Source organism: Pseudomonas sp. GL-B-19, assembly GCF_019956415.1.
In the GTDB taxonomy this organism is placed as follows: domain Bacteria; phylum Pseudomonadota; class Gammaproteobacteria; order Pseudomonadales; family Pseudomonadaceae; genus Aquipseudomonas.
The window spans coordinates 1-42,571 of the sequence record NZ_JAHBDK010000049.1 but is presented as its reverse complement, the minus strand read 5'-3'; the positions used below and the strand labels follow the sequence as shown (position 1 = coordinate 42,571).

Annotated in this window: 41 protein-coding genes, 1 tRNA gene and 2 pseudogenes; 21 read left to right on the top strand and 23 right to left on the bottom strand. The window is 58.1% G+C overall.

All coding sequences use genetic code 11. The features are described from left to right. Positions 1–58 precede the first annotated feature (58 nt). Positions 59–2,329, bottom strand: a complete 2,271-nt coding sequence (locus KGB06_RS19795) for a LuxR C-terminal-related transcriptional regulator (RefSeq protein WP_223518767.1) — start codon at positions 2,327–2,329, stop codon at positions 59–61. Positions 2,330–2,993: 664 nt separating this feature from the next. Further along, positions 2,994–3,848, bottom strand: coding sequence for a helix-turn-helix domain-containing protein (locus tag KGB06_RS19790; protein ID WP_223518765.1), 855 nt, complete (start codon positions 3,846–3,848; stop codon positions 2,994–2,996). Between the two features lie 134 nt (positions 3,849–3,982). On the opposite strand from KGB06_RS19790, the gene KGB06_RS19785 reads away from it, so the two are divergent. From KGB06_RS19785 to KGB06_RS29910, 8 genes and pseudogenes are all read left to right on the top strand, one after another. Continuing rightward, positions 3,983–4,984, top strand: a complete 1,002-nt coding sequence (locus tag KGB06_RS19785; RefSeq protein WP_223518763.1) for an NmrA family NAD(P)-binding protein — start codon at positions 3,983–3,985, stop codon at positions 4,982–4,984. Positions 4,985–5,028: 44 nt separating this feature from the next. Continuing rightward, the gene (locus tag KGB06_RS19780; protein WP_223518761.1) at positions 5,029–6,309 is read left to right on the top strand and encodes an acyl-CoA dehydrogenase family protein; all 1,281 of its coding nucleotides are present in this window, start codon (positions 5,029–5,031) and stop codon (positions 6,307–6,309) included. Between the two features lie 40 nt (positions 6,310–6,349). Further along, positions 6,350–7,480, top strand: coding sequence for a saccharopine dehydrogenase family protein (locus KGB06_RS19775; RefSeq protein ID WP_223518759.1), 1,131 nt, complete (start codon positions 6,350–6,352; stop codon positions 7,478–7,480). A gap of 21 nt (positions 7,481–7,501) precedes the next feature. Then, the gene (locus KGB06_RS19770; protein ID WP_223518752.1) at positions 7,502–9,058 is read left to right on the top strand and encodes a class I adenylate-forming enzyme family protein; all 1,557 of its coding nucleotides are present in this window, start codon (positions 7,502–7,504) and stop codon (positions 9,056–9,058) included. A gap of 211 nt (positions 9,059–9,269) precedes the next feature. Then, positions 9,270–10,508 carry a thiolase family protein gene (locus KGB06_RS19765; RefSeq protein ID WP_223518742.1) on the top strand — a complete coding sequence of 413 codons (1,239 nt, stop codon included), beginning with the start codon at positions 9,270–9,272 and terminating at the stop codon, positions 10,506–10,508. Between the two features lie 59 nt (positions 10,509–10,567). Next, complete coding sequence (locus tag KGB06_RS19760) at positions 10,568–11,362, top strand: SDR family NAD(P)-dependent oxidoreductase (RefSeq protein ID WP_223518740.1); 795 nt, start codon at positions 10,568–10,570, stop codon at positions 11,360–11,362. A gap of 64 nt (positions 11,363–11,426) precedes the next feature. Next, the gene (locus KGB06_RS19755; RefSeq protein WP_223518738.1) at positions 11,427–11,816 is read left to right on the top strand and encodes a hypothetical protein; all 390 of its coding nucleotides are present in this window, start codon (positions 11,427–11,429) and stop codon (positions 11,814–11,816) included. Then, positions 11,800–11,937, top strand: a pseudogene (locus tag KGB06_RS29910) (site-specific integrase); the annotation flags it as partial. The gene KGB06_RS19755 and the pseudogene KGB06_RS29910, both read left to right, overlap by 17 nt. Before the next feature lie 96 nt (positions 11,938–12,033). Here the strand turns inward: KGB06_RS29910 and KGB06_RS19750 are convergent. Continuing rightward, a complete protein-coding gene (locus KGB06_RS19750; protein ID WP_223518736.1) occupies positions 12,034–12,348 on the bottom strand; it encodes a hypothetical protein in 315 nt (104 codons plus the stop codon). Positions 12,349–12,551: 203 nt separating this feature from the next. Next, positions 12,552–12,641, bottom strand: a tRNA-Ser gene (locus KGB06_RS19745). Positions 12,642–12,949: 308 nt separating this feature from the next. Between KGB06_RS19745 and KGB06_RS19740 the strand changes: the two genes are divergently transcribed. From KGB06_RS19740 to KGB06_RS19730, 3 genes are all read left to right on the top strand, one after another. After that, positions 12,950–13,639, top strand: coding sequence for a crotonase/enoyl-CoA hydratase family protein (locus KGB06_RS19740; protein WP_222585383.1), 690 nt, complete (start codon positions 12,950–12,952; stop codon positions 13,637–13,639). A 212-nt stretch (positions 13,640–13,851) separates the two neighbouring features. Then, positions 13,852–14,574, top strand: a complete 723-nt coding sequence (locus KGB06_RS19735; RefSeq protein WP_223518734.1) for a lysophospholipid acyltransferase family protein — start codon at positions 13,852–13,854, stop codon at positions 14,572–14,574. Between the two features lie 147 nt (positions 14,575–14,721). Continuing rightward, a complete protein-coding gene (locus tag KGB06_RS19730; RefSeq protein ID WP_223518732.1) occupies positions 14,722–15,696 on the top strand; it encodes a magnesium and cobalt transport protein CorA in 975 nt (324 codons plus the stop codon). Between the two features lie 85 nt (positions 15,697–15,781). On the opposite strand, the gene KGB06_RS19725 is transcribed toward KGB06_RS19730, so the two are convergent. The 3 genes from KGB06_RS19725 to KGB06_RS19715 form a co-directional block, all read right to left on the bottom strand. Then, positions 15,782–16,504 carry an amidotransferase gene (locus KGB06_RS19725; RefSeq protein WP_223518730.1) on the bottom strand — a complete coding sequence of 241 codons (723 nt, stop codon included), beginning with the start codon at positions 16,502–16,504 and terminating at the stop codon, positions 15,782–15,784. 95 nt (positions 16,505–16,599) lie between these two features. Then, a complete protein-coding gene (locus KGB06_RS19720; RefSeq protein ID WP_223518728.1) occupies positions 16,600–18,744 on the bottom strand; it encodes a 3-hydroxyacyl-CoA dehydrogenase NAD-binding domain-containing protein in 2,145 nt (714 codons plus the stop codon). Between the two features lie 27 nt (positions 18,745–18,771). Next, entirely contained in the window at positions 18,772–19,977 is a 1,206-nt protein-coding gene (locus KGB06_RS19715) for an acetyl-CoA C-acetyltransferase (RefSeq protein ID WP_223518726.1), read from the bottom strand. Positions 19,978–20,571: 594 nt separating this feature from the next. Here KGB06_RS19715 and KGB06_RS19710 point away from each other — a divergent pair. Continuing rightward, positions 20,572–21,393, top strand: a complete 822-nt coding sequence (locus tag KGB06_RS19710; RefSeq protein WP_223518724.1) for a c-type cytochrome — start codon at positions 20,572–20,574, stop codon at positions 21,391–21,393. A gap of 120 nt (positions 21,394–21,513) precedes the next feature. Here the strand turns inward: KGB06_RS19710 and KGB06_RS19705 are convergent, their stop codons facing one another. The 9 genes from KGB06_RS19705 to KGB06_RS19665 form a co-directional block, all read right to left on the bottom strand. Further along, the gene (locus KGB06_RS19705) at positions 21,514–22,323 is read right to left on the bottom strand and encodes a transglutaminase N-terminal domain-containing protein (protein WP_223518722.1); all 810 of its coding nucleotides are present in this window, start codon (positions 22,321–22,323) and stop codon (positions 21,514–21,516) included. Beyond that, positions 22,320–23,270 (bottom strand): alpha-E domain-containing protein, encoded by a 951-nt coding sequence (locus KGB06_RS19700; RefSeq protein WP_223518720.1) that lies wholly within the window; start codon positions 23,268–23,270, stop codon positions 22,320–22,322. The genes KGB06_RS19705 and KGB06_RS19700 overlap by 4 nt, the downstream gene beginning before the upstream one ends. Positions 23,271–23,282: 12 nt before the next feature. Continuing rightward, positions 23,283–24,692 (bottom strand): circularly permuted type 2 ATP-grasp protein, encoded by a 1,410-nt coding sequence (locus tag KGB06_RS19695; RefSeq protein ID WP_223518718.1) that lies wholly within the window; start codon positions 24,690–24,692, stop codon positions 23,283–23,285. Between the two features lie 393 nt (positions 24,693–25,085). Then, positions 25,086–25,427, bottom strand: coding sequence for a ribonuclease E inhibitor RraB (locus KGB06_RS19690; protein WP_223518717.1), 342 nt, complete (start codon positions 25,425–25,427; stop codon positions 25,086–25,088). Between the two features lie 213 nt (positions 25,428–25,640). Further along, the gene (locus KGB06_RS19685) at positions 25,641–25,874 is read right to left on the bottom strand and encodes a hypothetical protein (protein ID WP_223518716.1); all 234 of its coding nucleotides are present in this window, start codon (positions 25,872–25,874) and stop codon (positions 25,641–25,643) included. A 211-nt stretch (positions 25,875–26,085) separates the two neighbouring features. Continuing rightward, positions 26,086–26,277, bottom strand: a complete 192-nt coding sequence (locus tag KGB06_RS19680) for a PLDc N-terminal domain-containing protein (protein ID WP_223518714.1) — start codon at positions 26,275–26,277, stop codon at positions 26,086–26,088. Positions 26,278–26,357: 80 nt separating this feature from the next. Further along, complete coding sequence (locus tag KGB06_RS19675) at positions 26,358–26,888, bottom strand: hypothetical protein (RefSeq protein WP_223518712.1); 531 nt, start codon at positions 26,886–26,888, stop codon at positions 26,358–26,360. Positions 26,889–27,002: 114 nt separating this feature from the next. Then, on the bottom strand, positions 27,003–27,521 hold the full coding sequence (locus KGB06_RS19670) for an ankyrin repeat domain-containing protein (protein WP_223518709.1): 519 nt from the start codon (positions 27,519–27,521) through the stop codon (positions 27,003–27,005). Between the two features lie 96 nt (positions 27,522–27,617). Beyond that, complete coding sequence (locus KGB06_RS19665; protein ID WP_223518708.1) at positions 27,618–29,456, bottom strand: long-chain-acyl-CoA synthetase; 1,839 nt, start codon at positions 29,454–29,456, stop codon at positions 27,618–27,620. 341 nt (positions 29,457–29,797) lie between these two features. On the opposite strand from KGB06_RS19665, the gene KGB06_RS19660 reads away from it, so the two are divergent. After that, positions 29,798–30,076 (top strand): DUF3509 domain-containing protein, encoded by a 279-nt coding sequence (locus KGB06_RS19660; RefSeq protein ID WP_223518706.1) that lies wholly within the window; start codon positions 29,798–29,800, stop codon positions 30,074–30,076. A 164-nt stretch (positions 30,077–30,240) separates the two neighbouring features. Here the strand turns inward: KGB06_RS19660 and KGB06_RS19655 are convergent, their stop codons facing one another. From KGB06_RS19655 to aroC, 3 genes are all read right to left on the bottom strand, one after another. Continuing rightward, positions 30,241–30,786 carry a 1,2-dihydroxy-3-keto-5-methylthiopentene dioxygenase gene (locus KGB06_RS19655; RefSeq protein WP_223518704.1) on the bottom strand — a complete coding sequence of 182 codons (546 nt, stop codon included), beginning with the start codon at positions 30,784–30,786 and terminating at the stop codon, positions 30,241–30,243. A 118-nt stretch (positions 30,787–30,904) separates the two neighbouring features. Then, positions 30,905–32,056: an MFS transporter gene (locus tag KGB06_RS19650; RefSeq protein ID WP_223518702.1), complete on the bottom strand. Its 1,152-nt coding sequence runs from the start codon at positions 32,054–32,056 to the stop codon at positions 30,905–30,907. A gap of 28 nt (positions 32,057–32,084) precedes the next feature. Further along, positions 32,085–33,176, bottom strand: a complete 1,092-nt coding sequence (gene aroC / locus KGB06_RS19645; RefSeq protein ID WP_223518700.1) for a chorismate synthase — start codon at positions 33,174–33,176, stop codon at positions 32,085–32,087. 84 nt (positions 33,177–33,260) lie between these two features. Between aroC and KGB06_RS19640 the strand changes: the two are divergent. Continuing rightward, positions 33,261–34,260, top strand: a pseudogene (locus KGB06_RS19640) (alpha/beta hydrolase). 95 nt (positions 34,261–34,355) lie between these two features. After that, positions 34,356–35,147, top strand: coding sequence for a hypothetical protein (locus KGB06_RS19635; RefSeq protein ID WP_223518696.1), 792 nt, complete (start codon positions 34,356–34,358; stop codon positions 35,145–35,147). Between the two features lie 90 nt (positions 35,148–35,237). Here KGB06_RS19635 and prmB read toward each other — a convergent pair whose 3' ends face one another. Then, positions 35,238–36,146, bottom strand: a complete 909-nt coding sequence (gene prmB, locus KGB06_RS19630) for a 50S ribosomal protein L3 N(5)-glutamine methyltransferase (RefSeq protein ID WP_223518695.1) — start codon at positions 36,144–36,146, stop codon at positions 35,238–35,240. Between the two features lie 239 nt (positions 36,147–36,385). Between prmB and KGB06_RS19625 the strand changes: the two genes are divergently transcribed. From KGB06_RS19625 to KGB06_RS19615, 3 genes are all read left to right on the top strand, one after another. Then, the gene (locus KGB06_RS19625; RefSeq protein WP_223518694.1) at positions 36,386–36,976 is read left to right on the top strand and encodes a cysteine hydrolase family protein; all 591 of its coding nucleotides are present in this window, start codon (positions 36,386–36,388) and stop codon (positions 36,974–36,976) included. Between the two features lie 136 nt (positions 36,977–37,112). Next, a complete protein-coding gene (locus KGB06_RS19620) occupies positions 37,113–37,433 on the top strand; it encodes a hypothetical protein (protein ID WP_223518693.1) in 321 nt (106 codons plus the stop codon). An 86-nt stretch (positions 37,434–37,519) separates the two neighbouring features. After that, positions 37,520–38,077: a Smr/MutS family protein gene (locus KGB06_RS19615; protein WP_223518691.1), complete on the top strand. Its 558-nt coding sequence runs from the start codon at positions 37,520–37,522 to the stop codon at positions 38,075–38,077. A gap of 907 nt (positions 38,078–38,984) precedes the next feature. Here KGB06_RS19615 and KGB06_RS19610 read toward each other — a convergent pair. Genes KGB06_RS19610 through KGB06_RS29900 form a run of 3 tightly spaced genes read right to left on the bottom strand, consistent with a single transcriptional unit; the run spans position 38,985 to position 40,607 of the window. After that, entirely contained in the window at positions 38,985–40,157 is a 1,173-nt protein-coding gene (locus tag KGB06_RS19610) for an acyltransferase family protein (protein WP_223518689.1), read from the bottom strand. A 20-nt stretch (positions 40,158–40,177) separates the two neighbouring features. Beyond that, positions 40,178–40,441, bottom strand: a complete 264-nt coding sequence (locus tag KGB06_RS29905; RefSeq protein ID WP_263288329.1) for a DUF2514 domain-containing protein — start codon at positions 40,439–40,441, stop codon at positions 40,178–40,180. Continuing rightward, positions 40,362–40,607, bottom strand: a complete 246-nt coding sequence (locus KGB06_RS29900) for a DUF2514 domain-containing protein (RefSeq protein WP_263288328.1) — start codon at positions 40,605–40,607, stop codon at positions 40,362–40,364. Before KGB06_RS29900 ends, KGB06_RS29905 begins: the two co-directional genes overlap by 80 nt. Before the next feature lie 23 nt (positions 40,608–40,630). Here KGB06_RS29900 and KGB06_RS19600 point away from each other — a divergent pair, with 23 nt between their 5' ends. The 3 genes from KGB06_RS19600 (at position 40,631) to KGB06_RS19590 (ending at position 42,304) form a co-directional block, all read left to right on the top strand. After that, positions 40,631–41,260, top strand: coding sequence for a site-specific integrase (locus KGB06_RS19600; RefSeq protein WP_223518687.1), 630 nt, complete (start codon positions 40,631–40,633; stop codon positions 41,258–41,260). Between the two features lie 22 nt (positions 41,261–41,282). Beyond that, on the top strand, positions 41,283–41,828 hold the full coding sequence (gene folE / locus KGB06_RS19595; protein WP_223518685.1) for a GTP cyclohydrolase I FolE: 546 nt from the start codon (positions 41,283–41,285) through the stop codon (positions 41,826–41,828). Between the two features lie 104 nt (positions 41,829–41,932). Then, entirely contained in the window at positions 41,933–42,304 is a 372-nt protein-coding gene (locus tag KGB06_RS19590) for a glutathione S-transferase N-terminal domain-containing protein (RefSeq protein WP_223518682.1), read from the top strand. Positions 42,305–42,571 lie beyond the last annotated feature (267 nt).

Genomic DNA, 42,571 nt, shown 5'->3' with positions numbered 1-42,571 from the left:
GGCGGGGGGGGGGATTGAAGGATGATCCGAACGGATCACCTCGGGTGGTGGACTCGCATTAGCCCGCTGTCTCGAGAATTCCCAGCATGTATGCACGCGCGACAACATGCTGTCTTGTGCCGGCCTGGAATTTTCCAAACAGGTTTTTCAGGTGCCACTTCACGGTTTCCTCGCCGACATTCAGCGCCAGGGCGATTTGCTTGTTGGACAGGTTGCGAGCCAATAACTGCAACACCTCGCGCTCCTTGGGCGTCAAAAGACGACTTGGGGACACGCTCAATGGGGTGGATTCCGGTCGCGGAACAGGTGCGGGCGTAGAGGTCGCCGCGAGCAAATTGACCGTATCACGCTGGAGCGTCTGCTCCCATTTGATCAGGTCCGGATGGGTGTCCTGCACCACGCGTAACATACCGTTTTCTTGCGCGAGGCTGACAGCCTCCAGCAAATAGTCAGTGCCGCCCTGTCCGGTCGCCCGAAGTGCAAGTGCCCTGAGCAGCTTGATCTGCACGATGTCTCGCCCACGACGCAGGTATTCGGCTGTTTCGCTAACCTTGTCCAGCACCGCCAGCATAGCCTCCCAATCACGTTGGGCCAGTAAGGCATAAGCGTTGGCTACCCCGGCCAGCAAGTCCAGCTCCGGACCAAGCAACCCTGCTCGCTCACGGGCAATAACCGGCGTGAAACTGTCCAGCCGTCGCCATAATGCCTGACAGGTATCGCTGCGTCCCTGCAAGGCATGCAGGCGTATTTGTTCTCCCAGGGAGGCAATGCAAAATCGTGGAATATTTCGCTCTTCTCCAAGGGCGAATAACGCCTCTAGCAGATCCTGCCCGCGATGGCCCTGCCCCTGGATTGAAGCCAGTCGAGCGGCGGCGAGAAAACCCTGCACAATGGCATCGGGGGACGCCAATCGTTCAACGATATCCAGCCTGTTCGCCAGCACCGTAGCGGATTCCTGAATCTCCCCCTGTTCCAGCAACACTGTCGCCAGAGCGCTCGCTAAAATGACCGCCACCGGACTGCGCCGACCGATGTCCCGTTCGGCATGCAACAGGCTGTCGTGCAACGCCGTGCGCGCCGACACCATTCGACCCTCGTATAAATAAGCAAGACCGACCACCCACTCGCCATACCCGCGTATGGCATCAAGGCCAGGACTACCCGCGTAAATCGGTGCTCGCTGAAGGATTCGTCGGGCTTTCTCCGGTTGTCCCTGCAACAGCGTCAGCCGGGCGATCTGGCTCGCGACAATGGCTTGCACCTTGATTGAGAATGAAGGCAATCGATCGACCCAAGGCATGATGAGTTCATGCGATTCATCCGGATGGTCCGCAAAGTAGGCGGCTGCGGCGGCGATGGCGGCAGCTTCACAACGTGTCGCCTCGTCGGCGGACGGATGCTGTTCAATAGCAGCAATCAATTGCGCCGCTTCTGCCTGACGCTCTCCCAATGCTAATGTCCAGGCCGCCGCCAGGCAGATGCGCGGATGCGACAATACGTCAGCGGGACCAAGCTCCTCGACCCACTCCAGCACCCGGCTGAACTGCCCTTGCAACATGACTTCGTACAGGCATTTGCCGATCAACGTATAGGCCGGCTGGGGCATGCCGGCCAACAGATATTGCCGGGCGGCCTGCTCCAGGAAACCGTGGTGCTCCAGCCATACAGCGCCGCGCCGGTGATAACCCTGACGTTCCTCCAACGGCAAGTCGGCAAAACGACCGAGCAGAAATTCCCGCGCCAATGGATGGATGCGCACCCAGTCACTGTCGATACTTTCAACAAAAATCGGTGTCGAGGCACACAATTCCTTCAGTAATTCACCCGAGCGAGAGTTGCCCGTCAGCGCCTCACATAACAAGGGCTGGACCATTTCCAACAATGCAATGCCAGTCAGAAAGCGAACCTGCTCCTCCCGAAGATGTGCGACCAGACTGTCGACGAAATAACGCTGGATATCACCCAGACAAGTCGACAACTCTTCGACTGCCGCACTTCGATTCGGGCTCTTCTCCAACGCCGAAATCGCTAATTGCAGGCCAAGCGGCCAGCCTTCGGTTATCTCGTGCAGCCGCACGCAGAGGTCGGCATCAACCCTTGCGCCGAAACGGTCATTGAGGATGGCGACCGCCTCTTCCACATTCAGTCGTAAAGCCGCAGTCATGATCGTCGTGAAAAGCCCTCTTGCCGCGAGGTCGGTCACTTGCAGATTCAACCGTGTGCGAGAGGCCATGATGATGCGCAAATTGGCCGGCGCGTTGTGCAACAGGTACGTCAAGGAGTAACGGATCGTCAGCTCGGGCAGGGTATCCACTTCATCCAGAATCAATACGGTTTCACTACCCAGATCAGCCACTTCCGCCAACCACTGCGTCAGCCCTTCCTGTTCGTCACGCCCCAGTCCCGCAATAGGCTCGAATGCGCGGGCAAACGACGGCCGACCGCTGCCAATTGCCATGGCAGCTCCCAGCCCCTGGACAAAACGAGCACCATCATCTTGTGCATCCAGCGTAATCCAGGCCACCACTGCGCCGTGAGACAAACATTCACGGCGCCATTGGGTCAGCAGAAAGGTTTTGCCGAAGCCTGCCGGCGCTTGAACAGCGATCACCACCTTGTCTGTCAGTTCCTGGGTATGGATACCCAGGCGGTTTCGCATCCGTGCTGATTTCTGACTACGCGGCGGTGTCGTTTTGAGGATCAGTTGGGGCTCTATGCAATCCATTTTTTTCAGACCCTGGTGGTTGAGAGACGCTTACCCAAGGAGCGTCTGAAGGTCGCTGGTCGTGGCCTTTGATGGCAACTTTGAAGCTAGTTATTTTCTGACTTGAGTTCTGCAAGTTCTCGCCAAACACCGCTGGATACAGTTCCTGACGGTCGAACACTACCATGGAATAGTCCGAGGACTTGAAGCCTGGTGCAATGCAAGCCGCGTGCGTACTTTCGGTGGAGTGACCTGCACGCCACGCCAAAGCATCCGTTCAGGATAGCCCCTACCTTCCAGCCAGGGCTCTGTATTCGGCCGGTGTACTTGCGTGCGCAACTTTGAACGCCGCAGTCAGATGGCTTTGAGAGCTGAAGCCACACTCCAGTGCCACATGCAAAATAGGTAGATCGGTCTGCATGAGCAGATCACGTGCATGTTCTAGTCGCACATTCATCACATAGCGATGGGGCGGCATACCCATGGCGCGCTGAAACAGCCGCCGGAAATGAGCCGGACTGACACCCGCCTGGCCAGCCAGCGTGCTGATCGACAGTTCCTGCCCCAGATGCTCGCGAATGAAGGCCAGTACTGTATGTAGACGCGCTAGATGAATATGCGGCGGATAAATACCTCTGCTCGCGTTAACTCGTAGCGCACGATACACCTGCTCAAGCATGACCATGGCCAATCTTGCCATGAACCCCTGATCAGCTCCCTTCCCAAGACTTAGCTCATCCATCAGTTGCCGGGCCGCTGCGCTCACCAAACCATCACTGAAGGGCAATGGTGCCTGCGCGTCTGCGCATATCTCACGCAATTGTTGAAACACGCCATCAGTGCGCTCGGGCAGATAAAAAACCGCGAAATCAATGCTGCCGGAATAGTGCCAATGAGTGGCACAGCTCGCAGGCACCAGTATTGACAAACGAGGCATTGATATAGAGCGCAACTCGCCCCCTATCCCCTCCTTCACCCGTGAGCCACCGAATTGAGTCAGCAGAACCATGCTGTCAATCGGCGGTGCGGAGCGATCAGTTGCATGTAGAAAATAGCGCTCTGCATACAAGGGCATTTCACTGCACACCATGCCGCCAAGCATGGGTAGCCCCAGTGTTTCATGTACTTGCAGCTGCGGATTCATGGGCATCTCAGAATGAGCATATTTTGATAAATATGACCGCTTTTCAGGTGAGTTGTCGATGTCGGGAAGAACAATAATCGGCCAAATATTCCGCCACTCGCCTTAATGCGAGGCAGGCACAACCGCTCGCCCGCATGACTGATCACAGCCAGGAAAACAGCATGAGCAAGAAGACCGTCACTGTATTCGGCGCCACCGGGACTACCGGCGTCGCCTGCGTCAATGAGTTCATTCGCCAGGGCCTGGTCAATATCAATGTGCTGGCGCGCCGCTCCGGCCAGGTGGAACGCTCATCGTCGGGCATCAGCAAGAGCGAGACGCAAAAGCAGCTGCAGTACGCCGAATGGGCGCGCCAGGGCGTGACCATCAAGGAGGTCGACGTCACCATTGCCGAAGCGCTGGTCCCGGCGCTGCGCGGCACCGACTACCTGGTGTCCTGCGTACCCCTCTACGCCACCGAATCGCAGATGCCGCTGATCTTTGCCGCCAAGGAAGCCGGGGTCGAACGCTTCGTGCCGTCCGAGTACGGCGCGATCTACGAGTTCGAGCAGTTCTGGCAGACCGACACCACGCACCGCTTGATGGCCCGGCAGAAGGCGTTCATCCGGCGCATGATCGAATTGGCCGGCATGGACTACACCATCATTCCGGCCGGTGCCTGGATCGAGTACTACATGCTCGAGCCGGTGATGGTGATGGGCGATCCCGACGCCAAGTTGGCCTGGTCGACCGGCGCGGATGTCGGCCGCATCATTCCGCATGTGCTGGCTCACCCGGCCTCGCGCAATGCGATCTGCCCAGTCGCGACCACGGCCTGGTGTTCGTGGAACGAGCTGCTGGCTGCGCGCGAACAGGTCGTGGGTCGCCCGATCGAGCGTAACGTGTTGACGCCCGATCAGTGGCGTGCGGCCTACGCGGCTTCCAGTCCCGGTGCCATCCAGACCCTACTGGCGATCGGTGTCGCCATGGTCGATACCCCAGCGGGCATGTCGCTGTTCGGCAACTGGAACAAGACCTTCCTCCCCGAGTTCAAGGGGACGCCGCTGCAAGAGCTGTTCGTCGACACCGTAGAGCCTTTCGTCGAAGCCATGCGCGCCGCGCTGATCGCCGCCGGCGAACTGCCGGCCGACGCCTAGAGTGCAGGCCATAAGAAAAACCGAGTGATATGACGAGGCCCATCATGAAACTAAGTAACCGGATCAACCTGCCTGACATTTCAATAACCGGCTTTGAAACGCCCCTGAACGAGGTCGAGCGCGGCATCCAGGACAGCGTGCATCGCTTTGCCAAGGATTTCATGCGTCCCCTTGGTCAGGAACTCGACAAGATGACCGCAGAGCAGGTGGTCGCCCCCGGCTCGCCGTACTACAGCGTGTTCAGCGAAGCCGCCAAGCTGGGCCTGGATTCCGATCTACTGGCCGAACTGCCGCCGGAAACGGCTGTACGCGTCGAGTCTATGATCGGCGAGGAAATGGGCTGGGGCGATGCCGGTCTGGCGGTTTCCCTGGGCGTCAGCACCTTCCCGAACGAAATGGCCAAAGCCGTAGGGAACCAGGAGCTGATCGATCTGAGTGCCGGGAAAATCGGCTGCTGGATGATTACCCATCCGGACAAGGGCACTGATGTCAGCGCCTTCGACTTGCAGCGCGACTGGGTGCCGGGGCAGTTGGGCAACAAGGGCAATCTCTTCGCCAAGGTCGGCGAGCACGAGATCGTCATTAATGGACAGTGCTCGGCCTGGGTGTCCAACGGCGCGGTGGCCCAGGTGGCCCTGGCCTACATGACCGCCGACTATGGCAACGGTTTCTACGATGCCAATGGCTTGCCTTATGGCATCTCCGTAATCGTGCCCCTGGACTTGCCCGGTGTCAGCAAGGGCAAGCCGCTGGAGAAGATCGGTCAGCGCGCCCTGCCGCAGGGCGAGGTGTATTTCGACAACGTGCGGATTCCCAAGCGCTTCGCCGTGGCCCTGCAGGACGAGTACTACGGCAACGTCGTTTCGACCTGGTCGTTCGCTGGCACCCACATGGCGCAATGGTTCACTGGCGTGGCACGTTCCGCGTTCGAGCTGGCCCTGGCCTACTGCCATGAGCGCAAGCAGGGTGGCCAACTGCTGATCAACCACCAGCTTACCCGCTACCGCATCGGCGACATGATGCGTCGTGTCGAGCTTTGCCGGGCTGTCGCCCGCCGTTCCCTGGCCTATGCGCGTCTGTCCCCGCAGGGGCACCCCTGTGCCACGGCTTCCAGCAAGGTCACCGTGACCGAAGAGGCTATGCGCGTGGTCAGCGATGCCATGCAGCTGTTCGGCGGCAACGGCCTGACCCGCGAGTACCCCATGGAGAAGTTGTTCCGCGATGCTCGCGCCGCGCTGATCGAGGATGGCGAGAACATGATGCTCACCACCCGCCTTGGGTTCCTTGTCCAGGAGCTCTACGAAGACGGCTGGCCCCAATACTGATCCAAAACCCGACTAACAATAAACTTTGGAGACAATAGAAATGGCTAAATATCCCGTAGTTGTATATGGCGCCAGTGGCTACACCGGCATGCTGACCATGGACTGGCTGATTGACCAGAACATCCCCTTCACCGCTGTGGCACGCAATGCCAAGCGTGCGCAGGAAATGATGGCGCAGCGGGTGGTACGGCTGGAGTCCGCGACCTACGAAATCATCGAGGCCGAGCACAACGTCGAGTCGCTGAGCGCCGCCTTCAAGGGGGCAAAGGTTGTCTGCAACACCGTTGGCCCCTTCGTCAACTTCGGTCTGACCACCGTTGAGGCCGCGCTCAAGGCCGGCTGCCACCACATAGATACCACCGGCGAGCAAAGCTATGTCCGTCAGGTTCGCGAGCAATTTGGCGAACTCTATCGTCAGGCTGGCTTACTGGTTTCGCCATCGCTGTCCTACATGTTCAGCTTCTCCGAGATCGCCGCCGAACTGGCGCTGGAAACCCCCGGCATCGACGTGCTGGAAACCGCCGCCCTGTGCCGCGGCCCGCGTGATGTCGCAGGGGTCAGCCTGGGCTCGGCGGCCTCGATTTTCGAATTGTTCCACAGGGAGCAGTTCTACCTGTGGGAAAACAAGCTGGTGCAGCACCCAGCCACCGCTTCGTTCAACATTGTCGACCCCAACTTCATGCAGCCGGTTTTCTGCCTGCCTTGGGGGGGAACCTCGCTGCCGATTTACTTCGAGCATGATCCGCGCGTGCGCGCCTGCACCTCCGCGGTCGGTTTCTACGACAACAATGTGATGCCGATGGTGCATGGTCTGAGCCAGAAGTGGGAAGCCGAATACAAGCACCTGTCCAAGGAGCAGCAGGACGCGGTGGTGAGGAGCCTGGTAGAAGCCACCACGCCGAGCATGCCGCCCCGCGAACGCACCACCTTGCAACGCAGCGTCGACATCGCTATCGGCCGCGGTCACCTGGCCGCCGTGCGCGCTACCGTGCATGGCGTCACACCCTATATTTCCACCGGTGCCCTACAGGCCGCGGCGGCGATCAAGCTGCTCGACGGCGACACCAACAAGGTCGGCTTCGCTTCCGGCTCCAAGGCTTTTGGACACCGCTATCTGCTCGGTTTCCTGGAAGAGCGCGGCCTGGCCCGTGCCACCGTTACCAAACTCTGATTACCGGCACAGGAACCACTTATGGCCATCATTGACTTTTACGATCGCGGCTGGGGCATCAACCCTGCTGGGGTCGCCTACATCCAGGGTGAGCGCTCCTACACCTTCAACGAAATCGGCGAGCTCTCGTGTCGCATCGCCAATAAGCTGCTCGCACTGGGCTTGCCGAAGGAAACCAAGGGTGCCGTTTGGTCAGGTAACGACGTCACCGCCTGGGCCTGCACACTGGGTCTATGGCGCGCCAACATGACCTGGATTCCAGTCAACGCGCGCAACTCGAGCGAAGAAAATCACTACATCCTCGACGCATTCGACTGCGAGGTGATGTTCTACCAAAACGATTTCGCGGGAATCATCACCGAGCTGCGGCCCAAGCTGCCGAAGATCAAGCACTGGATCTGTATTGATGCCGATGCTGTCGATGCACCTTCGTTGGAACTATGGAGTGCCGGCCAGCCGGCGAGCCGTCCCGAAGTCGCCTATGACATGGACGACGTGGTGGCGGTCTCACCCACTGGTGGCACTACGGGCACGCCGAAGGGAGTGATGAACACCCACCGCAGCGTGCAGACGTTCATTGCCCACTTCATGCTGACCTGTGCTTATCGCAATGGTGAAAAGCCGGTGAATATGGCCGCCGCACCGATGACCCACACTGCCGGCCTGTTGGCCGTACCCTGCACGGCGCAAGGTGGCACTGTAGTGGTTATTACCAAACCCGATCCGGCATTGATGTTGAACGCCATTGCGCAGCACAAGGTCAGCGAGCTCTTTCTGCCGCCAACGGTGATCTACAGGCTGTTGGAGATTCCCGGTATCGAGAAGCTGGACTTCTCCTCGGTGAAGTACCTGATGTACGGCGCGGCTCCGATGTCGGTAGACAAGCTGAAGAAAGCTATCGAGATTTTCGGTCCAGTCATGACCGGCGGCTATGGTCAGACCGAAGCACCGGCCAGTATCGCCAACCTTCGTCCCGACGAGCATATGGTGGGCGACCAATTCGCCGACGACGAACGCCTGTCCTCGGTCGGCCGCCCTAACCCGCTGGTCCGCGTCGAAGTGATGAGCGACACCAACCAGATCCTGCCGCGCGGTGAAACCGGTGAAATATGCGTGCGCGGCGACCTGATCATGAAGGGTTACTACAAGCAGCCGGAGAAGACCGCCGAGACCATCGTCGACGGTTGGCTGCATACCGGCGACATCGGCCATATCGATGTCGAAGGCTATCTGCACCTCACCGATCGCAAAAAGGACATGATTATTTCCGGCGGTTTCAACGTCTATCCCAGCCAAGTCGAGCAAGTGCTGTGGGGACATCCGGCCGTTCAGGACTGCGCCGTGATTGGCGTGCCCGATGAGAAATGGGGCGAGGCCGTCAAGGCCGTGGTCGAGCTCAACCCAGGCCAGGAAACCACAGAGCAGGAGCTTATCGAGCTGTGCAAAGTCAAGCTGGGTAGCGTGATGGCACCGAAGTCTGTCGACTTCACTAGCAGCCTGCCACGTAGTCCGGTGGGCAAGGTGCTGAAAAAAGAACTGCGTCAGCCGTATTGGGAAAACTCGGCTCGGAAAATCTGACACAACCGGAGATCTCAGGCCCGTCGGGCTACCCGATTGGGAAAAAATCGAGGTCGATCTTCAACCTCAGCCTGCACGTGGCCGAGATACGCCTGGCTAAACCCGGCACCGACCAGCACTTCAGGAAGCCGCTGCCGAGGCGCGCACCCAACGTCAACCACGCCGTGGGGTGCGAGCTGGACACCGACCAACTGAATATAAGGAATTTTCAATGAGCAATATCTATATCGCCGGCATCGCCATGACCGTCTTCGGCCGCCACAACGAACGCAGCCTCGACGACTTGGCACGCGAGGCTTTCCATGGTGCGTTGAAGGACGCCGACTGCAGTGCCGCCGATCTCGATATCGCATTTTATGCCGGCATGACCAATGGCCCATTGCAAGGCCAGCTCTCGATCCCCGGTCAAGTCGTGTTCAGCAAGATCGGTATTGAAAGCATTCCTATCTATAACGTCGAGAATGCCTGCGCTTCGGGTAGCTCAGCCTTCAATTTGGCCGTGCAAAGTCTCAAGGCCGGTACAGCCAGTATCGCTCTGGCGTTGGGTGCGGAAAAGATGAATATCCCGGATAGACTGAAGGCCCTCTCGCTGTTCGAGGCTGGATGGGATGTTTCTCGCGCCGAAGAGAATTACCAGATGTTGGTGAAAATGGGCGAAGGCGTGGTATCACCCGCCGGGTCGGAATCGGACAAGCCTTACAGCAAGTTTATGGCCATCTATGCCGCATTATGCCGTCAGCATATGAAAACCTACGGCACCACGCAGCGGCAGATCGCAGCAGTGTCGGCGAAAAACCACACCCACTCGGTACATAACCCTTACGCTCAATTTCGCAAAGCCTTCAGTATCGACGAAATCCTTGCCGCCCCTCCGATCACCTACCCGCTCACCCTGCCAATGTGCGCGCCGCTGTCGGACGGTGCAGCGGCAGCCATCCTGTGCACCGAGGAAGGACTCGCACGCATCGGTGCGGACAGAAGCCGCTGCATCAAGGTAGCGGCCAGCGTTATCCGTAGCTTCAGCCATCGCCGTCTCGATCAGCCGGAACTGAACGTCGGTCGCCTGGCCGCTAACCAGGCCTATGAACAGGCGGGCCTGGGGCCGCAAGACATGCATGTCGCCGAAGTCCATGACGCCTCGGCGATGGGCGAAATAATTCAGGTCGAAAACCTGAGTCTGGTCCCGTTTGGTCAGGGCGGACCTGCGGCTGAACGTGGCGAATTCACGCTGGGCGGGCGCATCCCGGTCAATACTTCAGGTGGCCTGGAATCGAAAGGTCATCCACTCGGCGCTACCGGGATCGGCCAGCTCTACGAACTTGTGACGCAACTGCGCGGGGAGGCTGGCGCACGCCAGGTACATGGCGCACGCCATGCAATCCAAGAAAACGGCGGCGGTTTGCAGGGTATTGAGGAGGCAGCAGTCGCGATCCACATTCTCAGCAAATAGTTCTTTTCAGCAAAAAATTTGTAGTGGCGAAACCAATCAAAACAAGAAGGATAAAAAACATGTTCCAAAACAAAGTAGTCGTCATCACTGGCGCAGGATCAGGCATTGGTCGGGAGTTGGCTATCCAACTGGTGGAAGCTGGCGCACATGTCGCACTGTCCGACATCGACCAAGTAGGCCTCGACAAAACCATGAAACTATTGCCTGACGCCAGCAAAGCGAAAGGTTACATCCTGGACGTATCGTCCTGGGACGCCTTCCAGGCTCATGCTGACGAGGTGAAGCGAGATTTTGGCACAGCGCACTTCGTCATTAACAACGCAGGTGCCGCAGTCATCGGGACAGTTGCCAACACCTCCATCGATGAGTACGAGTGGCAACTCGGTATCAACATGTGGGGCGTGCTGTACGGTACCAAAGCGTTCCTGCCGATGATGTTGGCCCAGCGAGAAGGCTGCATCGTCAATATTTCCAGCGTATTTGGCCTGGTGGGTTACCCGATGCAAAGCGCCTACAACATGTCGAAGTTCGCCGTACGTGGTCTGACCGAAGCATTATGGTCTGAACTCGATGGTAGCGGTGTACGCGCCGTGTGTGTGCACCCTGGCGGAATCAAAACCAATATTGAAAAGGCCGGACGACGCTGTAAAGCCGCCGGTAAAACAGAAGAAAGGTTCACGGCACTGGCAGAAAAAATGCTACTGACGCCAGCGGCGGATTGTGCCGGCGACATCATCAAGGGGCTCCGCAACGGAACCAAACGCATTATCACAGGGAACAAGTCGAGCACCTTGTTCTGGGTAAGCAGGCTGTTCCCCAATAGCTATCCGGCATTACTCAAGCTGCTTGGCTGAGACCCAAAAGTTACAAGATGTCTCTGCGTGATGCGAGGCGTCACCACCTCTCAGGAACAATCCCATGACCGACAGTTATACCCGCAAGCTTTTTATTTCTGCCGCTTGTTTCAACGTACTCGCGGGTCTTCCATTACTTGTAGCTATGCGACCCGTAGCTGCGCTGTTGGGGCTGCAAATTACCCCTACCTCAACCCTCTTCATTCAACTCACCACGTGCCTGGTTATCATATTCGGCTGGGCCTATTGGATGATCGCTCGCGATCCGCTGCAGTATCGTCCCTATATCCTGCTCGGGGTGATCCTGAAAGTACTGTTTGTTGTGGTGGTTTATGGCCACTGGCTGGCTGGCAGCATACCTTGGCCATTGCCGGTGGTGGCATCAGGTGACATCGTCTACTCACTACTCTTCTGGCGTTATTACCAGCGTGCCCCCCGGTATAGCCTCGATTGACTGGATCGCCGAGCAGATGGGCCACACCAACGGGAACATGATCCGCCAGCACTATGGGACGTGGATCAACGAGGATGGGCCGGATGTCGTCGGGATGTTGCAATTAGCACTGAAGCTATAGAGGTTCAGCTATTACGTCTTGATTGGCGTATCGCACTTTGCCCGCCCATAGCGCTCTGAATACCTCGACGGTGATCCTCACCGAACCAGCCCATGCTCATTGCTCCCTCGCCTCGATAGCAAAGCTCGCCCGCCAGGCTGTCCAGCCGCGCAACACGTAATCCTTGATCAGGCGTTGGCGTTCAAAGCTCAACAGTTTGGCATCGTCCAAGGCGGCCAGGTAACCTTCGAGCTCTCCCAGAGCGTCGACAAAGATACCGGGGGCCTTGGCCTGGGTGACATCATTGATGCGTTGGTGCAGGGCGATTCCGAGCGGCAGCGAAAGCTGTGCGAGGGCTGCCGTCACCTGATGCCAGGTCACTGCTGGCTCGGCTGGTGGGTAGTCGTAGGGATTGGTCAATGGCGGGGTCATAGGTTCAAGTCCGTTTCGAGTGAATGGCCCCCCGAGCGCAAAACCAAAGGGCCGGGAGTTGGTACACCCGTCTATGGGGTGGTGGTTTTCTCGGCCACAAAAAAGGCCCCCACGCCTTTTCCCATATCGCCCTTTTTCAGACGCCAGAAACCACAAACCCCCGACTTTCTCTAGGAAAATCAGGGGTTTGTGTTTGCAGAATGTGGCGGTGAAGGAGAGATTCGAACTCTCGATACAATTTCTTGTATACACACTTTCCAGGCGTGCTCCTTAAGCCACTCGGACACTTCACCGTATCTCGTCAAACAAGTTCTGTCTGTCGAGGCGCGCTAATGTAGTCGAAACCTTTTCCGATGGCAAATTTTTTTTGCAGAATTTTCATGCGCTTAGCGTTTTAGTCATTCCGGTGGGTTGCTGCCCATGGCAAACCTGCCAATCTCCGGCTTCGTGCCCTCTTCTATATAGAGGGGAATGCGCGGCGGGTGTGGCGGGCCACGCTTGTCCGGCGGGGAAAGGGTGACTGGCGGGTCAGTCACAGCGCTTTACCTGACGTGCCGCGATGGGTAACGTCTGCCTCAACTTTCATACAAGGAATAGCGTCATGAGTGAGTTGATTTCCTACCATCTCGAAGACGGCATCGCGACCCTGACCTTGAGCAATGGCAAGGTCAATGCCATCTCGCCCGACGTGATTGCTGCGTTTAACGCTGCGCTGGATCAAGCGGTGACTGATCGTGCGGTGGTGATCATTACCGGTACGCCGGGGATTCTGTCGGGTGGTTATGACTTGAAGGTGATGACGTCCGGCCCTAAAGAAGCGGTGGCGTTGGTCACTGCTGGTTCGACCCTGGCCCGTCGCCTGCTGTCGCACCCGTTCCCGGTAATTGTGGCGTGCCCTGGGCATGCCGTGGCCAAGGGTGCGTTCCTGCTGTTGTCGGCGGATTACCGCATTGGTGTCGATGGGCCGTTCAGCATTGGTCTGAACGAAGTGCAGATCGGCATGACCATGCACCACGCCGGTATCGAGATCGCCCGTGATCGCCTGCGCAAGTCGGCGTTCCACCGCTCCGTGATCAATGGTGAGATGTTTAACCCGCAGAGCGCCGTGGATGCCGGTTTCCTCGACGTGGTGGTGTCGGCCGAAGAGTTGCAAGGTGCAGCGCTGGCGGCGGCTCGTCAGTTGAAGAAGATCAACATGACCGCGCACAAGAACACCAAGCTGAAAGTACGCAAGGCGTTGCTGGAGACGCTGGACAACGCGATCATCCTGGACCAGGAGCATATGGGTTAAGCCCAAACTTGCTGCACCGAAAAGCCCGACCGTCGTGTCGGGCTTTTTCTTACGCGCAGCGTTGAAAAGTCCGCAACCGCTCTAGGCCGCAGCTGACCAACAAGTCAGAAACATGCTCACAAACATCGCCTTTCTCCCCCCTTTAGCGGCAATTGCCGAAAACAGTGCACATCCGTACACTGCGCCACCTTTTGTCCCGGTGGGGCCTGCAAATGCTGTTTGTGTTTCGTATGTTCTTGATGGGCCTGCACTTTATTCTGGCCGGTGTGCTTGGGGTGATTCTAGGCCTGTGTCGCCCGTTCAACCCGGACAACAGCCGTTTGTGCGCACGCCTGTATGCGTGGCCGGCGATGTGTATTTTGCGTTTACGAGTGAAGACCGATGTCGCGCCATTGATGAACAAGCCTGACAGCTGCGTCATCGTCGCTAATCACCAGTCCAACTACGACTTGTTTGTGTTCGGCAATGTGGTGCCCCGCCGCACCGTGTGCATCGGCAAGAAAAGCCTTAAGTGGGTGCCGCTGTTCGGGCAACTGTTCTGGCTGGCCGGTAACGTGTTGATCGACCGCGGCAATGCGCAAAAGGCGCGCCAGTCGATGTTGACCACCACGCGCACCTTGCAGCATGAAGACACTTCGATCTGGGTCTTCCCGGAAGGCACGCGCAACCTTGGCGAAGAGTTGCTGCCGTTCAAGAAAGGCGCGTTCCAGATGGCGATCGCTGCCGGTGTGCCGATCGTGCCGGTGTGTGTCAGCAGTTACGTCAAACACATGCGTTTGAACCGCTGGCGCAGTGGGAAAATTCTGATTCGCTCGTTGCCGGCGATTCCGACAGCGGGATTGAGCCTGGACGACATGCCCATGCTGATGGATCAATGCCGCGAGCAGATGCGCGAGTGCATCGCTTCGATGGATCGGCAACTGCAAGCCGCGTAAAAACAAACCCGCCTGGTGCGGGTTTTCTTTTGCCTGCGAGCTTTTCCCTTCGAACTCTGCAAAGTTCGCTCACTCTCAAGCAGCAGACAAGGCTAAGCTGAAGATTGCCTGCCACTGCCATCTGCTAATAAGAAGTGAACCTGAATCATGGGTAGAGTTGTTGCTGCTGCGGTTTACAGCGCCGGTAAGAGAGTCACCAATATCACCCTCGACGAAGGCGCTGCCTGGGCTGCAAAACCTGGTCACTTTGTCTGGATCGGCCTTGAAGAACCGAACGCCCAGGAACTGGCCAACCTGCAACGCCAGTTCAACCTGCATGAACTGGCCATCGAAGATGCCCTGGAAAAGCACAGCCGACCGAAGCTCGAAACGTTCGGTGATGCACTGTTTATCGTCACGTATTCGCCGATTCGTAACGAAGGCAAACTGGAGTTCATCGAGACTCATATCTTTGCCGGCAACGGTTACATCATTACTGCACGCAATGGCCACTCGGCGTCCTACGCCTATGTCCGACAGCGTTGTGAGGCGCGCCCCCTGTTACTTGAGCATGGGGAAGACTTCGTCCTCTATGCCCTCCTCGATTTCGTGATTGAAAACTACCAGCCGATGGGCGAAGCGATCCATGCCGAGATCGATGAGCTGGAACACAACGTGTTGTTGTGCGGTGCGCTGAATGAACGTGACATCCAGAAACTTCACGGCCTGCGCCGGGACGTATTGCGCCTGCGTCGTTATGCGGCGCCGATGGTGGAGATCGGTGAGGAGCTGCAGAAGCTGAGCTTCCCGTTCATCGACAAGACCATGCGCCCGTACTTCCGTGATGTGCAGATTCACGTGACGCGGCAGATGGAAGACCTGACAACCCTGGCAGACATTGCCAGCCAGACGATTGAGATTGGAGTGCTGCTGGAAGCTTCACGCCAGAGCGTGGTGCAGCGCAAGTTTGCGGCGTGGGCGGCGATTTTGGCATTTCCCACGGCGGTGGCCGGGATTTACGGGATGAACTTCCAGAACATGCCGGAGTTGGCTTGGCAATACGGGTACTTTGGGGTGCTGGGGTTTATTGTGGTGGGGTGTACAGGGTTGTGGGCGAGTTTCAAGAAGTCGGGGTGGCTTTAGTCAATACCGAGTCGCCTGTGACAATCGCGAGCAGGCTCGCTCCCACAGGGGATCTCCAGTGTGGGCGAGCCTGCATGTTTTTGCTTTAAACCGTTTCTGTTTTGTGCGCCACAAACCGCATCATCCACTCCGCAACCGTAGCGCCATGATGCTCATGCTCAAGGCTGGCCACGCCTTTGGAGTAGATATGCTCGCCCAACGCTTGTTGACGGATATCCAACAGCGCGCGCGAATAATCGTGAATGAACTCCGGATGCCCCTGGAAGCACAGCACCTGATCGTTGATGTGGTAAGCGGCGAACGGGCAGAAATCGCTGGAAGCGATGACCGTGGCGTTTTCCGGTAGCGAGGTCACCTGATCCTGGTGGCTGATCAACAAGGTCAACTCTTCCCTGACCGGGCTCATCCACGGCGCCTTGGCGGCGAGTTTGTAGCTATGGGTGCCGACGCCCCAGCCTTGGGTTGCACGTTCGCTTTTGCCACCCAGCAACAGCGCCAGCAACTGATGGCCGAAACACACGCCCAACAGTTTGTCGCCGCGCTCGTAGCGGGTCAGCAGGTAGGTCTTGAGGGTTTCGATCCACGGGTCGGTGCCGAAGGAATCGGCCTTGCTGCCCGTCACCAGGTAGGCGTCGAACGTCAGGTCGTCGCTTGGGTATTCGCCCTGCACCACGTTATAGACGGTGAACTCGGCCGCGATAGGCTGCTGCGAAAACAGCTGTTTGAACATCTGCCCGTAGCCCTGATATTGGTCGACCAATTCCGGACGCAGGTGGTCGGTTTCCAGAATGCAGATGCGTAACGACATAAAAAATACCTGACGCGTGATGGGAATAATGCACACCCCAGAGCCTGCCTCGAAACACCGTTCCAAGGCAAGCCCCGCGAAGCGTCACCGGTCCCTTAAAACGCCTCCCCTTTAGCGGCTTTTTCCAGCAACAAGGCCGGCGGATTGAAGCGCTCGCCATACTGCGCCGCCAGGTATTGGGCGCGGGCGACGAAGTCTTGCACGCCGTACTGATTGATGAATTGCAAAGCACCGCCGGTCCAGGCCGCAAAACCGATGCCGAAGATCGAGCCGACGTTGGCGTCTGCCGTCGACATCAACACGCCCTCCTCCACACAGCGCACGGTCTCGATGGCTTGCACGAACAGCAGGCGATCACGCACATCCTTTGGCGAAATCTGCCCGTCAGGCTTCTCGAAGCGGCTTTTCAGCTTCGGCCATAAATGTTTCTGGCCGGCGGCCGGGTATTCATAGAAACCGCCTCCTGCCGCTTTACCGGGCCGTTTGTATTCGTTGAGCAGCAAGTCAATCACAGCAAACGCCGGGTGTTCAATCAGCGGTTTCCCTTCTGCTTGCAGGTCTTTGGCCGTTTGCTGGCGGATATGGCTCATGAGGCTGAGGGAAACTTCGTCAGAGATCGCCAGAGGCCCGATGGGCATACCAGCCTTTCGTGCTTCGGTTTCGATCATCGGCGCGCTGACACCTTCGCCGAGCATGGCGATGCCTTCGTTGGTGAAAGTGCCGAACACCCGTGAAGTAAAGAAACCGCGACTGTCGTTGACCACAATCGGGGTTTTCTTGATTTGCAGGACGAAATCGAACCCGCGAGCCAGAGTTTCGTCGCTGGTGTGGGCGCCTTTGATGATTTCCACCAACGGCATTTTTTCCACAGGACTGAAGAAATGCAGGCCGATGAACTTGGCCTGATCCGGCACCGCAGTGGCCAGTCCGCTGATCGGCAAGGTCGAGGTGTTAGAGGCGATCACGGCATCCGGGCCGACGACTTTTTGCGCGGCCGAGGAGACCTTGGCTTTGAGTTCACGATCTTCGAATACTGCCTCGATAATCAAGTCGCAACCGGCCAGGTCCGCATCGCTTTCGGTGGTGCGGATCCGCGCCAGGATCGCCTCACGCTGCTGCGCAATCATTTGGCCGCGCGCGACTTTCTTGTCCAGCAGCGCTGCCGAATGGGCCTTGCCCTTCTCTGCTGCCGCCAGGGTGATGTCCTTGAGCATCACCTCGATGCCCGCCGATGCGCTGACAAACGCGATGCCCGCGCCCATCATCCCGGCGCCGAGCACCCCGACTTTTTGCGTCACGTAAGGCGCAAAACCTTGCGGCCGTGACCGACCGGCATTGATCTCGTTGAGCTGGAACCAGAACGTGCCGATCAGGTTTTTCGAGATTTGGCCGGTGGTCAATTCTGTGAAGTAACGGGTTTCAATCAGGTGCGCGGTGTCGAAATCCACCTGAGCACCTTCAACCGCCGCGCAGAGAATTTTCTCCGGCGCGGGCATGCAGCCCTGGGTTTTGCTGCGCAGGATCGACGGCGCGATGGCAAGCATTTGCGCGACTTTCGGGCTGGACGGTGTACCGCCCGGGATCTGATAACCCTTCACGTCCCAGCGCTGAATCGCCGTTGGGTTGGCCAGAATCCAGGCCCGTGCCTTGCTCAGCAGTTCGCCAGGATCATTCGCCAACTCGTCGATCAATCCGGCCTGCAACGCCTGTTGTGGTCGGACTTTTTTGCCTTCGAGCAGGTACGACAAGGATTTCTCAATCCCCAGCATCCGCACCATGCGCACCACCCCTCCGCCGCCCGGCAACAGGCCAAGGGTGACTTCCGGCAGGCCGAGTTGCACGGACGGATTGTCCAGCGCCACGCGGTAATGGCACGCCAGACAGATTTCCCAGCCGCCGCCCAATGCTGCGCCGTTAATCGCGGCCACCACCGGTTTGCCGAGGGTTTCCAGGGTGCGCAATTGGCCTTTGAGCGTCAGCACCATGTCGTAGAACGCTTTGGCTTCGGGTTTGCCGACTTTGATCAGTTCATTAAGGTCGCCGCCGGCGAAGAACGTCTTCTTCGCCGAAGTGATGATGACCCCGGCAATGCTGTCTTTTTCAGCGACCAGACGGGCGACGCAGGCGGCCATGGCTTCGCGGTAGACCGCGTTCATGGTGTTGGCGCTCTGGCCTGGCATGTCGATGGTCAGGACGACGATCTGATCCTGACCTTTTTCGTAACGGATGGCTTCAGTCATGAACATGTTTCCTTGAAAGTCGGGGGCTCAGAGGCGTTCGATGATGGTGGCAATGCCCATGCCGCCGCCGACACACAGGGTCGCGAGGCCATAGCGCAGGCGTCGGGTTTCCAGCTCATCGAGCAGCGTGCCGAGAATCGCGCATCCCGTGGCGCCCAGCGGATGGCCCATGGCGATGGAACCGCCGTTTACGTTGACCTTGTCCGGGTCGATGGCCATGTCCTTGATGAATTTGAGCACCACCGAGGCAAACGCTTCATTGACTTCAAACAGGTCGATGTCTTCGACCCGCAGGCCGGCCTTGGCCAGAGCTTTACGGGTGGCCGGCGCGGGGCCGGTGAGCATGATGGTCGGGTCGGTGCTGGTGACCGCCGTGGCGACGATCCGCGCCCGTGGCTGCAAGCCCAGCGCCCGCCCCTTGGCTTCGGAACCGATCAGCATCAGCGCGGCGCCATCGACGATCCCGGAACTGTTGCCCGGCGTGTGAACGTGATTAATCCGTTCGACATGGCTGTAGACGCGCAACGCCGTGGCATCGAAGCCCATTTGCCCCATCATCTCGAAGCTCGGTTTGAGCTTGCCCAAGCCTTCCAGGGTGGAGTCGGCGCGAATGAACTCATCGTGATCGAGCAAGATGATGCCGTTCTGATCCTGCACCGGCACCAGTGACTTGTTGAACGAACCGTTCGCCCGCGCCCGTGCCGCTTTTTGTTGCGAGTGCAGCGCGTAGGCATCGACATCCTGGCGGCTGAAACCTTCGAGGGTGGCGATCAGGTCTGCGCCTACGCCTTGCGGGGTGAAATGGCTGTGCAGATTGGTTTCCGGGTCCAGCGCCCAGGCCCCGCCGTCACTGCCCATTGGCACGCGGGACATCGACTCGACACCGCCGACCACCACCAGATCTTCGAAACCGGAACGCACCTTCATCGCGCCGAGGTTCACCGCCTCAAGACCCGAAGCGCAAAAACGGTTGATCTGCACACCTGCGACGCTGACGTCCCAATCCGCCACTTGGGTCGCGGTCTTGGCGATATCGGAGCCTTGATCACCAATGGGCGTCACGCAGCCCAGCACGACATCATCGACCTGGCTGGTATCGAGCGAGGTGCGCTGTTGCAGCGCCGTGAGCAACCCGGCCACCAGATTGACCGGTTTGACGCTGTGCAAGGCGCCATCGGCCTTGCCTTTGCCGCGGGGCGTGCGTAACGCATCGAATATCAAAGCTTGGGTCATGACGTCCTCGAACCTGGGCGGTGAGTAAATACTGAGCGCTCACTCTTATGCCGAGCCGCCGCGGATTCAATGACCGCAGCGCTCACAGACGTTGACGGACACGCTCAGACGGACGGTAGTGAGCAATGGGATTAACCGTTTCAGGACACGGAGCTGTCTAGCAAAAGGGCGCCCAAGAAGCTGGCAATAGGCCTCATGTCTTTTTTATAGCTTTTTATGGAATACCCATACGAAATGGATCTAAACCACGGGTGACGCGGGCTCTAAGGTGAAGTGTACGAAGTTGTCGTCGGGTTTTGCCGAGGCGCTCGTCTGACAGGAAGTGCAACGCTCTGCCGTCATGGAGATATGCAGGCAGGCATCAGGAAATAACAAAAAAGGCGGTCAAGCCATGTTCAAACATTCGAAAGTACGTCAAGCCGGGCTCATTCTTTTCGCTACCACGCTGTTGTTGATTTTGCCGAATCTGACCAAGGTGATTGGCTAGTCGGGAAAAAATACGGCGTCAGGTATTTATATCGTCATTTTAAAAATGTGACTGGCTCGCTACCCGAGCCAGCGTGGGTGTGCCAACCTTTGTGGCACCTTCACGACATGGATGGCGATCTATTGAAAACGCTCACTCTGATCGGGGCCTTGCTGCTCAGCACGCCTCTGTTTGCCGCACAGCTGAACCTGGAGCTGGGCGCGAGCAGTCGCACCTGGCAGACCGAGGAACTGCTCAAGCACCCGCAACTCCAGACCCTGCGCATTGCCGACGACGTTTCCTACAAACGAGACATGAGCTATCAAGCGGTGCCGCTGGCGGCGTTGTTGACCGGCATCAAGCCTGCTGACCATCTACAAGCCGTGGCGCTGGACGGATTTGCCGCCGAACTGGCCGCTGCACCGTTGCTCAACACCCAAGGTGCGCAGGCATGGTTGGCGATTGAAGACCCGGCCAAACCGTGGCCAGCGTTGTCTGAAGGCAAGCCGAGTGCCGGGCCGTTTTATCTGGTCTGGACGAATCCTCAAACAGGCAATATCAGCCCCGAGCAATGGCCGTACCAGGTCGCCAGCATCAAGCGCATGGCGCCGGTGGCCGAACGCTTCCCTGCCCTGCTGCCGGATCCGGCCTTTAAAGCGGACGATCCGGTCAATCTAGGTTTTGCGCTGTTTCAGAAGAACTGCCTGGCGTGCCATCGACTGAACGGCGCCGGAGATGCGCAATTCGGGCCGGATCTGAATATTCCGTATAACCCGACCGAGTATTTTGGGGCGGACTTCCTGAAGCGGTATATCCGTGATCCGCAAAGCTTGCGCCAGTGGCCGCAGGCGAAGATGCCGGGGTTTACCGCGCAGGTGTTACCGGAGCGGGATCTGGAAATGCTGGTGGGGTATTTGAAGCATATGGCCGGGCGCAAGGTTAAGCCCTGACCCTGAATCCATGTCGGAGCGAGCCTGCTCGCGATGGCGGTGTGTCAGTCACAGGTTTGCTGACTGGAAGACCGCTATCGCGAGCAGGCTCGCTCCCACAGGTTTTTGTGGTGCGGCAGATTATTGCTGTTGGACAGAGATAACCGGCATCGGCGTTGGCGACACAAACACCTTCGCATGCATCTGCTCGCAGCCGCCGCCCCGGCGCATTCCGCGTACCGGGCAGGCATCCAGGTAATCCAGGCCCACGGCCAGTTTCAAGTGACGCTCCGGTCGGGCCAGTTCATTGGTCACGTCAAAACTGTACCAGGCGTCATCGAGCCAGGCTTCCGCCCAGGCGTGACTGGCCAGGTGTTCGCTGTTCTCGCTGTACAGATAACCCGACACATAACGCGACGGAATGCCCAGGCTGCGCGCGCAGGCGAGAAAGGCATGGGTGTGGTCCTGACAGACGCCTGAACGCCCGGCGAAGGCCTGAGCCGCGCTGGTGTCGACTTCGGTTGCGCCGGGCGTGTAGGTCATGTGCTGGTTAAGGCCATGCATCAAGTCGATCAGCGCGGTGCGATCCCGACGTGTTTTGCATTCCTTTTGCGCGAACGCTCGCAACGCTTCGTCGGGCTCGGTCAGGCGCGTGAAACGCAGGAACGGCAGCGCCGACTGGCTTTCATGCTCGGCTTCGCGCAGTTCGTCGATATCGACCTGACCACGGGCGCCGATGATGATCGCCTCATGCGGCTCGTCCATGGTCAGCACGTGCAATATGTTGCCGAACGGATCGAGTTGCGCGCGTACCGGGCGCGGCAGGTCGAGCTGCCAGCTGAGCACGTGCTGACGCTCGCTGTCGTGGGGTGTCAGTCGCAGGTACTGGATGCTCGCCCGCACCTGATCTTCATAGTGATAGGTGGTTTCGTGGCTAATGGAAAGTCTCATGCAGCCTCCAGGTAAGAACTGTGAATGGCGTTGCCCAACTGGCGCACCAGCGGGATGAACTCGGTCAGCCAGGCGTGCAGGCCTTCGTCGAGAATTTCGTTGATGCCGGTGTAGCGCAGGCGCGCGTCTATCTCAGCGGCCAGGCGTTGTGCCGGACGGCCGTTGGCCCCCGGCAAACTGGCGAGGATCTGGTCGATTTCCTCGGTGCAGGCGCGCAGGGAGCGCGGCACATCGGCCCGCAGCAACAGCAACTCAGCCACATGCCGGGCACCGGGGGCGTCGCGGTAGATCTCGGTGTACGCCTCGAACGACGACAGCGCACGCAGCAATGCGCTCCACTGATAATAGGCGTGCGCCGTACTGTCACTGACGGTTTCAGCTTGATCGCCGGCCATTTCGTAGCGAGCGTCGAGCAGGCGCAGCGTGTTGTCAGCCCGTTCGATAAATGTTCCCAGACGAATGAAGCGGAACGCATCGTTACGCATGATGGTGCCGTAGGACGCGCCCCGAAACAGGTGGGAACGTTCCTTGATCCATTCGCAAAAACGGCTCATGCCGTAGCGGCTCAAACCCTGTTCGGCGATCCCGCGAATCTCCAGCCAGGTGGCGTTGATGTTTTCCCACATGTCGGCGGTGATTCGCCCACGCACCGCATGGGCACTGGCCCGAGCGGCGCCGAGGCAGCTGTAGATGCTCGCCGGGTTGGCCGCGTCCAGGGCGAAAAAGTGCAGCAGCCGTTCGGCATGCAACTCGCCGTGGCGCTCCAGGTAATCATCCAGGGTGCCGGTGATCAGCAGCGGCATGGCGAGTTCGTGCAGCCCGTCACCGCGACCATCCTGTGGCATCAGCGACAGCGAATAACTGATGTCGAGCATCCGTGCGAGGTTTTCCGCTCGCTCCAGATAACGCGACATCCAATACAAATCCGAGGCAGTTCTACTTAGCATGGCAAGCTTCCTTCAATCCTCGACCACCCAGGTGTCCTTGGTTCCGCCACCCTGGGATGAATTCACCACCAGAGAGCCTTCACGCAGGGCGACACGGGTCAAACCGCCGGGCACAACCCGGGTTTCGCGGCCAGACAATACAAACGGACGCAGGTCGATGTGGCGTGGGGCGATGCCGTTTTCGACAAAGGTCGGACAGGTCGACAGGGACAACGTCGGTTGTGCGATGTACGCGTGCGGCTTGGCTTTGATCCGCGCGCGAAACGACTCGATTTCCGCCGCCGTCGCCGCTGGCCCGACCAGCATTCCGTAACCGCCGGAGCCCTGGGTTTCCTTGACCACCAGATCGGGAAGATTGGCCAGCACGTGGGACAGTTCAGATGGATTGCGGCACTGAAACGTCGGCACGTTTTTCAGGATCGGTTCTTCGTCGAGGTAGAAACGGATCATGTCGGTGACAAACGGGTACACCGACTTGTCGTCCGCGACTCCGGTGCCGATGGCATTCGCCAGCACCACATTGCCGGAGCGGTACGATGACAGCAGGCCCGGAACGCCCAGCATCGAATCCGGATTGAACGCCAGCGGGTCGAGGAATGCATCGTCGAGGCGACGGTAGATCACATCGACGGCTTTCGGCCCGTCTGTGGTGCGCATGAACACCTTGTCATCGCGCACGAACAGGTCTGCGCCTTCCACCAGTTCAACGCCCATCTCCCGGGCCAAAAAGGCATGCTCGAAAAACGCGCTGTTGAAGCGACCCGGCGTTAGCACCACCACGCTCGGATTGTCGATCGGGCTGGAGCTTTTCAGGGTATCCAGGAGCAAATTCGGATAGTGATCGATGGGGGCAATGCGTTGCGCCGCGAACAGTTCGGGAAACAGCCGCATCATCATCTTGCGATCTTCGAGCATGTAGCTCACGCCGCTGGGTGTACGCAGGTTGTCTTCGAGCACGTAGTACGTGCCGTCGCCGTCGCGCACCAGATCGACGCCAGAGATGTGCGAATAGATATCCCGATGCAGATTCAGCCCTTGCATCGCCAACTGGTATTGCTCGTTGGCCAGCACTTGCTCGGCAGGAATGATGCCCGCCTTGATGATGCGCTGCTCGTGATAGAGGTCGGCAAGGAACATGTTCAATGCCTTGACCCGCTGAATGCAGCCGCGCTCGACGACCCGCCATTCACTGGCAGGGATGCTGCGAGGGATTGTATCGAAGGGAATCAGGCGCTCTGTCCCCTGCTCGTCCCCATAGAGCGTAAAAGTAATCCCGGCGCGATGAAACAACAGATCGGCCTCGCGTCGCCGTTGTGCCAAAAGTTCGTCAGGCGTTTCGGCCAGCCAACGGGCAAACTCCCGATAATGCGGGCGGACCTGGCCGCCGGCATCGTACATTTCATCAAAATAGGTGCGGATCATGCCGTACTCCTTGTCACCCGGACACCTAGGCTTCGCAAGGCCCGTGCCATCGGCATAAACGCTTTGATATCAATCAGTTGGAAATCAACACCGTTAATACCGCACCAATCCCGTGCAGCAAACGCCCCAACTTGATTGCCCCCGCTTCATTGCAAGGCGACGTTGTCGCCTATCACCAGCATAGTCAGAGTTGATTTCACTGCCCGCCCGCCCGTGCGGATAATCCGCGCATTCGCTGGAAAACAGCCCGAACTTCCCTTTAGCCGCCTGCTCAGGCGGTTTTTTTTGCGCCGGATTCTTGTTTCAGGGTTTTGCCGGAAGGATTTTGCCGCCCCATAAACTAAAACGGCCAACCCGAAGGCCAGCCGTTAGTGCGTGTCACTGTTCATAAGATTATGCGAGTAGCCCTCGTACCTCCTGCTTGACGCCCCATCCTTCAATGATGCCGCCCAGAGGCTCGACCACGGCCTCAAAACATTGCTCGAAATCGCCGATGTCATCGTATGTGGCGTACATGACTTTGCTCAGTTCGAGCGCCCATGCGCCGTCGTCGCGCACACTGATTTGCGCATTCAAGGACTCACCACGGTAATGACCTGCTGCTCTGCGGGCCCGCTCCTCGTCGGGGAAAATGGCGTAGAACTCGATGGGATGGAATCTTGAAAAGTCGAAACCGCCTTCTTTCATGCGGCGCAGCACCGAGCTGCTGATGTCTTCTTGATAGGCTGTGCTCATGAAACGTCCCCCTCATAGTGATGGATAGACTTTCCGTATTCCCGGCACGCGCAACCGAGTGGTGCGAGCGATGCGGCAACCTCGTTGCCGGTGGGAAGCAAGCATGTAGCTGACAAGACCAGACCTTAGCGATCCATTCGCTGATCTCGATTGCAGAGTAGCCTCAAGAGAGAGCCGCTGCCAAGGACTGGATGAGAATGTGACAGGAGATGTTCAGATTGGCGTGATGCCGAGGATTTGTATGCTGTTCTGGGCTTTAAGACTTTTGACGGTCGCATCGGGAGTTCGCCCTTCCAGATCGTTCAGATCCAGTACGGCGGCGACAGGAAGGAGTCGGGCCTTGATGAGTTTGGCGGCGTGCTCGTTATCCGGGCATTCGTCGCACTCAAAGACTTCATCGACTGTTTCGCCGTGATCATCTACGAAAGTGATTTTCCACTTTTGCATCAGAGCCTCCTCGATAAAACCCATGGATGGGCTTACAAGCATCTGGACTTTTGCGCGGACTGTTCGTTCAACGGATTACTGCATTGGAGCCTGAAAAATACATGCCCCATGTAGGAGCCGAGCTTGCTCGCGAAAGCGGTGTATCAGCCGACATGTGTATTGACTGATACACCGCTTTCGCGAGCAAGCTAGGCTCCTACAGGGAATGGAGTCAGATCCGTACGTCAGCCCGCGGTCCGGTGATGGCCCAGATGATCAGCCCCAGCACCGGCAAGCACGCGATCAACACCACCCAGAGGACTTTCATCCCGGTGGTGGCGCCACTTTTAAACACGTTGATGATGGCCCAGATATCCAGCACGAAAATGATCAAGGCAATCAGGCTGTTGAACGTAGAACCCATGGTGACGCTCCCTAAGAGTGATTTTGCACTCTTAGGATAGCCGCCCAATGCCAGTGTTCCGATTTTTTACTGGGTTAACGTCAGATATGGATCGCCACTTTCAAGGCTTCCAGGGATGGCGCAGCGGCGATGCCGACCTCGGCGCACAGTTCAAGTACCCGTGGCACGTCGTTGCCGTAGACCAGCACCACTTGCAGTTCGTCGTCGAGCAACTGGCTGAAGTTCATCAGCGTGTAGCCGCCGTTTTCCTTGTTCATGCTGCCCATTTGCACCTGAATGCGGTTGAGCGCGGTCAGGGCTTCGGTTTTGGCCAGTTGCTTGGGTTTGATATTGAAATCAACACCGGGGCCGAACGAAGCGACGATCTGGGCGAACAGGTCCATGTATGTGTCGGCCTGGAACAACACTGTCTCCGGCAGACTGCCGACAACCACCCATTCGCCCAAGGCGATCGGGAACGTGTCGTCGTAGTTGATATCCGGATTGGCCGTCAGAAAAGCTTCAGGATCGGCGTAAGCCTGAGCCGCTTCGTCAGCGACCTTCAGAATTTCGTCATCGCTCATGCACCCGGAGCTGATTTTGCTGATGAGTTCGACGAGTGCGGCTTTCATGAGGTGGATCCTGTAGCGAATGATTTTTGAGGGCGCGAAGGATAGCGCATTCGGAGGAAGTTACCGAGCAGGGTGAGACCTGTGGTGAGGGGCTTGGTCCCCCACCACAAAGGATCAGCCGAGCAGTTTTTCCAACTGAGCGATGGTGTCGGTGGCGCCGAGGGTTTTCGCGGCATCGAGTGCGGACACGCCGTTGGCGTCCTTGGCTTTTGGATCGGCACCTTTGCTGATCAGGTAGTCGACGATTTCGACGCGGTTGAACATCGCCGCCATCATCAACGCGGTTCGGCCATCAAACGATGAACCTTCCACTTGCGCCCCGCCGTCTACCAGTGCCTTGACCACTGCCAGGTCGCCCTTGAACGCGGCACCGGCAATCGGGCTTTGGCCGTTGTCATTGCGAATTTCCGGGTCGGCCTTGTGTTCAAGCAGGACTTTTACGGTATCCACATGGCCATGGTAGGCGGCCAGCATCAGCAAGGTGTCGCCTTTGTGGTTGCGCAGATTAGGCGGCAGGCCTTTGGTCAGCAGCGCAGCCATCATGGCCGCATCGCCCTCGCGCGCTTTGTTGAAGACCTGTTCGGCAAATTCAGCGGCTTCTTCGGGGGTCATCTGGCGGCTTTGGTCTGACATCGGGGGCTCCACGTTGGGTTATTCGCAAAGCCGACAGTTTCCCGAGCAGCCCCCACGCTGTCACTTGTTTTTTCTCAAGGGTAGCCATAGCCACCTTCAATAGCGGTACTTGCCGTCATGAATATCCGCCAGCACCTGCTCGGTCACTTGCACGTAAGTCTGGGTGCCGGGTAGCCAGGCGTAGATCGGGTCATCACCGGTTTTGCCGGGGTCGAAGGCTTCGTCCTTGAGCCGGGTCTTCTGGTATTTGAACGTCCCGGTGGTCTCCATTTTCACTTTCACCCGCAGGAACAGCGGCACCGCATAGGCAGGCATTTGCTGGCGAGCGAATTCCAGCAATTCGCTGAAGTCCAGGGTGGCCAGGGATTCGGCCGGGGTAATCGCAGCCATGCCGGCGCGCCCGTTGGTGTTTCGGACCTCCACGCCATACGCCACGGCTTCCGCGATCTGCGGATATTGCAGCAGGATGTTTTCGACTTCCGTGGTCGAGACGTTTTCACCCTTCCAGCGGTAGGTGTCACCCAATCGGTCGACGAATTGTGCATGGCCGAAACCAATGTTGCGCAGCAGGTCACCGGTGTTGAAGTAACTATCGCCCTTCTTGAACACGTCATGCAGCACGACTTTTGCGGTCTTTTGCGGATCGGTATAGCCGTCCAGCGGAGCCTTGTCGTCGATTTTCGCCAACAACAGACCCTGCGTGCCTTTGGCCACTTTGTTCATGAAACCCTTGGCATTGCGAATCGGTTGGCCGCTGTCATGATCGTAGGTCACCAATTCCCAGGTCATCAGCGAGAAACCGATGGTGTGGTCGAAATTGAGAATGTTGATGAAGCCGATGTTGCCGTCACTGGCCGCATACAGCTCGCAAATATGCTTAACGCCAAAACGGGTTTTGAAGGCGTTCCACGCGCCAGGACGCAAACCGTTGCCGATCATCTTGGTCACGCCGTGTTGGCTGTCTTCGGCACTGGGTGGTTGATCCACCAGATAGCGGCACAGTTCGCCGACGTAGCCGAGGGTGGTCGCGTGATATTTGCGTACGTCACTCCAGAACTGGCTGGCGCTGAACTTGCGGCGGATGGCGAACCCCGAGGCGCCGCTGATGGCCGAACCCCAGCACACGCAGAGCCCGGTGGCGTGATACAGCGGCAAGGTGCAATAGACGATGTCGTGCGGCTGCATGTCCAGGGCGATCAGGCCAAAACTGGCGGAGCTGCGCATCCAGCGCCCGTGTTTGAAGACGCCGGCCTTGGGCAGCCCGGTGGTGCCCGAGGTGTAGATATAGAAACAAGGATCGTCGAAAAAAACCTGCTGGCTGCTGGCAGGGTTGTTGTCGGCTGCATCGGCACTGGCCGCCATCAGGTTGACGAAACCCTCGGGGGCAATGCCCGGATGGTTGTAGGTGGCTTGATCGGCGACGTACCAGGTTCGCGCCGGGGCAATGGACACCCGTTCGCGGACCTGCGAAAACGCCGGGACCAATTCGCCGCCGACAATGATCGCCACGGGCGCCACCAGGTTCAGGCTGTGCAAGAGGGTATCGCGGGTCTGCGAAGTATTGAGCAACGCGCTGATCGCGCCGACCTTGGCCACCGCCAGAATCGTCACCAGCAGCTCCGGACGGTTTTCGATGAAGACCGCGACCACGTCACCCTTGCCGATGTCTTGGGCAATCAGATGATGAGCGATGAGGTTGGCCCATTGATTGACCTGCGTATACGTCAGTGTCACGTCGCCCTGCAGTAACGCGGGGCCATCGGGATTGCGCAACGTCGCCTGCTCGAAACACCAGCCCAAGCCACACGGTTGGGTCGGATCCTTGACATTGGCGACCTTCAGGCCTTTCACCACGCGGGGAATGGCTTTGGCAATCGTCGGCAGCTTGCGGAGCATCATGCCCCAGGTAATCGTGTCGTTCGGCGTGCGTTTCATGCGTGTTCCCGCTGATTTTCTTATTGTCGGGCGGCGATCTTTGAGCTCGAAAATACGTCAGCGGTTCTTGAGCTGTACACGCGGTTTTTGCAATGTTTTGTATCCGCAGCCCGGACTAACGAACGATGAACCTCGACCTGCCAATTGGCTCCATCGAAACAGCAACGATCTTTCAAAATGCAGGATGCACGATGGCCATTCATGCAGATTGCACGAAACCGAAAATCCGGTAAAAGCTTAACTGATTGATTTATATAGATTTTTTAAACTTAAAATACTGGCACAATCGCTGCAACTACCTCTCCATGCTTGCCAATCATGTGCACACGGAGCTGATAGACATGAACCTGATCCAAGAAAAATTTTCGTCCCTGTTCTCCAACTTCGAAGTGACCACCCAAGCGCGTCCTGACGGCGGGATTCTGCTGACCCTGCGCAGCACCGAAGGCCGGGTGTTCAAGCGTTCGATTTCCTACCAGCAATTGCATGCTGGCGATCAGTTGTCGTGGGTGATCAGTGCGATTCGTCGTGACCTTGCGGAACAGGCCAGTGAACTGCCGCAGATCTCCATGTTGCAAAGCCAGCAACGGTTTGCTTTGCCGACCTATCACACGGCGTAATTCGTCAGGACAGTACAAACCACTGTGGGAGCGAGTCTGCTCGCGAAGAGGGCGTATCAGTCGAGATTAAAGTTGACTGATACACCGCTTTCGCGAGCAAGCTCGCTCCCACAAGTTATGTGCTTTGATCTTAAAAAGTTGAAGGATTGATCCGCGCGAAACGGTCAGTCCTCAAGACGCGGGAAGCGGCTGGCGATGTCTTCGCCAGTGAAGTTGGCCACCCAGCCTTCAGGGTTTTTGAACAGACGAATCGCCACAAAATGCGGGTGTTCGCCCATGTCAAACCAGTGCGGCGTGCCGGCCGGCACCGAGATCAGGTCGTTCTTTTCGCAGAGTACCGCGTAGACGTAATCGCCGATGTGCAGGGTAAACAAGCCACGACCGGCAACGAAAAATCGGACTTCGTCTTCGCTATGACAGTGTTCGTCGAGGAACTTGGCGCGCAGCTCGGCTTTTTGCGGGTGATCACTGTTCACGCTGATAACGTCGACGGTGATGTAACCGCGTTCAGTCATCAGTTGGTCGATTTGTGCCTGATACGCGGCGATCACTTCTTCCTGAGTGGCACCGGGCTGGATTTTCGCCGCCGCTTGCCAGCGGTCGAAGCGCACGCCCTGCTCGGCCAGGGTCGAGGCGATGTCTTCGAAATGGGTCAGCACCTTGTTCGGCAGGTCAGGGCTTGAGACGTGGTAAACGGACAGGCTGCTCATCAGGGCAACTCCTTAACGGTTCATGCTTTACGGTTAAAGAGCGCGCGCGTCTTCAACTCGCACTCGAAAAAATTCAATGGCCTCGATTTGCCCTGGACGAGGTGTCCAAGGGTAAGGCTCATGGCCTGTCCTCTTGCAGTCGTGTGGCAATGATAACGGCTGCCGCCAGGGATGCGACGCTTGCAATACTAAAGGTCAATGGGGCGCCGAGGGCATTCCAGCTGTAGCCGGAATACAACGCGCCCAAAGCGCCGCCGGTGCCGGCCAGCGCCGCGTATAGCGCCTGGCCCTGCCCCTGCTGACGGGCGCCAAAGCTACGTTGCACGAACTGAATGGCAGCCGCGTGAAAGCTGCCGAAGGTGGCCGCATGCAGCACTTGGGCGAACAGCAACACCCAAAGAAACTCGGCAAACGAACCGAGCAGCACCCAGCGCAGGGCGGCCAGCAGGAAACTCGCCAACAGCACCCGGCGCACCGAGAACCGCGTGAGGATTCGGGTCATGGCCAGAAACATCAACACTTCAGCGACCACGCCGACGGCCCAGAGCATGCCGATCACGCCTCGGCTATAGCCGAGACGTTCCAGGTGCAAGGTCAAAAACGTGTAATAAGGCCCGTGGCTCATTTGCATCAACGCCACGCAGCCATAAAACGCCAGGACGCCGGGGCTGCGCAATTGTTTGAGAAAACCGTCACCCGCCAGCCGCTCACCCTGAGCCGGTTGGGCATTGGGCACCCACAGGCTGCTGACGACGATACCGGCCATGATCAACACCAATGCCACCGGATAAATGTCGAGGCTGAGCCATTCGAACAATCGACCAAGCAAAACCACGGTGATGATGAAACCGATGGAGCCCCACAAGCGTATCTGACTGTAGCGTGAGGTCTGCCCTTTCAGGTGCGCCAGGGTGATGACTTCGAACTGCGGCAATACCGCGTGCCAGAAGAACGCGTGCAGCGCCATGACCATTGCCAGCCAGGCGTATGTCTTGCTGACGAAAATCAGCGAGAACGTCAGCAGCGTACATACCGCACCGAAGCGCACGATGGCCAGCCGTCGGCCGGTGTAGTCACCCAACCAGCCCCAGATGTTCGGCGCGACGCAGCGCATCAGCATCGGGATCGCCACCAGTTCGCCGATCCGCGCGCTGGAAAAGCCCAGGTGATCGAAGTACAGCGCCAGAAACGGCGCCGTCGAACCGAGCAAGGCGAAATAGAACAGATAGAAACTGGAGAGCCGCCAGTACGGGAGCGCCGCTGCCGTCATCAGACTGCAGCGGCTGTCAGGTCAGCCATTAAAGCTGACCCAGCACCGGGGTGTTCACGCGCACATCGGCGTTCTGCCCACGGTGACGCAGCAAGTGATCCATCAGCACGATGGCCATCATCGCTTCAGCGATGGGCGTGGCACGAATGCCGACGCACGGGTCGTGACGGCCTTTGGTGATGACTTCCACCGGGTTGCCATGGATGTCGATGGAGCGGCCCGGCGTGGTGATGCTCGACGTCGGCTTCAGCGCCAGGTGCGCGACGATCGGCTGACCGGACGAGATGCCGCCCAAAATACCGCCGGCGTTGTTGCTGAGGAAACCTTCCGGAGTCATTTCGTCGCGGTGTTCGGTGCCGCGCTGGGCGACGCTGGCGAAACCGGCGCCGATTTCCACGCCTTTCACTGCGTTGATGCTCATCAGCGCATGGGCCAGTTCGGCGTCGAGGCGGTCGAAAATCGGCTCGCCCAGGCCTGGCATCACACCTTCAGCCACCACGGTGATTTTCGCACCGACCGAATCCTGATCGCGACGCAGCTGGTCCATATAGGCTTCCAGCTCCGGGACTTTGTCTGGGTCAGGGCTGAAGAAGGCGTTTTCTTCCACCGAATCCCAGGTTTTGAACGGGATTTCAATCGGGCCCAGCTGGCTCATGTAGCCGCGAATGACAATGCCTTGCGTCGCCAGGTACTTTTTCGCAATCGCCCCGGCAGCCACGCGCATGGCGGTTTCCCGGGCCGAGCTGCGACCGCCGCCACGGTAATCGCGCTCACCGTATTTATGGTGGTAGGTGTAATCGGCGTGGGCCGGGCGGAACAGATCCTTGATCGCCGAGTAGTCCTTGGACTTCTGGTCGGTGTTGCGGATCAACAGGCCAATGGGGCATCCGGTGGTGCGACCTTCGAACACGCCAGAGAGGATTTCGACTTCGTCGGCTTCCTGGCGTTGCGTGGTGTGGCGGCTGGTGCCGGGCTTGCGGCGGTCCAGATCACGCTGCAGATCCTCCAGGGAAATCTCCAGCCCCGGCGGGCAGCCGTCGACAATGGCGACCAACGCCGGGCCATGGCTTTCGCCCGCGGTGGTGACAGTGAACAGCTTGCCGTAGGTATTGCCGGACATGCAGGACGCTCCGTGAAATAGAACCTGAATACGTAATGCGCGCCAGTATACGCAGGCTACCCGAGTAGTTCATCCTCGAACCTTATGGGTGCCGGTGAGTCCAAACGGCATCTTTGTGAATGATGGCGTGATGATGCTGCGAGTTTTAGCCTTGAGCCTGACCCTGTTTACCGGCTTTGTGCAGGCCACCGTCCTGCAACGCCCCGTCACCCTGGATACCGGCAGCGGTGAGCTTTTCGGCTCGTTGCTGCTGCCCAAGTCCGACACGCCTGTGCCGGTTGTCCTGATCATATCCGGCTCCGGTCCTACGGATCGCGACGGCAATAACACCGATGGCGGACGCAACGACAGCCTGAAACGGCTGGCGTGGGTGCTGGCCAAACACAACATCGCCAGTGTGCGTTATGACAAACGCGGGGTGGCGGCGAGCCTTGCCGCTACCCCGGACGAACGTAATCTGTCGGTTGAGGCCTATGTGGCCGATGCCGAAGCCTGGGGGCGCAAGCTCAAATCCGATCCACGTTTTAGCCAACTGATTTTGCTCGGCCACAGCGAAGGCGCCCTGATTGCCACCCTGGCGGCACCGAGCGTGGATGCTGCCGGGGTCATTTCCCTGTCCGGCAGCGCGCGACCGGTCGATCAGGTGTTGCGTCAGCAGTTGAGCAATCACCTGCCACCTGCGCTGATGCAGCGCAGTAATGAGCTGCTCGACACCCTCAAGGCCGGCCACACCGACGACAACGTGCCCCCGCCATTGCAGGGAATATTCCGCCCAAGTGTGCAGCCGTATCTGATTTCGCTGTTCCGCCAGGATCCGGCAGCGGCGTTTGCCCGATTGAAGATGCCGGCGCTGATCATCCAGGGCAGCAACGACATTCAGGTCGGTGTCGGTGACGCCAGGCTGCTGAAGGCCGCCAAACCCGACGCCGAACTGGCGCTGATCGAAGGCATGAACCACGTCATGCGCATCGTGCCCATCGATGTAAAACGCCAATTGGCCTCTTATAAAGATCCACAATTACCGCTGGCTGCCGAACTTGGCACACGAATCCTCGGGTTTATTGACGGACTTCGCACCCGTTAAGCGCTGTTGGCCCTCCAGTCCTGTCAAAAACGGCCGATAAGCCTTTGTCGCCAGCGCACTGGCTGGCGGCAGGGCTTGGACAGGATCTCGCCGTTATGACTGATACCCAGACTTCACCCGACACCACCGCTGAACAAGACGCACCGCCAGCGGTTGAGCTGCCGTGGGCGGACGTCCACGTCGAGCACCACAAAATGCTTCGTCTGGCGCCGCTAAAAACCGACCGTAACACCGGCGGGAGGCCGCTGCGCTTTGTCGAATTCGGCTATGCCGAACGCCACAGCACGGATCAAAGCCTGATGCGCATGAGCATCACCCTGCCCGGTCAGCGTGTGCGCAAAGAACAGAATCATCTGGACGTGTGGGTCGATCACTCCACCAAAAGCGTGCATTTCGGGCCCGACAGTGGCCTGCAGATTGAACCGATGAACCGTGGCATCGGCCGCTACATGGCCGCTCAAGGGATCACTTGGGCGAAGAAGCGTTGGTCTGGTTACACCGTCGACGGCATGAACCTGAACAACAAAGATGCGCTGAACGAAGACACCCGCCTACGCCGCGATCACTTTCTCGGGGCCCATGGTTTTGAGGTGGTGTATGCCGATGCCCAGCATTTGAAGGGCCGCGTCGAAGCCGTACGGATCGGCGACCTTTCGGGCGACTGGAACACTGAAAAGCTGCAGCAGGTGGAAATTCTTGAAGCAGCACAGATGCTTCAGCAGGCCGAACAGAACCTGGCCGAGCAGGAAGTGAAGCTGCAGACGCACGAAGAAAAAGTCAGCAAGTACAGGCGAGAAGACGCCGGGCTGCGCTTTACCATTACGTGTCTGGTGGCGTTTGCGGTGTTTCAGGCGGGGTTGTTGATCTGGATTGCTACGCATCGGTAAAAGTTTGAGACCGAGGCGCGGCCATCGCGGGCAAGCCATGCTCCTACAGGTTTTGTAGGAGCATGGCTTGCCCGCGATGGCTTTCTAAAGTCAGACGCGGGAAGCGAACAGGGCCTGATGATCGCGGCACTGCTCAGCCGTCAACATGAATACCCCATGCCCGCCGCGCTCGAAATCGAGCCAGGCGAAATCGACTTCCGGGTACAGCGCCTCGACGTGAACCTGGCTGTTGCCCACTTCGACAATCAGCAAGCCCTTGTCGGTCAGATGATCCGCAGCTTCAGCGAGCATGCGACGCACCAGGTTCAAACCATCATCGCCACAGGCCAGTCCCAGCTCCGGCTCGTGCTGATACTCGTCCGGCATATCGGCGAAATCTTCCGCATCGACGTAGGGCGGGTTCGACACGATCAGGTCGAAACGTTGACCCGGCAAGCCATCAAACCCATCGCCCTGAACGGTGTACACCCGCTCATCGACACCGTGACGCTCAATGTTCTGATTGGCCACTTCCAGCGCTTCGAACGACAGGTCGGCCAGTACCACTTCGGCGTTCTGGAATTCATAGGCACAGGCGATGCCGATGCAACCGGAACCGGTACAGAGGTCGAGAATGCGAGCCGGCTCTGCACCCAACCAAGGCTCGAAACGTTTTTCAATCAGCTCGCCAATCGGTGAACGCGGGATCAGCACGCGCTCGTCGACGATGAACGACATGCCACAAAACCACGCTTCACCCAGTAAGTAGGCAGTCGGAATGCGTTCTTCGATGCGACGCTTGAGCAAGCGCTGCAAATTCACCAGCTCATCTTCTTCCAACGCGCAGTCAAGGTAGCTGTCAGCTATTTCCCACGGTAAGTGCAAGGCACCCAACACCAGTTGACGGGCTTCATCCCAGGCGTTGTCAGTCCCATGGCCGAAAAACAGATCCTCCCCATGGAAGCGGCTGACGGCCCAACGGATATGGTCACGCAGGGTACGAAGTCGGGAAGTGATCACGGCGGCAAACTCCAGAAAAAACGACTGGCAATTCTAACAGCCAAAACGCGCCACGACGACGCAGGAAAAACACCGGACCAGATGTAGGATCCATCCCTTTTTACCGCTGGCTATTGAACAAAACGAGCAAACTGACAAGGCTGCAAGCCAGTAAAGACGACATCTACAATAGTAGCGATTCACAGAACCGCTCAGCCAGAGGACAATGGCGCAAAAGCCCCACTCCAAGGAGCCCCAGAATGTCCGTTCCAAAAACGATGTTTCAACTCAGCGGCCGCGGTTACGCAGCAGCCAATCTGAGCCATGCGACCCTTGTCATCATCGATGCACAAAAGGAGTACCTCAGCGGTCCGCTGGCCCTGAGCGGCATGGACGCTGCCGTCGCGAACATCAAGCAATTGCTGGCGGCTGCCCGCGCGGCCGGCCGCACCATCGTGCATGTACGCCACCTCGGCACGGTCGGCGGGCTGTTCGATCCACAAGGCGAGCGTGGTGAGTTTATCCCCGGCCTTGAACCACTGCCCGACGAAACCATCATCGGCAAATTGCTGCCAAGTGCGTTCCACGGCACTGAACTGGCAAAGCGCCTGGAAGACCTCGGCGCCCTTGACCTGATCGTCTGCGGTTTCATGAGTCACTCCAGTGTCAGCACCACGGTGCGCGCTGCTAAGAATCTGGGTTTCCGTTGCACGCTGGTGGAAGACGCCTGTGCCACGCGCGATTTACCTTACAAGGGCGGCGTGTTGAGCGCCGAACACGTTCAACAGACCGAAATGGCGATCATGGCGGACAACTTCGCCACGCTCGCGCTCACTCACGATCTGATTTGATTTGATCGGCCCTTGATGAGCGGCCAATACTGCCGCTCATCCGCAAAAGTCACCCATTTGCCGCAATTGTCTTAGCCTCAGGAACATCCCGGTCAACTCCCGGTCGAAGGGCCGATACCCATTGAGGAAGGTCGGAATGAAGTTATCCGATGGTTTTGACGCTCGCCGCTTGCGGCCCAAAGGCCAACGCAACTGGCGTTTTCGAATTGGCGCCGCGTTTGCCGCGTTGCTGGCAACGTGCGGTGTCTTGCTCGCCATGGCCGCTGCCGCCAGCCTGTTTGGCCACGTACCCGCGCTGGGCGAACTGAACACCAGCCGGATCGGTGCGGCAGTGATTCTGGCGATCGGCCTGTTCATGCTGTACCTCGGCGTATGGCTTTGGCGTCGGTGCCGGCGCCGTTCGCGCCAGTCGCGCGGGCTGAACATGTCTCCACACCTGATGAAAAAACACGACTGAACAGGAGGCCTGGTATTTGCCGGGCCTCAATTGTTATGGATAGCGACTCGACTTGGGTAAACTGGCCGCCCTTCGCGGAGGCTGACATGCAAGACAACGATTTTTCCCTGTTCAAAAGTGCGATCCAAGGCGTCAAGCCGATCAAGCACGATCGCGCCGAAACCGGCAAACCCAAGGCCGACCGCGCGCAATTCGCCAAGCTGCGTCAAGCCGCGACCATTCGCACCGATGCCACCACCGTTGATGGGCTGTCCGATCAGTTCGTCATTGATGTCGGCCCGGAAGACGAGTTGATGTGGGCCCGTGACGGGGTTCAGGAAAGCCAGATGCGCAAGCTCAAGATCGGTCAGATTCCGTTCGAGGGCAGCCTCGATCTGCATGGCATGAGCGTGGAAAAAGCGCGAGAAACCCTCTGGGCGTTTCTGGCCGAAGCGACCAAATTCGAAATTCGCTGCGTGCGCGTCACCCACGGCAAAGCCGTGCGTCTGGACGGCAAGCGGCCGATGATCAAAAGTCACGTCAACACTTGGCTGCGCCAGCATTCACAAGTGCTTGGCTTCACCTCGTGCCAGGCTAAACATGGCGGCGCCGGAGCGGTGTATGTGATGCTCAAACGCACCATGATGGAAGGTCGTGACGAGTAAAGCTGTCGCTTCACGCTTGCAGCGCCGTGTCCATACCCTTGCCCTTTGCGAAAATCCCCACAGGTAGTTTCATGTCCCTGGAACAGAATTACACCGCAATTCTAAAGGGGTAAGCCAAAGTACGCAGAACCAATGAAACCGGGCACTTCATTACTTTGGAATACCCGGCTCACACCCTGAATACACGGTCAGTGGTACAAAAATTGGTACGGGATAGCACTGCGAACACGGAGTCGAGAAATTGAAGACCTTACTTTTCAAATTGAATCTCGTCATTCTCCGCACGTAATTTTGACAGCATCAGCATCTACTGTTGCTGCCTAAGTACTGGTTGGGCTGCTGACCCTTTGTGTCCAGAGAACACACAGAGAAACAGCAACAGTCTGAACCTCCGCGCCGGCCACACTATGAGACTCTGAGAACAGCAAGGTAGGATTACCTTTGGGTATATCTAATCAAGCTGGTTCAGCAGTTTTGCACAAACGCATTCGTGCGTTCGGTGGCATGGCCATTAGCTTCGGCTCGATGGGCATAGATCCAGTGTCCGCTGTTGCACTGGCTCTTTTGGCTACTGTCGTCTTGGCGGTGTTGTAAAACCAGGGAGGCCATGTGTACGGACGTGGCCGCCCAGCCCCATCCCTTCTACCGGCGTTCTGCCGACCGAGCACCATTCCATTCAAATCGTCTTATCGACTGCTACGCTTTCCTCGTCTGCGGAGAATTAGCACATGCCAAATTCAGATCTGCTCCCTTCCCTGCTGTTCTAAACGGGGATAGACGGGGAATCGGCCTTTGAATTCAAGGGCCAATCCCCGGCGATTCCCCGCCTTACTCCAACACACCCCGATAAATTGGCCCAAGAATTGGCCCATCCCTATCCGGCGTCCTGCCGGCCGAACAAAATCAATCAAGTAACAACCGGCTTTCGCTCAATCGAAAGCATCGACCGATTCACTCGTCCCCCGAGCCGGATACCTGGCAGCTCAACAGCTTTGTAAACCAGATAGGCAGTCAGGTACGCACCCGCCAGGACAAAGACCAACATAACGCCGACGCGCTGCGGCGGTGTCAGTCCAAGAAGGAATGGAACCCGCGTGATGATGAGTCCGGAGGCTGCAATAAAGAAACCGTGGAAAAGGTAGACACCATAGGACGTGTCCGAGGCGAACCGAACCGGCTTATTGTTGATCAGGCTGATTAGCCAGGACGGAGCCCGGCCAGACTTCTCGGCCAGGCCGATGGCCAGCATCAGCAGCAGGATGCCTGGAAGCACAAGGAAATCAGGATCAACCCTCGAACCAATATAAACGAGCACCATTGCGCAGGTGATCAGGCTGGCTTGCCGAGCTTTGGAAACTCCCTCCTTCATCGCCGCAAACAAAACCATGCCCGCGAGGAAGTAATTGAGCCGCAGAACGATTAGCGAGGGCTCGAAATAGTGGGCTTTTGAGGATATCCACGCCCCCACCAGAAACACCGGAACGCCGATCAGCAGCGACGCCTTTGCGACGCCAATCCGACGAAACACCAGGAACAGCAGGGGGAAAACTGCATAAAACTGCATTTCCAGGCTGAGGCTCCAGTCCGGAAGGAATGTCGAGAATGAGTACTCAGGATGTAGTCCAAACAGGAAAGTGAGGTGCAGAAACATGTTTGTGGCGGTGTACTCGATCCGCATCGGATCATAAACCCCACCATCACCGCCAGCCCACAGGGCCGGGTTCAAGTGCTGGAGTTCTTTGTAGCCAAGGAGAAAGTAGGAGCTGAACATTACTGCCAGCGCCAGGGACAGATAGTAGGCCGGAGCCAGCCTGAAGTAGCGACGAACCCAAAAACGCGCCCAGCTCCTTCCCGTAGTCAGCGGCTCCGAGTGCTTCCGCGCGGTGGCATTCGCCATCATCAGAAAGCCCGAGATCAGCATGAACAGATTCACTGCAATCTTCGCCGATGGCAGTGGGATGCCATACCACCCACCCCAAATCATGCAATGTGCCACCAACACCCAAAGCGCAGCGATTGCCCTGAAGAAGTTGATGAACTCGAACTCTCTTACCACTTTACACACCCGATGACGAATCACAGAAAGGCGCCAGATTACCATTATCTGGCGATCTGAATTCCGTCATACGCCGGTTCGCAGGTCACTCCGCGTCCGCGGCTTTGCTCAGCATACTCCACCAGGTTTCCCGCTCTTTCATCAGCGCGCTTGAGCACGTCGGCAAGCACCATTGCGGCGCGGGCAGTTGCCTTGCTTGCGGCGGCAGTACAGGAATTGCCGCTGGCTTCACTGGTTGCGAGTCGAGCAGCAAGGGCGTTGGCCACCCCCGCGCAGTACGTCAGCAGAAGCGCGAGCAGCGGCAGCATCAGCAGTTGCTTGATCGATCGTGCGTTGACCATCTTGAACCGACTTGTTGATTGATTGTTGGTAGGTCTGCTCTTTGGTGCGCTCGGCTGCTTCGTTGAGCGTCCGAGCTTCAGCGCCCTGCTTGTCACGGTCATCCCACTTCGCCTGCCAATCGGCATTGGCCAGTGTCTACGGTGGTTGAGGCTGATTTGATTATCGGGCACTTATATAAGGTGCTGACCGGTTCGATGCTGGTGTACGCGGCGTACTTCGAGTTCGCGTTTTACACCGGCATGTGGCCAGGGGAGATAGCGGCGTTGCGCTGGGATGAGGTGAATACAGAGGGGCGCGTCGCCAACGTGTGTCGGATCGTCGCGGACTACAAGATCGAGGAGCGCACGAAAACCCGTGAAGCGCGGCGAGTCATGCTGAACAGCAGGGCATTAAATGCGATTGAGGTGGCCAAGAGTGTGGCCGAGTTGAGGGCGAAGCAGAGCCGGCGACAGCACAAGCAGTCGCCTTATGTGTTCCCGCCGACCAAGAACTTTGAGTTCATCCAGCAGGCCAGCGTGACAGACAAACATTTCAAGGCGGCACTGGTCGCACTGAAGATCAGGGCCAGACGGCAATACAACTGCCGGCACACTTACGCTACCATGTGCCTCATGGCAGGCATGAACCTCGGGTTCATTGCGAATCAGCTCGGCCACAGCGTGCAAATGCTACTGTCGACTTACGCCCGGTGGATCAATTCCAGTGAAGACTGGAGCGAAGTCGGGAAGCTTGAACAAAGCCTGATTGGTACAAAATTGGTACAGACAGAACCCGTACCCCTCTAGAACCCATACGGAATAAAGCTCTGTGACACTGGAACAGAATTACACCGCGATTCTCGGCCAACTGGGCGAGGACGCCTCCCGCGAGGGCCTGCTCGACACGCCAAAGCGTGCCGCCAAAGCCATGCAGTACCTCTGCCGCGGTTATGAACAGACGCTGGAAGAGGTCACCAACGGTGCCTTGTTCAGCTCCGACAACAGCGAAATGGTGCTGGTCAAGGACATCGAGCTGTACTCGTTGTGCGAACACCACCTGCTGCCGTTCATCGGCAAGGCGCATGTCGCCTACATCCCGAGCGGCAAAGTGCTGGGCCTGTCGAAAGTGGCGCGAATCGTCGACATGTACGCCCGCCGCCTGCAGATCCAGGAAAATCTCAGCCGCCAGATCGCGGAAGCGGTCCAGCAAGTCACCGGCGCCTTGGGCGTTGCGGTGGTGATCGAGGCCAAGCACATGTGCATGATGATGCGCGGTGTGGAGAAACAGAATTCGTCGATGATCACTTCGGTGATGCTCGGTGAGTTCCGCGAAAACGCGGCCACCCGCAGCGAGTTTCTCAGCCTGATCAAGTAATGTGCGGCACGAAGAAAACCGGCATTCATCGCCGGTTTTTTTTCGTCTGCAAAAAATCAGGTAAGCTGCGCGCCCTTCTTCATTCGCTCCGTGAGGCTTTCAACGTGTTCGTAAAAGCGCTTCGTGTCGGCCTTGGCCAACTGATCATCTTCATCGACTTCCTGACTCGTCCCGGCAAGAAGCAACGCCCCGCCGAGGCTCAGGCCAAGGTCAACTCCGCTGCCAAAGACCTGACTCTGTATCAATTCCACGCCTGCCCGTTTTGCGTGAAGACCCGCCGTACCCTGCGCCGCCTGAATGTTCCGGTGGCGTTGCGTGACGCGAAAAACAGCGAACAGGATCGCCAGACCCTGCTGGAGCAAGGTGGCAAGATCAAGGTGCCGTGCCTTCGTATTGAAGAGAACGGCCAGACGACCTGGATGTATGAGTCCAAGGTGATCATTGATTATCTGGATAAGCGTTTCGCGGCAGCCTGATGGTTTTGTGGTGCGCTGACTGACGCCATCGCCAGCAGGCTGGCTCCCACAGGTTTGTGAACGCCACAAATCCACTGTGGGAGTGAGCCTGCTCGCGATGAGGCCACCACAAATCCCAGTCAAAAATAAACCGGCCCAATCAGACTGTGTGAAAACCTAGCAATCTGCCTGGCGATCAAAGAAAATGCTCCGCATCGAAAGATACGGAGCATTTTTCGTTATGGCCTACATCCAGGGACAGTCCCGTACCCAGACCAGTTTGTTCCC

Excerpts from the sequence above, each read along its gene's own strand:
- KGB06_RS19790 (WP_223518765.1), bottom strand. The coding sequence starts at position 3,848 with ATGAATCCGCAGCTGCAAGTACATGAAACACTGGGGCTACCCATGCTT.
- KGB06_RS19785 (WP_223518763.1), top strand. The coding sequence starts at position 3,983 with ATGACTGATCACAGCCAGGAAAACAGCATGAGCAAGAAGACCGTCACT.
- KGB06_RS19780 (WP_223518761.1), top strand. The coding sequence starts at position 5,029 with ATGAAACTAAGTAACCGGATCAACCTGCCTGACATTTCAATAACCGGC.
- KGB06_RS19775 (WP_223518759.1), top strand. The coding sequence starts at position 6,350 with ATGGCTAAATATCCCGTAGTTGTATATGGCGCCAGTGGCTACACCGGC.
- KGB06_RS19770 (WP_223518752.1), top strand. The coding sequence starts at position 7,502 with ATGGCCATCATTGACTTTTACGATCGCGGCTGGGGCATCAACCCTGCT.
- KGB06_RS19765 (WP_223518742.1), top strand. The coding sequence starts at position 9,270 with ATGAGCAATATCTATATCGCCGGCATCGCCATGACCGTCTTCGGCCGC.
- KGB06_RS19760 (WP_223518740.1), top strand. The coding sequence starts at position 10,568 with ATGTTCCAAAACAAAGTAGTCGTCATCACTGGCGCAGGATCAGGCATT.
- KGB06_RS19755 (WP_223518738.1), top strand. The coding sequence starts at position 11,427 with ATGACCGACAGTTATACCCGCAAGCTTTTTATTTCTGCCGCTTGTTTC.
- KGB06_RS19750 (WP_223518736.1), bottom strand. The coding sequence starts at position 12,348 with ATGACCCCGCCATTGACCAATCCCTACGACTACCCACCAGCCGAGCCA.
- KGB06_RS19740 (WP_222585383.1), top strand. The coding sequence starts at position 12,950 with ATGAGTGAGTTGATTTCCTACCATCTCGAAGACGGCATCGCGACCCTG.
- KGB06_RS19735 (WP_223518734.1), top strand. The coding sequence starts at position 13,852 with ATGCTGTTTGTGTTTCGTATGTTCTTGATGGGCCTGCACTTTATTCTG.
- KGB06_RS19730 (WP_223518732.1), top strand. The coding sequence starts at position 14,722 with ATGGGTAGAGTTGTTGCTGCTGCGGTTTACAGCGCCGGTAAGAGAGTC.
- KGB06_RS19725 (WP_223518730.1), bottom strand. The coding sequence starts at position 16,504 with ATGTCGTTACGCATCTGCATTCTGGAAACCGACCACCTGCGTCCGGAA.
- KGB06_RS19720 (WP_223518728.1), bottom strand. The coding sequence starts at position 18,744 with ATGACTGAAGCCATCCGTTACGAAAAAGGTCAGGATCAGATCGTCGTC.
- KGB06_RS19715 (WP_223518726.1), bottom strand. The coding sequence starts at position 19,977 with ATGACCCAAGCTTTGATATTCGATGCGTTACGCACGCCCCGCGGCAAA.
- KGB06_RS19710 (WP_223518724.1), top strand. The coding sequence starts at position 20,572 with ATGGATGGCGATCTATTGAAAACGCTCACTCTGATCGGGGCCTTGCTG.
- KGB06_RS19705 (WP_223518722.1), bottom strand. The coding sequence starts at position 22,323 with ATGAGACTTTCCATTAGCCACGAAACCACCTATCACTATGAAGATCAG.
- KGB06_RS19700 (WP_223518720.1), bottom strand. The coding sequence starts at position 23,270 with ATGCTAAGTAGAACTGCCTCGGATTTGTATTGGATGTCGCGTTATCTG.
- KGB06_RS19695 (WP_223518718.1), bottom strand. The coding sequence starts at position 24,692 with ATGATCCGCACCTATTTTGATGAAATGTACGATGCCGGCGGCCAGGTC.
- KGB06_RS19690 (WP_223518717.1), bottom strand. The coding sequence starts at position 25,427 with ATGAGCACAGCCTATCAAGAAGACATCAGCAGCTCGGTGCTGCGCCGC.
- KGB06_RS19685 (WP_223518716.1), bottom strand. The coding sequence starts at position 25,874 with ATGCAAAAGTGGAAAATCACTTTCGTAGATGATCACGGCGAAACAGTC.
- KGB06_RS19680 (WP_223518714.1), bottom strand. The coding sequence starts at position 26,277 with ATGGGTTCTACGTTCAACAGCCTGATTGCCTTGATCATTTTCGTGCTG.
- KGB06_RS19675 (WP_223518712.1), bottom strand. The coding sequence starts at position 26,888 with ATGAAAGCCGCACTCGTCGAACTCATCAGCAAAATCAGCTCCGGGTGC.
- KGB06_RS19670 (WP_223518709.1), bottom strand. The coding sequence starts at position 27,521 with ATGTCAGACCAAAGCCGCCAGATGACCCCCGAAGAAGCCGCTGAATTT.
- KGB06_RS19665 (WP_223518708.1), bottom strand. The coding sequence starts at position 29,456 with ATGAAACGCACGCCGAACGACACGATTACCTGGGGCATGATGCTCCGC.
- KGB06_RS19660 (WP_223518706.1), top strand. The coding sequence starts at position 29,798 with ATGAACCTGATCCAAGAAAAATTTTCGTCCCTGTTCTCCAACTTCGAA.
- KGB06_RS19655 (WP_223518704.1), bottom strand. The coding sequence starts at position 30,786 with ATGAGCAGCCTGTCCGTTTACCACGTCTCAAGCCCTGACCTGCCGAAC.
- KGB06_RS19650 (WP_223518702.1), bottom strand. The coding sequence starts at position 32,056 with ATGACGGCAGCGGCGCTCCCGTACTGGCGGCTCTCCAGTTTCTATCTG.
- aroC (WP_223518700.1), bottom strand. The coding sequence starts at position 33,176 with ATGTCCGGCAATACCTACGGCAAGCTGTTCACTGTCACCACCGCGGGC.
- KGB06_RS19635 (WP_223518696.1), top strand. The coding sequence starts at position 34,356 with ATGACTGATACCCAGACTTCACCCGACACCACCGCTGAACAAGACGCA.
- KGB06_RS19625 (WP_223518694.1), top strand. The coding sequence starts at position 36,386 with ATGTCCGTTCCAAAAACGATGTTTCAACTCAGCGGCCGCGGTTACGCA.
- KGB06_RS19620 (WP_223518693.1), top strand. The coding sequence starts at position 37,113 with ATGAAGTTATCCGATGGTTTTGACGCTCGCCGCTTGCGGCCCAAAGGC.
- KGB06_RS19615 (WP_223518691.1), top strand. The coding sequence starts at position 37,520 with ATGCAAGACAACGATTTTTCCCTGTTCAAAAGTGCGATCCAAGGCGTC.
- KGB06_RS29905 (WP_263288329.1), bottom strand. The coding sequence starts at position 40,441 with ATGCTGCCGCTGCTCGCGCTTCTGCTGACGTACTGCGCGGGGGTGGCC.